This window comes from Streptosporangium nondiastaticum, from assembly GCF_003011965.1.
GTDB classification, from domain to species: Bacteria; Actinomycetota; Actinomycetes; order Streptomycetales; family Streptomycetaceae; genus Streptomyces; species Streptomyces nondiastaticus.
This window is the reverse complement of record NZ_PXWG01000033.1, coordinates 1-55,031: the sequence shown is the minus strand read 5'-3', so window position 1 is coordinate 55,031 and position 55,031 is coordinate 1. Positions and strand designations below refer to the sequence as shown.

The 55,031-nt window shown below is 72.5% G+C and carries 54 protein-coding genes (1 of these 54 running past the window's edge); 28 read left to right on the top strand and 26 right to left on the bottom strand.

The window, feature by feature from the left end; translation table 11 throughout:
• Positions 1-90, top strand: the 3' end of a protein-coding gene (locus tag B7P34_RS15350) for a DUF6104 family protein (RefSeq protein ID WP_004937694.1). Its footprint begins 90 nt before the window's first position; only the last 90 of its 180 coding nucleotides appear in the window; its start codon lies beyond the left edge, outside the window; its stop codon occupies positions 88-90.
• 98 nt (positions 91-188) lie between these two features.
• Here the strand turns inward: B7P34_RS15350 and B7P34_RS15345 are convergent, their stop codons facing one another.
• Positions 189-1,007, bottom strand: a complete 819-nt coding sequence (locus B7P34_RS15345) for a hypothetical protein (RefSeq protein ID WP_106676831.1) — start codon at positions 1,005-1,007, stop codon at positions 189-191.
• A 206-nt stretch (positions 1,008-1,213) separates the two neighbouring features.
• Between B7P34_RS15345 and B7P34_RS15340 the strand changes: the two genes are divergently transcribed.
• From B7P34_RS15340 to B7P34_RS15330, 3 genes are all read left to right on the top strand, one after another.
• Positions 1,214-2,095 (top strand): DUF4097 family beta strand repeat-containing protein, encoded by an 882-nt coding sequence (locus B7P34_RS15340; protein WP_106676830.1) that lies wholly within the window; start codon positions 1,214-1,216, stop codon positions 2,093-2,095.
• Positions 2,095-3,072 carry a PadR family transcriptional regulator gene (locus tag B7P34_RS15335; protein WP_106676829.1) on the top strand — a complete coding sequence of 326 codons (978 nt, stop codon included), beginning with the start codon at positions 2,095-2,097 and terminating at the stop codon, positions 3,070-3,072. Before B7P34_RS15340 ends, B7P34_RS15335 begins: the two co-directional genes overlap by 1 nt.
• Positions 3,073-3,250: 178 nt before the next feature.
• Positions 3,251-3,838 carry a Uma2 family endonuclease gene (locus B7P34_RS15330; protein WP_223267877.1) on the top strand — a complete coding sequence of 196 codons (588 nt, stop codon included), beginning with the start codon at positions 3,251-3,253 and terminating at the stop codon, positions 3,836-3,838.
• 74 nt (positions 3,839-3,912) lie between these two features.
• Here the strand turns inward: B7P34_RS15330 and B7P34_RS15325 are convergent, their stop codons facing one another.
• The 3 genes from B7P34_RS15325 to B7P34_RS15315 are packed head-to-tail and all read right to left on the bottom strand — an operon-like array spanning position 3,913 to position 7,054.
• Positions 3,913-4,674 carry an amino acid ABC transporter ATP-binding protein gene (locus tag B7P34_RS15325; RefSeq protein WP_106676827.1) on the bottom strand — a complete coding sequence of 254 codons (762 nt, stop codon included), beginning with the start codon at positions 4,672-4,674 and terminating at the stop codon, positions 3,913-3,915.
• Entirely contained in the window at positions 4,671-6,044 is a 1,374-nt protein-coding gene (locus tag B7P34_RS15320) for an amino acid ABC transporter permease (RefSeq protein WP_223267876.1), read from the bottom strand. The genes B7P34_RS15325 and B7P34_RS15320 overlap by 4 nt, the downstream gene beginning before the upstream one ends.
• A gap of 44 nt (positions 6,045-6,088) precedes the next feature.
• A complete protein-coding gene (locus B7P34_RS15315; RefSeq protein ID WP_106676825.1) occupies positions 6,089-7,054 on the bottom strand; it encodes an ABC transporter substrate-binding protein in 966 nt (321 codons plus the stop codon).
• A 640-nt stretch (positions 7,055-7,694) separates the two neighbouring features.
• On the opposite strand from B7P34_RS15315, the gene B7P34_RS15305 reads away from it, so the two are divergent.
• The 3 genes from B7P34_RS15305 (at position 7,695) to B7P34_RS15295 (ending at position 11,539) form a co-directional block, all read left to right on the top strand.
• The gene (locus B7P34_RS15305; protein WP_223267875.1) at positions 7,695-8,891 is read left to right on the top strand and encodes an NAD(P)-dependent malic enzyme; all 1,197 of its coding nucleotides are present in this window, start codon (positions 7,695-7,697) and stop codon (positions 8,889-8,891) included.
• 262 nt (positions 8,892-9,153) lie between these two features.
• Complete coding sequence (locus B7P34_RS15300; RefSeq protein ID WP_106676819.1) at positions 9,154-10,116, top strand: zinc-binding dehydrogenase; 963 nt, start codon at positions 9,154-9,156, stop codon at positions 10,114-10,116.
• Between the two features lie 7 nt (positions 10,117-10,123).
• Positions 10,124-11,539 carry a cellulase family glycosylhydrolase gene (locus tag B7P34_RS15295; RefSeq protein WP_189382792.1) on the top strand — a complete coding sequence of 472 codons (1,416 nt, stop codon included), beginning with the start codon at positions 10,124-10,126 and terminating at the stop codon, positions 11,537-11,539.
• Positions 11,540-12,010: 471 nt separating this feature from the next.
• Here B7P34_RS15295 and B7P34_RS15290 read toward each other — a convergent pair whose 3' ends face one another.
• Positions 12,011-13,228 (bottom strand): helix-turn-helix domain-containing protein, encoded by a 1,218-nt coding sequence (locus tag B7P34_RS15290; RefSeq protein WP_106676817.1) that lies wholly within the window; start codon positions 13,226-13,228, stop codon positions 12,011-12,013.
• Positions 13,229-13,318: 90 nt separating this feature from the next.
• The gene (locus B7P34_RS15285) at positions 13,319-14,080 is read right to left on the bottom strand and encodes a class I SAM-dependent methyltransferase (RefSeq protein ID WP_106676815.1); all 762 of its coding nucleotides are present in this window, start codon (positions 14,078-14,080) and stop codon (positions 13,319-13,321) included.
• Between the two features lie 90 nt (positions 14,081-14,170).
• Between B7P34_RS15285 and B7P34_RS15280 the strand changes: the two genes are divergently transcribed.
• Positions 14,171-14,818, top strand: coding sequence for a CGNR zinc finger domain-containing protein (locus tag B7P34_RS15280; RefSeq protein ID WP_146166825.1), 648 nt, complete (start codon positions 14,171-14,173; stop codon positions 14,816-14,818).
• On the opposite strand, the gene sodX is transcribed toward B7P34_RS15280, so the two are convergent.
• Complete coding sequence (gene sodX, locus B7P34_RS15275; protein WP_286157478.1) at positions 14,704-15,177, bottom strand: nickel-type superoxide dismutase maturation protease; 474 nt, start codon at positions 15,175-15,177, stop codon at positions 14,704-14,706. The two genes, B7P34_RS15280 and sodX, sit on opposite strands and share 115 nt — an antisense overlap.
• A 141-nt stretch (positions 15,178-15,318) precedes the next feature.
• Between sodX and sodN the strand changes: the two genes are divergently transcribed.
• Positions 15,319-15,714, top strand: a complete 396-nt coding sequence (gene sodN, locus B7P34_RS15270) for a superoxide dismutase, Ni (protein ID WP_030366291.1) — start codon at positions 15,319-15,321, stop codon at positions 15,712-15,714.
• Positions 15,715-15,814: 100 nt separating this feature from the next.
• Here the strand turns inward: sodN and B7P34_RS15265 are convergent, their stop codons facing one another.
• Positions 15,815-18,493, bottom strand: coding sequence for an HAD-IC family P-type ATPase (locus B7P34_RS15265; protein WP_106676838.1), 2,679 nt, complete (start codon positions 18,491-18,493; stop codon positions 15,815-15,817).
• Positions 18,477-18,899 (bottom strand): ArsR/SmtB family transcription factor, encoded by a 423-nt coding sequence (locus tag B7P34_RS15260; protein ID WP_106676813.1) that lies wholly within the window; start codon positions 18,897-18,899, stop codon positions 18,477-18,479. Before B7P34_RS15260 ends, B7P34_RS15265 begins: the two co-directional genes overlap by 17 nt.
• 161 nt (positions 18,900-19,060) lie before the next feature.
• Between B7P34_RS15260 and B7P34_RS15255 the strand changes: the two genes are divergently transcribed.
• A complete protein-coding gene (locus B7P34_RS15255) occupies positions 19,061-19,324 on the top strand; it encodes a hypothetical protein (RefSeq protein WP_030366288.1) in 264 nt (87 codons plus the stop codon).
• A 76-nt stretch (positions 19,325-19,400) separates the two neighbouring features.
• On the opposite strand, the gene B7P34_RS15250 is transcribed toward B7P34_RS15255, so the two are convergent.
• Positions 19,401-20,108 (bottom strand): HAD family acid phosphatase, encoded by a 708-nt coding sequence (locus B7P34_RS15250; RefSeq protein ID WP_106676811.1) that lies wholly within the window; start codon positions 20,106-20,108, stop codon positions 19,401-19,403.
• 387 nt (positions 20,109-20,495) lie between these two features.
• On the opposite strand from B7P34_RS15250, the gene B7P34_RS15245 reads away from it, so the two are divergent.
• Positions 20,496-21,302: an RNA polymerase sigma factor SigF gene (locus B7P34_RS15245; protein WP_435693962.1), complete on the top strand. Its 807-nt coding sequence runs from the start codon at positions 20,496-20,498 to the stop codon at positions 21,300-21,302.
• A gap of 102 nt (positions 21,303-21,404) precedes the next feature.
• Here B7P34_RS15245 and B7P34_RS15240 read toward each other — a convergent pair whose 3' ends face one another.
• Positions 21,405-21,782, bottom strand: a complete 378-nt coding sequence (locus B7P34_RS15240) for an ATP-binding protein (protein WP_030366285.1) — start codon at positions 21,780-21,782, stop codon at positions 21,405-21,407.
• Between the two features lie 121 nt (positions 21,783-21,903).
• Entirely contained in the window at positions 21,904-23,091 is a 1,188-nt protein-coding gene (locus B7P34_RS15235) for an MFS transporter (protein WP_106676835.1), read from the bottom strand.
• 96 nt (positions 23,092-23,187) lie between these two features.
• Between B7P34_RS15235 and B7P34_RS15230 the strand changes: the two genes are divergently transcribed.
• Positions 23,188-24,120 (top strand): LysR family transcriptional regulator, encoded by a 933-nt coding sequence (locus B7P34_RS15230; protein WP_223267873.1) that lies wholly within the window; start codon positions 23,188-23,190, stop codon positions 24,118-24,120.
• Between the two features lie 20 nt (positions 24,121-24,140).
• Here the strand turns inward: B7P34_RS15230 and B7P34_RS38600 are convergent, their stop codons facing one another.
• From B7P34_RS38600 to B7P34_RS15210, 4 genes are all read right to left on the bottom strand, one after another.
• Entirely contained in the window at positions 24,141-25,559 is a 1,419-nt protein-coding gene (locus B7P34_RS38600) for a sensor histidine kinase (RefSeq protein ID WP_223267872.1), read from the bottom strand.
• Complete coding sequence (locus B7P34_RS15220) at positions 25,556-26,239, bottom strand: response regulator transcription factor (RefSeq protein WP_106676805.1); 684 nt, start codon at positions 26,237-26,239, stop codon at positions 25,556-25,558. The genes B7P34_RS38600 and B7P34_RS15220 overlap by 4 nt, the downstream gene beginning before the upstream one ends.
• 243 nt (positions 26,240-26,482) lie before the next feature.
• Positions 26,483-27,841: a hypothetical protein gene (locus B7P34_RS15215; protein ID WP_106676803.1), complete on the bottom strand. Its 1,359-nt coding sequence runs from the start codon at positions 27,839-27,841 to the stop codon at positions 26,483-26,485.
• Positions 27,842-27,946: 105 nt separating this feature from the next.
• Positions 27,947-29,443, bottom strand: a complete 1,497-nt coding sequence (locus B7P34_RS15210; RefSeq protein ID WP_106676801.1) for an LCP family protein — start codon at positions 29,441-29,443, stop codon at positions 27,947-27,949.
• Between the two features lie 192 nt (positions 29,444-29,635).
• Here B7P34_RS15210 and tatA point away from each other — a divergent pair, with 192 nt between their 5' ends.
• From tatA to B7P34_RS15195, 3 genes are all read left to right on the top strand, one after another.
• Complete coding sequence (gene tatA, locus B7P34_RS15205) at positions 29,636-29,860, top strand: Sec-independent protein translocase subunit TatA (RefSeq protein ID WP_106676799.1); 225 nt, start codon at positions 29,636-29,638, stop codon at positions 29,858-29,860.
• A gap of 94 nt (positions 29,861-29,954) precedes the next feature.
• Entirely contained in the window at positions 29,955-31,328 is a 1,374-nt protein-coding gene (locus tag B7P34_RS15200) for an alkaline phosphatase (protein ID WP_106676797.1), read from the top strand.
• A gap of 260 nt (positions 31,329-31,588) precedes the next feature.
• Entirely contained in the window at positions 31,589-32,527 is a 939-nt protein-coding gene (locus B7P34_RS15195) for a beta-ketoacyl-ACP synthase III (protein ID WP_106676795.1), read from the top strand.
• A gap of 67 nt (positions 32,528-32,594) precedes the next feature.
• Here B7P34_RS15195 and B7P34_RS15190 read toward each other — a convergent pair whose 3' ends face one another.
• Positions 32,595-33,506, bottom strand: a complete 912-nt coding sequence (locus B7P34_RS15190; protein WP_106676793.1) for a glutaminase — start codon at positions 33,504-33,506, stop codon at positions 32,595-32,597.
• Positions 33,507-33,716: 210 nt separating this feature from the next.
• On the opposite strand from B7P34_RS15190, the gene B7P34_RS15185 reads away from it, so the two are divergent.
• Together B7P34_RS15185 and B7P34_RS15180 are read left to right on the top strand one after the other, a co-directional pair.
• On the top strand, positions 33,717-34,307 hold the full coding sequence (locus tag B7P34_RS15185) for an N-acetylmuramoyl-L-alanine amidase (protein WP_106676791.1): 591 nt from the start codon (positions 33,717-33,719) through the stop codon (positions 34,305-34,307).
• 43 nt (positions 34,308-34,350) lie between these two features.
• Positions 34,351-35,271, top strand: a complete 921-nt coding sequence (locus B7P34_RS15180; RefSeq protein WP_106676789.1) for a 1-aminocyclopropane-1-carboxylate deaminase/D-cysteine desulfhydrase — start codon at positions 34,351-34,353, stop codon at positions 35,269-35,271.
• Here B7P34_RS15180 and B7P34_RS15175 read toward each other — a convergent pair whose 3' ends face one another.
• A complete protein-coding gene (locus B7P34_RS15175) occupies positions 35,272-36,873 on the bottom strand; it encodes a Na+/H+ antiporter (protein ID WP_106676787.1) in 1,602 nt (533 codons plus the stop codon). It lies immediately after the preceding gene.
• 79 nt (positions 36,874-36,952) lie between these two features.
• Between B7P34_RS15175 and B7P34_RS15170 the strand changes: the two genes are divergently transcribed.
• From B7P34_RS15170 to B7P34_RS15155, 4 genes are all read left to right on the top strand, one after another.
• Positions 36,953-37,213, top strand: coding sequence for a UBP-type zinc finger domain-containing protein (locus B7P34_RS15170; protein WP_106676785.1), 261 nt, complete (start codon positions 36,953-36,955; stop codon positions 37,211-37,213).
• A gap of 22 nt (positions 37,214-37,235) precedes the next feature.
• Positions 37,236-37,760, top strand: a complete 525-nt coding sequence (locus tag B7P34_RS15165; RefSeq protein WP_106676783.1) for a GNAT family N-acetyltransferase — start codon at positions 37,236-37,238, stop codon at positions 37,758-37,760.
• Positions 37,761-37,999: 239 nt separating this feature from the next.
• The gene (locus B7P34_RS15160; protein WP_223267878.1) at positions 38,000-38,404 is read left to right on the top strand and encodes an anti-sigma factor; all 405 of its coding nucleotides are present in this window, start codon (positions 38,000-38,002) and stop codon (positions 38,402-38,404) included.
• 145 nt (positions 38,405-38,549) lie between these two features.
• Complete coding sequence (locus B7P34_RS15155) at positions 38,550-39,335, top strand: RNA polymerase sigma factor SigF (RefSeq protein WP_223267871.1); 786 nt, start codon at positions 38,550-38,552, stop codon at positions 39,333-39,335.
• A 63-nt stretch (positions 39,336-39,398) separates the two neighbouring features.
• Here B7P34_RS15155 and B7P34_RS15150 read toward each other — a convergent pair whose 3' ends face one another.
• Entirely contained in the window at positions 39,399-39,884 is a 486-nt protein-coding gene (locus B7P34_RS15150; protein ID WP_106676779.1) for a hypothetical protein, read from the bottom strand.
• Between the two features lie 92 nt (positions 39,885-39,976).
• Between B7P34_RS15150 and B7P34_RS15145 the strand changes: the two genes are divergently transcribed.
• Both B7P34_RS15145 and B7P34_RS15140 read left to right on the top strand, forming a co-directional pair.
• Positions 39,977-40,945: a diacylglycerol/lipid kinase family protein gene (locus B7P34_RS15145; RefSeq protein ID WP_106676777.1), complete on the top strand. Its 969-nt coding sequence runs from the start codon at positions 39,977-39,979 to the stop codon at positions 40,943-40,945.
• A 322-nt stretch (positions 40,946-41,267) separates the two neighbouring features.
• Entirely contained in the window at positions 41,268-41,525 is a 258-nt protein-coding gene (locus B7P34_RS15140; RefSeq protein WP_004937597.1) for a WhiB family transcriptional regulator, read from the top strand.
• Positions 41,526-41,740: 215 nt separating this feature from the next.
• Here the strand turns inward: B7P34_RS15140 and B7P34_RS15135 are convergent, their stop codons facing one another.
• Positions 41,741-43,219, bottom strand: coding sequence for a sensor histidine kinase (locus B7P34_RS15135; protein ID WP_223267870.1), 1,479 nt, complete (start codon positions 43,217-43,219; stop codon positions 41,741-41,743).
• A gap of 446 nt (positions 43,220-43,665) precedes the next feature.
• Positions 43,666-44,319, bottom strand: a complete 654-nt coding sequence (locus B7P34_RS15130) for a TetR/AcrR family transcriptional regulator (RefSeq protein ID WP_106676774.1) — start codon at positions 44,317-44,319, stop codon at positions 43,666-43,668.
• Between the two features lie 82 nt (positions 44,320-44,401).
• Between B7P34_RS15130 and B7P34_RS15125 the strand changes: the two genes are divergently transcribed.
• Positions 44,402-45,163 carry a glucose 1-dehydrogenase gene (locus tag B7P34_RS15125; protein ID WP_106676772.1) on the top strand — a complete coding sequence of 254 codons (762 nt, stop codon included), beginning with the start codon at positions 44,402-44,404 and terminating at the stop codon, positions 45,161-45,163.
• Between the two features lie 93 nt (positions 45,164-45,256).
• Here the strand turns inward: B7P34_RS15125 and B7P34_RS15120 are convergent, their stop codons facing one another.
• Complete coding sequence (locus B7P34_RS15120) at positions 45,257-46,336, bottom strand: SIS domain-containing protein (protein WP_106676770.1); 1,080 nt, start codon at positions 46,334-46,336, stop codon at positions 45,257-45,259.
• Between the two features lie 224 nt (positions 46,337-46,560).
• On the opposite strand from B7P34_RS15120, the gene nagB reads away from it, so the two are divergent.
• Entirely contained in the window at positions 46,561-47,346 is a 786-nt protein-coding gene (nagB, locus tag B7P34_RS15115; protein WP_106676768.1) for a glucosamine-6-phosphate deaminase, read from the top strand.
• Positions 47,347-47,547: 201 nt separating this feature from the next.
• Here the strand turns inward: nagB and B7P34_RS15110 are convergent, their stop codons facing one another.
• The 4 genes from B7P34_RS15110 to B7P34_RS15095 form a co-directional block, all read right to left on the bottom strand.
• Positions 47,548-49,038 (bottom strand): glycoside hydrolase family 3 protein, encoded by a 1,491-nt coding sequence (locus B7P34_RS15110; RefSeq protein WP_106676766.1) that lies wholly within the window; start codon positions 49,036-49,038, stop codon positions 47,548-47,550.
• 9 nt (positions 49,039-49,047) lie between these two features.
• Entirely contained in the window at positions 49,048-49,878 is an 831-nt protein-coding gene (locus B7P34_RS15105) for a carbohydrate ABC transporter permease (RefSeq protein ID WP_106676764.1), read from the bottom strand.
• Positions 49,875-50,858 carry a carbohydrate ABC transporter permease gene (locus B7P34_RS15100; protein ID WP_106676762.1) on the bottom strand — a complete coding sequence of 328 codons (984 nt, stop codon included), beginning with the start codon at positions 50,856-50,858 and terminating at the stop codon, positions 49,875-49,877. Before B7P34_RS15100 ends, B7P34_RS15105 begins: the two co-directional genes overlap by 4 nt.
• Before the next feature lie 90 nt (positions 50,859-50,948).
• Positions 50,949-52,217, bottom strand: a complete 1,269-nt coding sequence (locus tag B7P34_RS15095) for an extracellular solute-binding protein (RefSeq protein ID WP_106676760.1) — start codon at positions 52,215-52,217, stop codon at positions 50,949-50,951.
• Positions 52,218-52,458: 241 nt separating this feature from the next.
• Between B7P34_RS15095 and B7P34_RS15090 the strand changes: the two genes are divergently transcribed.
• The 3 genes from B7P34_RS15090 to B7P34_RS15080 all read left to right on the top strand — a co-directional run.
• Positions 52,459-53,226, top strand: a complete 768-nt coding sequence (locus B7P34_RS15090) for a GntR family transcriptional regulator (RefSeq protein ID WP_106676758.1) — start codon at positions 52,459-52,461, stop codon at positions 53,224-53,226.
• Positions 53,227-53,336: 110 nt separating this feature from the next.
• Positions 53,337-54,542, top strand: a complete 1,206-nt coding sequence (locus tag B7P34_RS15085; protein ID WP_106676756.1) for a radical SAM protein — start codon at positions 53,337-53,339, stop codon at positions 54,540-54,542.
• Between the two features lie 31 nt (positions 54,543-54,573).
• The coding region (locus B7P34_RS15080; RefSeq protein ID WP_146166824.1) for a hypothetical protein at positions 54,574-55,031 on the top strand (458 nt) is incomplete at its 3' end.

The following is a 55,031-nucleotide window of genomic DNA, read 5'->3' as shown; positions in this document are numbered from 1 at the left end:
ACCTTCGTCGACCTGAACCCGGACTTCGAGGTACCGGTGGAGCGGCTGGCGACGTGGCTGGCGAGGCTGGACGACGAGGACGACGAGTAGGGGTTTCCGTTCGTCCAGCTTCTAGAAGCGCGGGCCGGTGCGCCCCGTAAGGGGCGCGGGGAACTGCGCGACAAGCCCCCACCGGCCCGCAGGAACATTCAGGCGCGCCCCCGCCACCAGTCGTAGGCCAGCGTCAACGCGCCGTCCGCGAGGACAACCGCCCCGACGGCCGTCACCCCCCGCCGCCCGCGACGACACCCCCAGAGGGCCAGGGACGCCCCGGCCACAACCTCCCCCACGCCCAGCGCCCGCGCCCGCGGACCCCGCGTCCACGCGCCGAGCCGCCCGCTGTCCGCCGCTTCGAACCCGGCCCGTACGGCCTCGCGCCAGCCGGGCCAGTAGACCGCCTCGGCGGCGGGGAGCGCGCCCGCGGAGGCGCGCAGGCCGTCGGCCGGGACGCCCGGGGCGAGGCCGGGCGGCAGGTGCAGGCCGGTGCGCGAGAGGACGGCGAGCAGCCCGCGCATGCGGGCCACGGCGTCGGCGTCCGCGTCGGGCCGGGTGAGCCCGTCGAGCGCGGCCCCGTCGAGGACGGGGTCGAGGCCGGTACGGGCCCGCAGCGCGGTCATGGCCGACTCCTCCCCGATCGGGGTGCCGTCGGCGACCCACGCGTACACGGCGGTCCGCCGGAAGCCCGAGGCCACGACGAAGCCCGCCCCCACCGCGTCCCACCACAGGCCCACGACGGGCCACGGCTCGGCGACGGCCAGCGCGTGGGCCCAGCCCGCGGTGGCGGTCGCGAGGTCGGTGCCCTCGGTGCGCCAGGAGTCCTCGCCGGGGATCAGCGCGCTCCAGCCCTCCCCGGCCGGGACCAGGAGGAGCGGTTCGTTCAGGAGCTGGGCGGAGGGCCGGACGCGGCCGGGCTCGGCCCGGCAGAGCAGCAGGACCCCCGCCGCGCGGCTGTGATCAGTAGCGGACATGCGACAACGCTATGCCAACGCGAAGGCGCTTGACTTCCCGCGACCGCGATATATCGTGTTTCTAGAAGACGCGATAGGTTGCGTCTCGTACGGCATCGCGATGGCCACCGCGCCGGCCATCGCGTCACGTCATCACGTCGCGTCATCGCGTACGCCATCAGGTTCGACATCGCGTTCGACATCCTGTTCGCAGGAGGGGGTCCGGAATGCCCGCAGAGTCCGAGTGGACGCTGTCCGCACCAGAGAAAATCGTCTTCGAGGGCCCGGTCACCGCCCTCGACGTCAGCATCGTGAACGGCACGGTCAACGTCGTCGGCACGGACGGCGGCCCGGCCCGCCTGGAGCTGACGGCGCTCGACGGCCCGCCGCTGAAGGTCGTCCAGCAGGGCGGCACGCTGACCGTCGGTTACGAGGACCTGTCGAGGAAGACGCTCCTCGGCTGGTTCGGCCGGAAGAACTGGAATCGCTCGGCCGACGTCACCCTGACCGTGCCCGCGACCGCCGGCGTCAAGGTCGGCATCGTCGGGGCGAGCGCCGTGGTCTCCGGCATCGCGGGCGACACGAAGGTCGCGGGGGTCTCCGGCGACACCACGCTCGTCGGCATCACCGGCGACGTCCACACGGAGACGGTCTCGGGCCGGGTGGAGGCCCAGCGCCTCGGCGGCGACGTGCGCTGCAACGGCGTCTCCGGCGACCTCACGCTCGTGGAGTGCTCGGGCGGCCGGGTCAAGGCCGACTCGGTCAGCGGCAACGTGGTGATCGACCTGTCGCCGGCCACGCCGGCCGTCGACGTGGCGGTCACCACCGTCTCGGGCGAGGTCGCCGTCCGGCTGCCGTCCTCGGCGGACGCGGCGGTGGACGCGGGCACGACGGTCGGCCCGATCTCGTGCTCGTTCCCGGAGCTGTGGGTCAAGGACCAGTTCGGCGCGCGGAACATCACCGGCCGGCTCGGCGCGGGCCGCGGCCGGATCAAGGTCACCAGCGTCTCCGGCGCGGTCGCGCTGCTGGAGGGGCCGGTCCTCGACGACACCGACGACACCGACGGCTGGGCGGACGACGACGCCCCCGCCCAGGGAAAGGTCCTCTGATGCCCCCCGTCTTCGCCCACGGCCGGCTCCGCCTCTACCTGCTCAAGCTGCTCGACGAGGCGCCCCGCCACGGCTACGAGATCATCCGGCTGCTGGAGGAGCGGTTCCAGGGCCTGTACGCGCCGTCGGCCGGCACGGTCTACCCGCGCCTGGCCAAGCTGGAGGCCGAGGGCCTCGTCACGCACACCACCGAGGGCGGCCGCAAGGTCTACGCGATCACCGACGCCGGCCGCGAAGAACTCGCCGGCCGGCAGGGCGAACTGGCCGAGCTGGAGCTGGAGATCCGCGAGTCCGTGTCCGCCCTCGCCGCCGACATCCGCGAGGACGTCCGGGGCGCCGCGGGCGACCTGCGCCGCCAGGTGCGCGAGGCCGCCCGGCTGACCCGCGCGGCGGCGGACAGCCACTCCTTCGACAGCGCGAAGGAGGACTACCGCCGGGCGAAGGAGCAGTGGAAGGAGCAGGCCCGCCGGGCGAAGGAGGAGAGCCGGCGCGCCCGCCAGGACGCCCAGCAGGCCCGCCACCAGGCCCGCGAGGCCCAGGAACGGGCCCGCGAGGAGGTCCGGCGCGCCACCGAACGCGTCCAGGAGCAGGTCCAGGAACACCTGCGCCGCGGCGACTGGCCGACCGGCATCGCCGAGGGCGTCAGCGCCCTCGCGAAGGAGTTCGGCGCTTTCACGGCCCGCACGGCGGGGGCGGCGGGCGAGGCCGGTATGCCGGGTACGAACGGCACGGCGGCCACGAACGGCACCCGGCGCGCCGAGCCGCCGGCGGGCCCCGCCCCGGAGTGGGCCGAGGCCGCGGACAGCCTCTCCAAGGACCCGGCCCGCGACCTGGACCGCCTCCTCGACCGCTTCCGCGACGACATCCGCGACGCGGCCCGCGACCACGGCGTGACCCCGGAACAACTGGCCGAGTCCCGCCGCCACCTGGCCGATGCGGCCACCCGCATCACGGCCCTCCTCCACCCGGGAGACTGACGTGCCCACAGGATCGACGGCGTGGTGGCTGGCGCGGCTGTTACCGGCCCGGCCGAAACCGCCCGCCCGGGCCCCACGCGTGAGGCAGGCCACACGACCTAAGGCGTAGCCGAGCCATCGTGCGTATCGTTGAACCGCGCGGCTGCTGAAACCGGTGGCAGCGGGGAGGAGCGTCACGGTGACCATCGCACTGACCGACAGGACCGAGATGGCCGAGAACGGCGAGTCGAGCTCAGACGACATGTTCGAGCTTCTTTACGACATCGTCCCCGAAGGGTTCAAGGGCGAAGTCGTCGAGGGGGCCATTCACATGACGCCGCAGAGGAGCACGCACTGGGAGATCATTGCGGACGTATTCCTGCAGCTGACGATGCACTTCGGGCGAGACAGCAAAATCATGTCTGATGTCCGCTTGGATCTGCCGGGCGATGGCAATAATTTCGCTCCCGACCTCTTCAAGCTGCCGGACGATGCAAAGCCGAACGAGGAGGGGCGCTGGCGCTATCAGGATGTCGAGTTCATCCTTGAGGTAATCTCCCGCGGGACCGCCGACAGCGACTACGGGAAGAAGAAGGCCGCCTACGCTGCCGGCGAGATCCCGCTCTATCTGATCGCCGACCCGTACACAGGGCGATGCCATCTGCACACCCTGCCGAAAGACGGCGAATACTGGGGCAATCTGACCGTCAAGTTCGGCCAGCCGGTCGACCTCACCGACACGGTCCTCGGCATGACCCTGCAGACGGACCGCTTCCCCCGCGACTAGCGACTGCGACGCCTGAAACGGGCGGGGGGTACGGGAGAACCCGTACCCCCCGCCCGTTTCCGTACCGCCGACCGCTACAGCACCTTCGACAGGAACGCCTTCGTCCGCTCGTGCTGCGGGTTGGTGAGCACGTCGCGCGGGTTGCCCGACTCGACGACCACGCCCTGGTCCATGAAGACCACCGAGTCGCCGACCTCGCGGGCGAAGCCCATCTCGTGGGTCACCACGATCATGGTCATGCCGTCCTCGGCCAGGCCCCGCATGACGTCCAGGACGTCACCGACGAGCTCCGGGTCGAGCGCCGACGTGGGCTCGTCGAAGAGCATCAGCTTCGGCTCCATCGCGAGCGCCCGCGCGATCGCGACCCGCTGCTGCTGGCCGCCGGAGAGCTGCGAGGGGTAGTTGCCGGCCTTGTCGCCGAGGCCGACCCGGTCGAGGAGCTTCTTGGCCCGCTCGCGGGCGACGGCCTTCGTCTCGCCCTTGACCTGGACCGGCGCCTCCATGACGTTCGCGAGCGCCGTCATGTGCGGGAAGAGGTTGAAGCGCTGGAACACCATGCCGATGTCCCGGCGGTTCCGCGCGACCTCGCTGTCCTTGAGCTCGTAGAGCTTGTCGCCCTGCTGCCGGTAGCCGACCAGCTCGCCGTCGACGTACAGCCGTCCGGCGTTGATCTGCTCCAGGTGGTTGATGCACCGCAGGAAGGTGGACTTGCCCGAGCCGGAGGGGCCGATGAGGCAGAACACCTCGCGCGGGGCGACCTCCAGGTCGATGCCCTTGAGGATGTGGGCCGCGCCGTAGGACTTGTGAACGCCCTCGGCCTTCACCATCGCGTTCATACGGTGACACCTCCGGAGGGACGGTTGCTGCTGAAGGAAGCCAGGTTCTTCTTGACCTTCTGCCACGGGGTGAGCGGCAGCGTGCGCAGCGAGCCGCGTGCGTAGTGCCGCTCCAGGTAGAACTGGCCGACGCTGAAGACGCTGGTGAGGATGAGGTACCAGGTGGCGGCGAGGAAGAGCATCTCGACCGTGGCACCGGTCGTCTGGCCGATGTCGGAGGTGGACCGCAGCAGTTCGAGGTATTGCGCCGCGCTCGCCGCCAGCGACGAGGTCTTGAGCATGTTGATGAACTCGTTGCCGGTGGGCGGCACGATCACCCGCATGGCCTGCGGGAGGACGATCCGGCGCAGGGTCCGGCCCTGGCTCATGCCGAGCGCGTGCGCGGCCTCGGTCTGGCCCTCGTCGACGGACTGGATGCCGGCGCGGACGATCTCCGACATGTAGGCGGCCTCGTTGAGGCCCAGGCCGAGCAGCGCCGCCATGAACGGCGTCATGAAGTCGCTCATCTCGTCCCGGTAGATCGGGCCGAGGTTGATGTACGGGAAGATCAGCGCGAGGTTGAACCACAGCAGCAGCTGGACATAGACCGGGGTGCCCCGGAAGAACCAGATGTAGAGCCAGGAGACCGAGGACGTCACAGGGTTCTTCGACAGCCGCATCACCGCCAGCACGATGCCGAGCACCAGGCCCAGCAGCATCGCGAGGAGGGAGATCAGCACCGTCTTGCCGAGGCCGGTGATGACCGTCGAGTCGAAGATGTAGTCGGGGATGGCGCTGTAGTGGACCTTCGCGGTGGCGAAGGCGTTGACCAGCAGGCCGAGGAGGCCGAGGACGAGGACGGCGGAGATCCACCGGCCGTAGTGGCGTACGGGGATGGCCTTGATGGCTTCCGGCACGACGGCGGTCTTGGCCGAGGAGGACGAAGACGAGGAGGAGGACGAGGACGAGGAGGAGGACGAGGACGAGGAGGACGCGGGCGCCGGGTCGTCGGCGGGGTCGTCCTTCCCGGTGGCGGGAGCGTCCTTCTTGGCGAGATCCGGCTTCTCGGCCGGCTTTTCCTCGGCCGGCTTCTTCTCAGCCGCCTTTTCCTCGGACGCCTTGTCCTCAGCCGGCTTCTCTTCGGCCGCCTTCTCCTCGCCCGCCTTCTTCTCGGCGGGCTCGGCGTCGGCCTTCTCCTCGGCCTCCGCTTCAGCCTTCTTCTCTCCGGCCGGCTTCTCGGCGGCCTTCTCGGCCTCGGCCGGCTTCTCGCCGGCCTTCTTCTCCGGCTCCGGGGTCTCGGCCGCCGCCTTGTCGGCGGTCTCCTTCCCGGGCTCCGGCTGGACCTTCTTGTCCGGCTCCGGCTTTTCGGGGGAATCGGGGGAATCAGTCACGGGGTATGGCCTTTCAGCGTCCGTACGAGGGGAGGGAGAGGGGGTCAGGAACCGCCGTTGACCTTGGCTTCCTTGGCGGCGCCGGCCTCGACGCCCCAGGTCTTCATGACCTTGTCGTACGCACCGTTCTTGATGATCGCGTCGAGGGCCGCCTTGAGCGCGTCCCTCAGCTGGGTGCTCTCCTTGCCGACGGCGATGCCGTACGGAGCGGCCTCCACCTGGTCGCCGACGACCTCGAAGTCATTGCCGCCGCCCGAGGTCTTCACCGCGTAGGCGGCGACGGGGAAGTCGCTGGAGACGGCCTCCACGCCACCGGCCTTCAGCCGGGTCTGGGCCTCCAGGTCGGTGTCGAACGCCTCGATGCTGATCTTGTCCTTGTCGTCCTTCTCGCACTTCTCGGACTGGGACTTGGCCAGGTCGTCGGAGACCGTTCCGCGCTGCACCGCGACCTTCTTGCCGCAGAGGTCCTCCCAGCCCTTGATGCCCTTGGTGTCGCCCTTCTTGGTGTAGAGCGAGACGCCGGCGTTGAAGTAGTCCACGAAGTCGACGCCGTCGGTGACCTTCTTGCCGGTCTTGGAGTCGATGCCCTGCTGGCGGTCCTTCGTGTCCGTCATGGCGGACATCGCCATGTCGTACCGCTTCGAGCGCAGGCCCGTGAGCAGGGCGTCGAAGGTGCCGTTGTTGAACTCGAACCGCACCCCCAGTTCCTTGCCCATGGCGGCGGCGATGTCCGGGTCGAGACCGACGACCTTGCCGTCCTTCTTGAACTCCACCGGCGGGTAGGCGATGTCCGAGCCCACCTTGATGACGCCGGAGTCCTGGATCTTCTTCGGCAGCTTGTCGAAGAGGGGGGCCTTCGAGCCCTGGGCGCTCTGACCGGCCTCGCTGCCGGTCTTGTCCCGCTGGTCGCCACAGCCGGTGAGCAGCAGGGCGCCGGCGACCGCGATCGCGCCGGCGGCGGCCAAACGACTCCTGGCGGCAGCCGTGCGAGGGGTGGTGCTTGCGGTCATTGCTGGTTCCTCCTGCGGGTGAGGGGGTGGCCGGCCGTGGGGGACGGACACGGAGCAAACACGGAACAAACACAGGAAAACGCTGATGACGCACGAGGGGCGGAGCACACGCCCTTGGATGTCGCGACCTCGTGCGATTGGGGCATCTTGCCATCCGGACTGCACCATTCGGGGGGCTCGCTATGTCAAAATCGGATAACGGGCGATCCCCGTGCCGCATCAGGTCGGTACCAGCTCGGCCAGGACTACCGGACTCATAGGTTCCCCTTCCGTCGGCCGCCGGCACGAGACGTATGTCACGCACCCTCTGTCTCACTCCGTGGACTTATCCACCCAGTTGACACCGTTCTGACCTGCCCTTGCGACTGCGCTGAACCGCGCCGCGACAAGTCAGCGGGAACTCACTCGTAGGCCGTAGCGCTCATTTGGTAGAAAGACCAGCTACACCCCGCACCAGGGGCCCAGGGCGCGTGTGCGGCGCGCCCGGCATACGGATCCGTACCGCGCGGCATCAACCCCACGCGCGGAGGTCATCTCGATGGCCGGACACGGACCCGAAGCCCGACCCGCCCCGCAACCCAGGGCGGCTACCCTCGACGGACATTCGACAAAGGGGTCAAATACAGTGGCAGCGGAGATCGTGAATCCTCGCAGCGACAGCGGTCCGGACGACACTCATGGCGAGTTCTTCGATCCGGCCTTTGCGCTGCACCGTGGCGGCAAGATGGAGATCCGGGCGACGGTGCCCGTGCGCGACCGGGACGACCTGTCCCTCGCCTACACGCCCGGTGTGGCTAAGGTGTGCAGCGCCATCGCGGAGCACCCGGAGCTCGTCCACGACTACACCTGGAAGTCCCAGGTCGTCGCCGTGGTCACGGACGGCAGCGCCGTGCTCGGGCTCGGTGACATCGGCGCCGAGGCGTCCTTGCCCGTGATGGAGGGCAAGGCCATCCTCTTCAAGCAGTTCGGCGGCGTGGACGCCGTCCCCATCGCCCTCGACTGCCGCGGCGTCGACGAGATCGTCGAGACCGTCGCGCGCCTCGCGCCCTCCTTCGGCGGCATCAACCTGGAGGACATCTCCGCGCCGCGCTGCTTCGAGGTCGAGCGCAAGCTCCAGGAGCGCGTGGACATCCCCGTCTTCCACGACGACCAGCACGGCACCGCCGTCGTCACCCTCGCCGCCCTGCGCAACGCCGCCAGGCTCACCGGCCGGTCGCTGGGCGAGCTGCGCGCCGTGATCTCGGGCGCGGGCGCGGCCGGCGTCGCGATCGCCCGGATCCTGGTGGAGGCGGGCATCGGCGACGTCGCCGTCTGCGACCGCAAGGGCGTCGTCTCGGCCGGCCGCGAGGACCTCACGGACGTCAAGCGCGACCTCGCCGGCTTCACGAACAAGGCCGGCCTCTCGGGCACCCTGGCCGCGGCCCTGGACGGCGCGGACGTGTTCATCGGCGTCTCGGGCGGCACCGTGCCCGAGGAGGCGGTGGCCACCATGGCGAAGAACGCCCTGATCTTCGCCATGGCCAACCCCACCCCAGAGATCCACCCGGACGTCGCGCACAAGTACGCGGCCGTCGTCGCGACCGGCCGCAGCGACTACCCGAACCAGATCAACAACGTCCTGGCCTTCCCCGGCATCTTCGCGGGCGCCCTCCAGGTGCGGGCCTCCCGCATCACCGAGGGCATGAAGCTCGCCGCCGCGGAGGCGCTGGCCGCGGTCGTCGCGGACGAGCTGAGCGCCGAGTGCGTCATCCCGTCGCCGTTCGACGAGCGGGTCGCCCCGGCGGTCACCGCCGCCGTCGCGGCCGCCGCCCGGGCGGAGGGCGTGGCGCGGCGCTGAGCTGCGCGAGCTGTGCTGAACCGCGCTGAGCTGCGGTGATACGGCGGGCCGGACCGGTATGGTCCGGCCCGTCGGCTTTGCCCGGCCGGCCCGTCGGCCTTTTCCGGCTGGCCCGTCGGTTTTCCCCGGCCGGCCCGTCGGCCTTTTCCGGCTACGGGTTCCGCCTACGGGGTGACCCGCCGCAGGACGCGATTACGGGGCGCGGCGCGTGTCACACCACGGCGAGGTTCCGCCCGGCAGTCGGCGGGGTTAGGTTCGGATCATGTTCGCCGCCTACGCAGCACGCATCAACCGTGACCAGCCGCTCGACGGGCTCGAGTTGGGGCAGCGCCCCGAGCCGGAGGCACCCCCCGGCTGGACGGTCGTCCACGTCAAGGCGGCGTCCCTCAACCACCACGACCTGTGGTCGCTGCGCGGCGTCGGGCTGGGCGAGGAGGCGCTGCCGATGATCCTCGGCTGTGACGCCGCCGGCGTCGACGAGTACGGCAACGATGTCGTCGTCCACTCCGTCATCGGCCAGACCGGCCACGGCGTGGGCCCGCGCGAGCCGCGCTCCATCCTCACCGAGCGCTACCAGGGCACGTTCGCCGAGCGCGTCGCCGTCCCCGCGTGGAACGTGCTGCCCAAGCCCGCGGAGCTCAGCTACGAGGAGGCGGCCTGCATGCCGACCGCGTGGCTCACCGCGTACCGCATGCTCTTCACCAACGCGGACGTGCGCCCCGGCCAGAGCGTTCTCGTACAGGGCGCCGGCGGCGGCGTGGCCACCGCCGCGATCGCCCTCGGCGCGGCGGCCGGCCTGCGGGTCTACGCGACCAGCCGGGACGCGGCCAAGCGCGAGCGCGCCGTGGAGCTCGGCGCGGAGGAGGCGTTCGAGCCGGGGGCGCGGCTGCCGCACCGGGTCGACGCCGTCATCGAGACGGTCGGCGCCGCGACGTGGTCGCACTCGGTCAAGTCGCTCAGGCCCGGCGGCACCCTCGTGATCTCCGGCGCGACCAGCGGCCCGAACCCGCCGGCCGCCGAGCTCAACCGCATCTTCTTCCTGGAGCTGAAGGTCGTCGGCTCGACCATGGGCTCCAAGGAGGAGCTGGCGGACCTGCTGAGCTTCTGCGCGGCGCGCGGCGTACGGCCCGTCATCGACTCCGTCCTGCCGCTGGACCGGGCCCGCGAGGGGTTCGAGAAGATGGCCGGTGGCGACCTGTTCGGCAAGGTCGTCCTGACGGTATGAACGGCGGATGCCGAAGAGACGCTTGCGCAAGGCGGCGTTCCTCGCCGTAACCGCGGTCCTGGCACTCCTGGCGCCGGGGACCCCGGCCGCGGCCCGCACGGGCCCGGACATCCCGCCCCTCCCGCCCCTCACCGACGAACAGGGCCGCACCCTCACCCTCCGCGGCTGGAACCTCGCGGACAAGGAGCACCGGGGCGACGAGGCCCTCGCGGACATCACCGAGCGCTCCCTGCGCGACATGGCCGCGCAGGGCTTCGACTTCGCCCGGCTCGCGGTCTTCTGGGACGACCTGGAGCCGCGTCCGGGCCACTACAGCGAGTCCTACCTGCGCAAGATCGAACGCATCCTGGACCGGGCGCACCGCCACCGCATCCGGGTCGTCATCGACGCCCACCAGGACGTCTACGGCCCGGCCTTCGGCAGCCACCGCGGCATCCCCGCCTGGGCCACCCGCACCGACGGCCTGCCGTACCGGCCCCACCCCGACGACTGGTTCGCCGAGTACTTCGAACCCGCCGTGCAGGCCGCCTTCCAGCACCTCTACGAGGACGACGACCTGCGCCGCGCCCAGGCCCGCATGTGGCAGGTCCTCGCGGGGCGGCTCGCGGACCACCCCGCCGTGCTCGGCTACGACCTGATCAACGAGCCGATGGGCCGGATGCGCGAGGGCGAGAGCATCCCGGACGCGGCCCGCCGCATCGAGTCCACGCAGATCACCCCCATGTACCAGCGCATCGCCGAGGCGGTCCGGCGCGTCGACCGCCGCCACTGGCTGTTCGTCGAGCCCACGCCCGCGGCCGGCGAGGGCGTCCCCACCGGCCTGGGCCGCATCCGCGACCCCAAGGTCGTCTACGCCCCGCACTTCTACAACGCCGCCATGGAGGCGGGCCGCGACTACGACCCGGCCTCGGGCTGGCTGCCGGCTTACGAGGCGGCCGTCGTGCGCTACCCGCGCGCGATGCGCGTCCCCGTCCTCATCGGCGAGTGGGGCCCCCTGAACAGCTCCCTGCCGAACATGGCCCGCTTCTACGAGGACGCCCTCACGTCCATGTCCCGCTACGCGACGGGCTGGGCGAGCTGGCAGTGGTGCTACGGCGGCGCCTACTGCGCGATGGACGAACGGGGCCGCTTCCAGCCGAACAAATCCCGCACGGCGGAGCCGTACGCGGCGGCGGTTGCGGGTGCGGTGCGGGAGTCCTCCTACGACCCGCGCCGGACCGCGTACAGCCTGACGTACGCCCCGGCGCGGGGCGGCACCACGGAACTCGTCCTCCCGCCCGCGCCCCGCGGCTGGCACGTCACGGTGACGGGACCGGCCCGGGCGGACGTCACGCGCGTCCCGGCGGGGGAACGGGGCACGGTACGGGTGAGGGCGGGCGCGGGGGCGGGAGAGGTCCGGGTGACAGCCCTCCCGCCGGCGTAGACGAACCCCGCCGGCGTAGAGGAGCCCCGCCCGCGTAGAGGAGCCCCGCCCGCGCGCCTCGCGGTGAGGGCACGGACGGGGGCCCTTGCCACCCATGACGGGGCTCCATTCGCCGGGCTTCACTCCACGGCCCGGGGGGGCGAGTCCGAGTGCCCGGCGCTCGGCGTCGGTGGCAATGCGCAACTTGCGCAGGGGGGCGATCCAGTCTCGTTCCCCGTATACCTGTCTGATCAGGAATCCCCCGCTCACCGGGCCGTGCATCACGCCCATTTCTCCCGTTTCCTGATCCACCACCAGGGCACCGGAGCGGTAGCCGGTACCGGCCCAGAATGCTGTCGCCACGCTTTCCCGGTGGGCACTCTCCCCGGCCATCGAACTTCCACGCCCCCTCTTCGCCGGACTCCATGACGTGATGATGTTCCCGTCAGCAAGCGAGCGGTTACAGGGACGCAACGTCCTACTTCGGCGACGCTATTCGACGAGCCCCAGAAACTGGGCCAGCTTGCGAAGACCGGCCGGATGCACGGAGCGGGACCACAGGTCATTGACGATGGCCACGGCCAAGGTGTGGTGCCGCATCCATGCCGGAGCGACGCGCCGCAACGCTTCGAGAGCCTTCACCGCGCCCTCGGCGTCCCCGACGTCCGTGTGGGCCCGCGCCACGTCCAGCAGGAGCCACGTACGCCATGAGGGCGGCGTGTCGGCGCTCAGCCTTATCCCCTTGGCCAGTAGCAGCGCTTCCTCGGGGCGCTCGTGCTGGACGGCCAGACGGACGCGTTCGATGCGCACGGACGACCGGCTGAACACCGACACAAGCCGGCCGTCTTCAGGGGGCGGCAGCTTTGCCAGACGTCCGGCCGCGCGCTCCGCAGTACGCATCATCACGTTGGCCGTGTCGTAGTCGTCGCTCCTGGCGTACGACGTTGCGGCGGACATCAGGAGGCCGCCCCACACGCGAATGCCCTCCGCCGTGCCCGCTTGCTCCCGCTCCACTCCGTCAGCGGCGTGTACGGCAAGGTTCCGCGCGTCGTCCAGCCGGTCCTGCCGCTGGTACGCCCATGCCACGGAGTTCGACACCATCGGAGCGAGCAACGGGTCCGAGGAGTCCCCGGCGGCCGTGTAGGCGCGCTCCAAAGCGCTGAGAGCAAGGTCGGTCTTGCCAAGACGGATGGCCAGGTGCCCTGCCAGTTGCAGCGCCTTGCCCAGCGCGGCCTGACCTGCCGCCCTCTGGTCCGTGGTGCCCGCTGCAGCCAGCAGGCGGGCGTCCGCGATGATCCCGGGCAGTACCTCCATGAGCCGGCCGAACTCCGCCGAGTGGTACAGCGTCCAGCCGTCCGCGAGTTCGGCGCGCAGAAGGGCTGGTGACAGCCGTTCAACGCCTGCCGGCTCGGCAGGAGGAGTGAACAGCGGTGGCATGATGGCGCGTCGGAGAGCCACAAGCCGGGGCGAGTCGGCATCACCGCTGGACGGGACGCCCGGGGGGTCTCCCAGAAGGGCTGTCAGCTCCACGCCGAGCCCCTTGGCGAGGGAATGGAGCGTCGGCAGCCGCGCACTGTGCTTTCGCCGCTGCTCAAGCTTCCGGACCACGTCCACGGACACACCCGAACGTTCGGACAGCCCCTCTTGGGTGAGGTCTGCAAGGCGTCGAAGCCGCCCGATGCGGTCGCCCAGGTGCTCAGTAGCAGCCATAGAACAGAAGCTACGCCGGAGAAGGCCGCGTCGGCCGGACAATCGTCAGGGGCGGTACGGGTCCGGGACCCGTACCGCCCCCGCTGTGTACTACTTCAGCGCCAGCACCATCGCGTCCGAAGGCGAGCTCCACACCGTGCGGGCCTCGGTGAAGCCGGCCTCGCGGAGGGTGCGGGCGTGCCATTCGGCGGAGGGGGTGTCGCCGTCGGCGTGTTCGCCGTAGATCTCGAAGCGCTCGGCGGTCGGGGCGGCGAGGACGGGGTCGGCGGCGGCGAGGTCCCACCAGGCGCGCCAGTCGAGGGCGCCGGCGGCCTTGGCGCGGTCCATGCGGGCGTGGCGCAGGGATCGTTCGGCCTCGTTGATGCGGGGCGTGGCGGGGTCGGGCATGTGGTCGGCGTTGAGGAAGACGCCGCCGTCGCGGACGAGGCCGGCGACCTGCCCGTAGAGGGTGCGCAGGGGCTCCTCGTGCAGCCAGTGCAGGGCGGTGGCGGTGAGGACGGCGTCGTAGTGGCCGTGGGGCAGCCGGGCGGTCCAGTCCGGGTCCTTGAGGTCGGCGGTGACGAACCGGACGCGGTCGTCGCCGGCGAAGGTGCCGCGGGCGATGGCGAGCAGGGCCGGGTCCAGGTCGACGCCGGTGGATTCGGCGCCGGGGAAGCGGTCGAGGAGGCGGGCGGTGATGGTGCCCGTGCCGCAGGCGAGGTCGAGCACGCGGGGCGCGGGGCCGGCGAAGGCCTCGACCATGTCGAGCATGACCCGGAACCGTTCCTCGCGGTCGGGCAGGTACCACTCCTGCTGCCGGTCCCAGCTGTCCTGCCAGGCGCTCCAGTCCGTGCCGACGACGGCCTCGGTCATGAGGTCCCTCCAACGGGTCGCAGGTGTAATACCCTCGGTTGCGTACCAGCTATTACAAGGACGCTACTCCAGCCTGCGTAAGGACCACAAGTGGAACTGGCCTATTACTCGGACTTCGCTGTGCGGCTGGTCAACAGCGAGGAGCCCGCGCGCGGCGCCGACACCCTGACCTCCGTCGACGCCGTGCGGGACCTCTTCGGCAACAGCGCGCAGGCCGCCCGGCGCGCGGGCGACAGCGACGTGACCCGGCTCCGGGCCGTACGGGCCCGGCTGCGCGCGGTCTTCGAGGCCGCCTCCGAGGGCGACGAGGTGCGCGCCGTGGACCTGCTGAACGCGCTGCTGATGGAGTACCCGGTCAGCCCGCAGATCTCCGGGCACGAGTACCGCGACGAGGACGGCCGCCCCAAGTGGCACATGCACATCGCCGACCACGCGGCCAATGCCGGCGCCTCGTACGCGGCCACCGCCTGCATGGGGCTGGCCGTCCACCTGACGGAGTACGGGGTCGACCGGCTCGGCATCTGCCAGGCGGCGCCGTGCCGCAACGCCTACCTGGACACCTCGACCAACCGCTCCCGCCGCTACTGCTCCGACCGCTGCGCCACCCGCGCCAACGTCGCCGCCTACCGGGCCCGCAAGCGCCTGGAGAGCCGCGCGGCCGAGGCCCCCGCGGGCAGCGACCGCACCGGCCTGAGCGCCGACGCCAGCCACGACAGCACCGCGCCCGCCGAACGCTGACCCGCCTCCGGGGGCCGCCGCAGCCGCACCAGCGCGCGGGCCACCACGAACTCCTCCGGCACGGCGCCGAACTCCCGGCTGTCGTTCTCGACCAGCGGGTTGTCCCCCCGCACCCACCAGCCGCCCTCGCGCCGCTCCACGGCGCGCTTGACGATCAGCAGGTCCTGCCGGAACGGGTGGCGCAGCACCACCACGTCACCCGGCCGCACCACCGCTCCGTACTGGACGACCAGCTGGTCCCCGGGGTTCAGCGTCGGCACCATCGACGGGTTGTAGACCTCGGCCAGCCCGATCCGCAGCAGTCCGCGACGCTCGCGGTCCTGCTCCTGCCCGCGCTCGTCCACTTGCTCCTGCACCACGGCACCTCCCGGTCCGTATCCTCCACCAGTCCCAGACTGACACCGGTCTTTTGTCCTAAGCCCCCCGGGGCACCCGAGAAAAGCCTTCCCACACCGAGTAATCTCGCACCTGAGAAGACGATCACGAGGAAGGACAGCTCTATGCTCTCCCGCCTGTTCGCACCCAAGGTGCGAGTCAGCGCCCACTGCGACCTGCCCTGCGGTGTCTACGACCCCGCCCAGGCCCGCATCGAGGCGGAGTCGGTCAAGGCCGTCCAGGAGAAGTACCAGGCGAACGAGGACGCGGACTTCCGCGCCCGTGCGCTCATCATCAAGGAGCAGCGCGCGGAGCTCGCCAAGCACCACGTCTCGGTGCTCTGGAGCGACTACTTCAAGCCGCCGCACTTCGAGAAGTACCCGCAGCTGCACCAGCTGGTCAACGACACCCTGAAGGCCCTGAGCGCCGCCAAGGCGTCCAACGACCCGAAGACGGGCGAGAAGGCGCTGGAGCTCATCGCCGAGATCGACCGGATCTTCTGGGAGACCAAGCAGGCCTGATCGCCGGTCAGCCTGTTCGAGCGGCGCACCCGGTCCCCGTACTCCCGCGAGGAGCACGAGGGCCGGGTGCGCTGCTATGTGCGGGCTTTTTATGTGCGGGTTATGCGCGGGCTTTTTTGCGGGCCACCGCCAGCGCCGTCCCGTACAGCGAGAGGACCACGGCCATCAGGCCGTAGTAGAGCGGCGGCAGGGCCGTCATGCCCAGGGCCGGGCCCAGGGGGGACAGGGGCAGGAGCAGGCCCACGACGGCGAGGCCGGTGGTCGCCAGGCGGACCGGCAGCGGGGCGCGGCGCTCGGCGGCGTCCCGGCCCGCGCGGAGCAGGAGCATGACGAGGGCCTGGGTGAGCAGGTTCTCCGTGAACCAGCCGGCGTGGAAGGCGGCCTGGCCGCCGGTGCTGCCGGCGGAGCGCAGGGTGAGGGCCAGGACGCCGAAGGTCGCGAGGTCCGCGGCGGCGTTCAGGAGGCCGAAGGCCGTCATGAAGCGGAACAGCGCGCGGGGCCGCAGGACGGTGGGCCGCTCGTGGACCGTGGCGGCGGGGTGGTCGTAGGCGAGGGAGAGCTGGGCGGCGTCGAAGCACAGGTTCTGCACGAGGACCTGGGCGGGCAGCATCGGCAGGAACGGCAGCAGCAGGCCCGCCGTCAGCATCGCGATGACGTTGCCGAGGTTGGACGAGAGCGTGATGCGCAGGTAGGCGGCGATGTGGCCGGTGCTGCGGCGGCCGGTGGCGACGGCGCGGCCGAGGGCGGTGAGGTCCTTCGAGGCGAGGACGACGTCGGCGGCCTCGCGGGCCACGGGCACTCCGTCGCGCGGGCAGATGCCCACGTCGGCGGCGCGCAGGGCGGCCAGGTCGTTGACGCCGTCGCCGAGGAAGCCGGTCGTGTGCCCGGCGGTGCGCAGGGCGTGGACGACGCGGGCCTTGTGCTCGGGGGCGCAGCGGGCGAAGACGGTGGTGCGGGCGGCGAGCCGGGCGAGTTCGGCGTCGCCGGCGGCGTCGATCCGGGCGGCGGTCAGGGGTTCGCCGGGGTCCAGGCCCAGTTCGCGGCAGGCCCGGGCGGCCGTGCCCGGGTGGTCGCCGGTGAGGACCTTGACGGCCACGCCGCGGCCGGCGAGGACGGTCAGGGCCTCCGCGGCGGTGGGCGCGAGGGCGTCGCGCAGCCCGACGAAGCCGGCGAGGGTGAGCTCCCGCTCGTCCTCGGGCGCGTACGGGCCCGTGCTCGCCGGCCGCTCGGCGACGGCGACGGCCAGCACCCGCAGACCGCTCTCCGCGAGGGCGTCCGCCCGGGCGGCGAGGCGCGCGCGGTCCTCGGGGCCGAGGGGGCGCCCGCCGGCCGGGCCACTGCCGTCCGCGCCGTCGGCCACCCGCGTGCAGCGCTCCAGGACGTCCTCCGCGGCGCCCTTGACCACGAGGACGTACGTGCCGGCCGGGCCGCGGGCGCCCGTGAGCATGCGGACGTTGCCCGGCAGCGCCGGCTCCGGACCGCTCGTTTCGCAGCCACCCGGTGCGTACCCGCCCGGCACCCGTACGAGCGCCGAGGCAATGCGGCGGCCCGGGCCGCAGGGGAGCGCCGCGACGCCTTCGACGCCGTCGGCGCCGGAGCCCCGTTCCTCGTCCGCGTCGAGGAGGGCCTCGTCCAGGGCGTCGGGCGCGGGGAGCTCGGCCAGGTGGAGCGTCCAGAGGGCGGCGACGGCGGCCCAGCGGAGGACGGCCGGGTCGTCGCGGCCCTCGGGGTCGACGGCGCGGTCGAACACCGGCCGGTCCTGGGTGAGGGTGCCGGTCTTGTCGACGCACAGCACGTCGACGGCGCCGAGGTCGTGCAGCGCGGGCAGCCGTCGGACGATCACCTCGCCGCCGCGGGCGAGGAGGGCCGCGCCGCGGGCGAGGGCGGTCGTCACGACGACCGGCAGCATCTCGGGGGTGAGCCCCACGGCGACGGCGACGGCGAAGGGCAGGGTCTCCAGGCCGCGGCCGCGCAGCAGCGCGCTCGCGACGAGCACCAGGGGCGCGGTGAGCAGCATGAACCGCACCAGGGTCCAGGCGATCCCGTTCACGGAGCGGTCGAAGGGGCCGGGCAGGCGCGGGCCGCGGTCCTGCGGCAGGGCGCCGGAGAGCACGGTGTCCGCGCCGGTGGCGACGACGACGCCGGTGGCGCTGCCGGAGACGACGCTGCTGCCCTGGAGGCAGAGGTCGCCGGCCGTGCCCTTGGCGGCCGGCGCGGACTCGCCGGTCAGCGCCGCCTCGTGCACGGTCAGGCCCGTCGTGCGGAGCAGCCGCAGGTCGGCGGGGACGAGGTCGCCGGGCGCGAGCAGCACGACGTCGCCCGGGACGAGCTGTTCGACGGGCAGCTCGCGGGTCACGGGGGCGTCCGGCTCCGCGGCGCGGCGGCGGACGGTCGCGGTGGTGGCCACCAGCTCGCGCAGGGCGGCCGCCGAGCGGTCGGCGCGGTGCTCGCCGGTGGCGCGCAGCACGCAGCTGACCGTGACCAGGACGGCGATCACGCAGGCGGTGCCCCAGGCGGCGAGGGCCGCCGAGACCAGGCCGAGGGAGAGGAGGACGGCGGTGAAGGGGTCGCGCAGGCTGCGCGCGAAACGGCGCGGCCAGGGGTCGGGGCGGCGGCCGGGGAAGGCGTTCTCACCGTGGCGCGCGAGCCGCGCGTCGGCTTCGGCCTCCGTCAGGCCCCGCGGCCCGCTCTCCAGCGCGCGCAGGACCTCCAGTGCGGTGGCTCCGTTCCGGCCGGTGGCTCGTCCTGGCGCGGCCGGGCGATCAGGCGCCCAGGCCATGGAGGCGCCCGGTGCGGGCGGCGCCGCGCGCACCGGCGGCCCCGGCGGCGGCCCCGGCCTTGCGGTCGGCGAGCTGGCCCACCATCAGCCGGACGATCGTGACGACGTGCGGGTCGTCCACGAGGTAGACCATGCGCCGGCCCTCGCGGCGCGAGCGCACGAGCCCGGCCAGCTTCAGCTTCGCGAGGTGCTGGCTGATCGCGGGCAGCGCGCCGCCGACCCGCTCGGCGAGGGCGGTGACGTCGCTCTCGCCCTGGGCCAGGGCCCACACGAGATGGAGCCGGGCGGGCGAGGCGAGCAGCCCGAACGCGGCGGCCGCCTCGGTGAGCACGTCCGCCGCGGGGTCGCCGAGGCCCTCGCTGAGGTCCTCTTCGACGTCCTCGAAGCTTCCGACACCTGCGGCCACTGTCGCTCTCCCGTTCCTGCCGCGCGTCCCGGCGCCCGGCACGACCAGTCTAGGCAGGGTGCGGCGGGCGGAAGGGCGGACATGCGCCGCCCGGCGGCTGGGCAGAAGTACCGAGAGGAACCGGTCCGGAAGGGCGGCAACAGGCTGCAAGAGGGGGAGCCGTGGAAATCTCCGGAATTTTCAGTGCAATCATCATCGGTCTGATCATCGGTGTGCTGGGCCGGCTGGTCGTGCCGGGGCGCCAGCACATCGGCGTGCTGTGGACGATCGTGGTGGGCATCGCGGCCGCGTTCCTGGGCGCGGCCATCGCCCACTGGCTGGGCGTCGACGACACCAAGGGGATCGACTGGATCGAGTGGCTCATCCAGATCGGCCTGGCCGCGCTGGGCGTGGCCGCGCTCGACCGGGCGAAGGCGCGGCACTGACGTCCTTAGCGGTACTGACGTCTTTAGCGGTACTGACGTCCTTACGGGCCGCCCGGTCGGCTCAGGCCCGGTCGGCTCAGGAAAGCTTGCCGTCGTAGTCCGGCAGCTTGAAGGCCCGCTCCGCGTGGCCGCCCACCAGGTCGGTCGTGTTGTTCCCGATGTTCGCGATGATCGTGTAGCCGTTGTTCTCGATCTCCGCGCGCTTGGCGGTCTTGTACGTGCTCACGCCCTGGAAGAGGTCGGGGAGGTGGCGCACGTACAGGCCGTCGACCGGGTAGCCGGCCTCACGGAGGTTGTGCTCGGTGAGGCCGTCGAGGATGCCGGGGCGGGCGGTGACGAAGAACACGGCGGCGCCGTGGTCGTGCGCGTACCGGGTCAGGTCCAGCACCGGCTTCACGGCCGGCGTGGGGTACGTCCAGTGGAAGTCGGTCTCCAGCGAGGTGTTGTCGATGTCGAGGACGACGGCCTGCTTACGGCCGTGCGCATTCCCGGTGCGCTCCTTGACGTAGGGCAGGGCCTGGTCGACGACGGCCTGCACGTCGCGCTGCCAGGTGAGGTAGTCGACGCCCTTGAGGCCCGCGGTGCCGGAGGTGTGCCCGGCGAGCGCGCTCGTGCCCGCGTTCGTGCTCGTGCCCGTGCTCGTGCCCGTGCTCGTGGTGACGGCGGCGGGGCGGCCGGCGTCGGCGGCGGTTGCGGCCGTGGTGGTGGCGGCGGTCGCGGCCGTGGCCAGGACGGTGGCGGCGAGGGCGAGGGCCGCGCGGCGGGCCGGTATCGGTGCGCTCATGTGTGGCATGTTCACGTCCGCCGGTGACGCGCGGGGAACGCGCGGGTGACCGTACGGCGTCGCGGGGCTGCCCGGTCCGTGCGCCGGCGCCCGGCGCCCGACTTCCGCGCCTCCGGCTACGCATCCGTCCATACGTCCGACCGCACACTCTGCCGTGCGACTGACGCCTGACGTTCCGTCGTATTTTCCTCCGTTTACGCCCCGCTCCCCGAACCGGGAGGCATGGGCCACGGGTCACCGGGTAGGCGGGCGGAGGTCACCTACGGATCTGGGGAGGACGATGTGACCATCACGGCATCCACGGTTACGACAGAGCATTCGGCGGCTGCCCCGCAGCGGCTCGAAGACGCGGTCGGGGGGCTGCCGTACATCGAGGACGCGACCACAGTGGCGCCGCGGGACGCCCGCGCGCTGTCAGGGCTCTTCTTCGCACGGCTGCGGGAGCTGGAGGAGGGCACCCGCGCCTACCAGTACGCACGCAACACCCTGATCGAGATCAACCTCTCGCTCGTCCGCTTCGCCGCCTCCCGGTTCCGCAGCCGCGGCGACCAGATGGAGGACATCATCCAGGTCGGCACGATCGGCCTGATCAAGGCGATCGACCGGTTCGACCTCTCGCGCGAGGTGGAGTTCACGACCTTCGCCGTGCCGTACATCGTCGGCGAGATCAAGCGGCACTTCCGCGACACCGGCTGGTCGGTGCACGTGCCGCGGCGCCTGCAGGAGCTGCGCGTCGAGCTGGCCAAGGCCACCGGCGAGCTCTCCCAGCGGCTCGACCACACGCCGACCCCCGCCGAGCTGGCCGAGCACCTCGGCATCAGCCGCGAGGAGGTCGTCGAGGGCATCGTCGCCGGCAACGGCTACACGGCCGGCTCGATCGACGTCCCCGTGGACGACGGCCCCGAGCAGACCGGCACCACCTACGCCGACCGGCTCGGCGGACCCGACCCCGCCCTCGAAGGCGTGGAGAACCTGCACGCGCTCAAACCGCTCGTCGCCGAGCTGGACGAACGCGACCGGCAGATCCTCCGGATGCGGTTCGGCGGGGAGATGACCCAGTCGGAGATCGGCGCGGAGCTGGGCATCTCGCAGATGCACGTCTCGCGGCTGCTGACGAGGATCCTGGGGCGGCTGCGGGCGGGGATGCTCGGACAACAGGGGCAGGCGCGCGGACGGGTGCACACCCGTAGGTAGCGCCCGCAGGCAGCGGCCCGGGGCCGGTCGCCCCGGGCCCGGGGGCCTCCGTCCGCTGAGCCCGTCCGCTGAGCGCGCGCAGTACTGCCTACGCCGTACTGCCTACGCCGCCCCCACGCCCGCCGGCTCCACCCACGTCGCCCGGACCGTCTTCCCGTCCGGCCTCCGGTCCACCTCCAGCAGGCCGGCCAGCCGCTCCACCATGTGCCAGCCCAGCCCGCCGCCCCCGCCGAAGTCCGGGGTGCGGGGCTGCGGCGGCCGCGGGCTCGTGTCGACGATCTCCACCACGAGGCGGTCCTGTACGGCCCGCACGCACAGCCTCCACCAGCCGCCCGCGTGCCGTATGGCATTGGTGACCAGCTCCGACACCACCAGGACGACGGCGTCGGGATCCGCCCAGGGGCAGTGGCGGGCCAGGAACTCCGCCGTCGCGTGACGCGCGCGGGCGGCGTCCCCGTACGGGGCTTCGATCACAACCATCCGGCGGCTCCCTCGTTGCTGACCTGCTGACCTGACCTGGCGCTTGGCATCCGTCGAGCCGCGTATACCCAGGGATCGCCGGGTCATGGCCGCCCGGGACGAGGGGTTCGTCACCATACGGTTACCGGTCCGCCGAGCCCCCGCCCGGCCGGCTCACCAGCACCCCCAGCGCCCCCGCCACCAGCACCCCGCCCAGCCACAGCGCCGCCGGCAGCGATACCGCGTCCACGGCCCGCCCTCCGAGCAGCGCCCCCAGCGCGATCGCCGCGTTGAACGCCGAGACGAACAGGGCCGACGCCGCCTCCCGGGCCGCCGGGGCCGACGCCGTCAGCAGCCCCTGCGTGGCGACCGAGACTCCTCCGTAGGCCAGCCCCCACGCCACGACGAGGGCGCCGGCCACGACGGCGCCGCCCGCCGGGACGGACATCGCCGGGACCACGACGGCCAGCGCGGCCGAGATCACCAGCAGGACGCGGCGCGGGCCGCGCGGGCCGCGCGCGGCGGCCGTGCCCGCCAGGAAGTTGCCGGCCACGCCCGCCGCGCCGTACGCCAGCAGCAGTCCGCTGATCAGGCCGGCGCCGGCACCGGACGCCCGCTCCAGGACGGGCCGGACGAAGGTGTAACCGGCGAAGTGCCCGGTCACCAGCAGCAGGACGACCAGCAGGCCCGCCCGTACCCCCGGGAGCCGCAGCAGCCCCGCGACCTCCGCCGGCCGCACGGCGCGCTCCGGCGGCAGCGGGGGCAGCAGCAGCGCGAGCGCCGCCGCCACGGCCAGGGACAGCACGCCCACGGCCGCGAACGCCACGCGCCAGCCGCCCAGCCCGCCCGCGAAGGTCCCGGCCGGGACGCCGAGCACCGATGCCACGGCGATGCCGCTGAAGACCAGGGACGTCGCCGGTCCCACGGACCGCTCCGGCACCAGCCGCGGCGCCAGGCCGGCCGCCACGGCCCACACTCCCCCGATGCACACCCCCACCAGGACCCGCAGCCCCACCAGGACTTCGATGCCGGGTGCCGCCGCCGACAGGAGGTTGGCCGCGGCCAGCAGGCCCATGAGGCCGGCGAGCACCCACCGCCGGTCGAGCCGCCCCGCGGCCGCCGGCACCGCGGGCGCGGCCACGGCCGCCACGAGGCCCGGCACGGTCATCGTCAGCCCGGCCGTGCCGGCCGGGACGCCGAGCCCGGAGCCGATCGGGGTGAGCAGGCCGACGGGGAGCATCTCGCTGGTCACGACCGAGAACGTCCCGGCGGCGACCGCCACCACTGCGGGCCAGCCGCCCTTCACCTTCGCATTCGTACGCGCGTTCATGGTCACGAGCCTCGGTACGGCCGCGCCCGGGAACAACGCCGGACCTCTCATCCTTCAATGAGCGGAGTTAATCGACGGGGACCGGCAGGGGACGGCATGGGCGTGGGGGCGGACTTCAGGGAGCTCGAATGCTTCCTGGTCCTCGCCGAGGAACTGCATTTCGGGCGGGCCGGCGAGCGGCTTTACGTGTCCCAGGGCCGGGTCAGCCAGCTCCTGCGCTCCCTCGAAGGCCGCATCGGCGCCCGGCTGTTCGACCGCACCAGCCGGCGCGTGGCGCTCACGCCGCTCGGCGAGCGCTTCCTGGCCGGGCTGCGGCCCGCGTACGCGTCCCTGGCGGGCGTCGTCGAGGAGGCCCGGGACGCCGCCCGCGGCATCGGCGGCACGCTGCGGATCGGCTTCCAGGGCATGGCCGACGGCGGGGTGACGGAGGCCGTGGGGGCGTTCCAGGACCGCCATCCCGGGTGCGCGGTCGAGCTGGTGGAGATCCCGCTGAGCGATCCCTTCGGCGCCGTGCGCGGGGGCGAGGTCGACGCGGCGGTGGTGCTGATGCCCGTGGCGGAGCCGTCCCTGGCCGTGGGCCCGGTCTTCTCACGGCAGCCGCAGACCCTCGCGGTGTCCGTCCGGCACCCGTTCGCCGGGCGCACCGGGATCGCGGCGGAGGAGCTCGCGGACTGCCCACTCGTGGTGCCCGGCGGCCCCGCCCCCGCGTACTGGCGCGAGGCGCAGGCGCCGGCCGTCACGCCCGGCGGCCGCCCCGTCCCCCGCGGCCCGGAGGTGACGACCCTTCAGGAGGGCATCACGGCCACGGCCGCGGGCCGCGCCGGCATGCTCCTGTGCCGGGCCACGGCCGACTACCACGCGCGCCGCGACATCGCGTTCGTCCCGGTGACCGGTCTGCCCGATTCCGCGCTGGCGCTCGTACGGCAGCGGGCCGGGGGGACGGAGCGGCTGCGGGCGTTCGGGCGGGTGCTGACGGCTGTGACCGGCGGGACGGCGGCGGCAGCGGTCCCGGTCGTTGATCAACCCTGATCAGGACTGGTCAGGGTTGATCAGATCGTGAGGTCCGCGCACGGCAGCGTGGTGGTGAAGCGGGCGCCGCGCGGGCTGTCCGTGACGGCCAGGGTCCCGCGGTGGGCGGTGGCGATGTGATGGGCGATGGCGAGGCCCAGTCCCGTGCCGCCGGTGGCGCGGGTGCGGGCGTCGTCGAGCCGGGTGAAGCGTTCGAAGACGCGCCGGCGGTCGGCGGGCGGGATGCCCGGGCCGTCGTCCTCGACGTGGAGGACGGCCAGCCGCCGGCCGGGGTCGCGGCCGAGGCGGACCGTGACGGTGTGCTCGGCGTGCCGCTCGGCGTTGTCCAGGAGGTTGCCGAGGAGGCGGGCGATGAGGGTGTGGCGGCCGTGCACGGTGAGGGGCTGTTCGGGGTCGTCGAGGTGCAGGTCGAGGGTCCGGGGGCCGGGCGGGCGGCGGGCGAGCTCCTCGCGGACGAGCGCGGTGAGGTCGACGGGCTGGGCGCCCGGCAGCCCCTCGGTGCCGGTCGCGTCCAGGCGGGCGAGCAGCAGCAGGTCCGTGGTGATGCTCTGCAGGCGGCGGGTGTCGCCGAGGGCCGCCTCGGCGACCGCGGTCCACTGCGCGTGCTCCGGGTGCGCGAGCGCGATCTCCAGCTCGGCCCGCAGGGCGGCCAGCGGGCTGCGGAGCTCGTGGGAGGCGTCCCCGACGAACCGGCGCTGCTGGTCGACGGCCGCCTGCAGCTGGTCGAGGGTCCGGTTCATCGTCGCGGCCAGCCGGGCCACCTCGTCGCGCGTGTCCGGCACGGGCACGCGGCGGTCGAGGTGGCGCGCGGACAGCTCGGCGAACTGGGTGCGGATCGCCTCCACCGGGCGCAGCACCCGCCCGGCCACGAACCACGTCGCGCCCGCGATGCCCGCCGTCACCGCCAGGGCGGCGCCGCCCAGCATCAGGACGAAGCCGTTGAGGCGGCGCTGCTCGTCCTGGAGCCGGTTGGCGACGAACAGGTAGCGGCCGTTGGCGCCGGACTGGATGTAGCCGGGGGCGGGGGTCCGGCTGCCGGGGTCGGTCCACGGCCACAGTGACAGCACGTCGCTGCCGTGCGAGGGTTCGCGCTCCGGCCTGACGGCCCCCGGCTCCCAGTTCGACCGCCGGTCCTCGACCCCGAAGGACACCTTCAGCCGGGGGTCGTCGCGCAGCTTCCCGGCCGTGTACTGGAGCTGCGCGTCCGGGTCGTCGTCGACGAGCCGGAGGACGGCGGCGACCTTCCGGCCCGTGTAGTCGACGGCCTCCCGTGCCAGGTAGTCGCGCAGGGAGCCCGCGGCCAGCGCCGCGCCGGCGAGCAGCGGGAGGAGCGCGGAGACGGCGGCGAGCCAGGTCAGCCGGGCCCGGATCGAGGCGGGCCGCAGCCGGCGCCGCGGGCGTCCGGGCCCGGGGCGCGGGCCGGCCGGCCGCCGCCTCACCGGCCCGGGACGTCGGCCGCCAGCCGGTAGCCGACGCCGCGGACCGTCTGGATGCTGCGCCGTCCGAAGGGCGCGTCGATCTTCCGGCGCAGGGAACTGACGTGCACCTCCACGATGTTCACGTCGCCCTGGAACGCCTCGTCCCACACGTGCGCGAGGATCTCCGCCTTGGCCACGACCTCGCCGTCGCGCCGGGCGAGGTACTCCAGGACCGCGAACTCCCGCGCGGTGAGCTGCAGATCGGCGGTGCCGCGCCGGCAGCAGCGGGTGGCGGGGTCGATCTGGAGGTCGCCGACGCGGATGAGCGCGGGCCGCGCCGGCCGGCCGCGGCGCACCAGGGCGCGCAGCCGGGCGACGAGGGCCACGTAGGAGAAGGGTTTGGTGACGTAGTCGTCCGCGCCGGTGTCCAGGCCCTCGGCCTCGTCGTACTCGCCGTCCTTGGCGGTGAGCATGAGCACCGGCGTCCAGACGCCCGCCTCGCGCAGCCGGGCGCAGACGTGGTAGCCGTTGAGGCCGGGCAGCATGACGTCGAGCACGATCACGTCGTACGCGTCCTCGGTCGCGAGGTGCAGTCCCGTGCGGCCGTCGTGCGCGACCTCCACGGCGAAGCCCTCGGCGACCAGGCCCCGCCGCAGCAGCTCCGCCAGCCGTCGGTCGTCCTCAACCACCAGTATTCGCATGCCTTCAGGATGGCGCGGACGGGGGCCGCGCCGGCTGAAGTCTCCTTCAGGAAGGCTCAGCGTTCCTTCAGCTACGGGGTGCCAGGATCCGGGGTGTGCCTCCCTGGCACGCCGGTTCCCGGAACGCGCACCGGCGGCACACGGGGGTGAGGCCCGTACGCCTCGGTGGCCGGGCCCGGCCCGCCGGTCCGCGTTCCGTACCGGCCCGTCCCCCGCTCCGTCACCGGGCCTCTCCCCGCTCGGTCACCAGTCGCCTCCCCCGAATCCTCCGCCGTCGCCGCCGCCGAAGCCGCCGCCGTCGCCCCAGCCGCCGCCGTAGTCGTCGGGGTTGTAGTCGCTGCCGGTCCAGTCGCCGCCGTCGGGGCCGGTGTCGGCCGGGGCGGCGTAGGCGGGGCCAGAGAGGAGGCCGCCGAGCGCGGTGCCCACGAGGAGGCCGGGGAGGATGCCGCCGCCGAAGTAGCCGCCGGCCCAGGGGGCGTAGGCGGGGCCGGCGTTCCAGTAGGGCTGCCGGCCGTCGGCGGTCTGGACGGTGCGGGAGAGGGGCTCTTCGCCGTCGGCGACCCGGGCCGCGTCGGCCGCGCAGGCGGGGACGGTGCGGGGCGCGCCGCCCGGGGGCGCCCACTGGACGTCCTGGACGGAGGGCCCGTGGCGCGGGTCGAAGAAGCAGGGCAGGCGGCGCTCGGGCAGCGGGGCGCCGGTGCGGCGGGCGGCGAGGGTGGCGAGGGCGAAGCGGCCTTTGTCGAGGGCCTCGGTGACGGCCGTGACGTCCTGCGGGTGGTTCACGGCGGCCATCTTGGACTTGGCCTCCTCGTACGCGTCGAGGGCCTCCTCGTAGTCCCGTCGCATGGCGTCGTCGGCGCCGGGCTCGGAGGGGTGGAAGTCGAGCCGGTCGAGCTCCTCGCCGAAGGCGGTGATGTCCTCGTCGACGATGACGCGCAGGGCGTCGAGCTCGGCCTGCTCCCGCTCCTCGCGCTTGCGCTTGTTGCGGCGGTAGAGGGCGTACGCGCCCGCGCCGCCGGCGACGACGATCGCGCCGCCGGTGATCAGCCCGGTGGCGCCCACGCCGGGCTCGCCGCCGCCCCAGGAGGCGGGGGCCCGGCCGCGGGCCTGCCGGTCGGCCTGGTCGACGAAGCTGTTCAGCATGGCGGTCGTGTCTCCGCCGGAGCGCTGGACGGTCCCGACGAGGTTGCGGACCGCGTTGCGCGACATGACCTTGGAGTCGGCGTGGGCGTTGAAGGCGTCGCCGAGGCGGATGGCGTAGACGCCGGCGATGCCGACCTTGGTGCGCAGGTCCTGGAAGACGGTGGCCTTGGGGAACTCGGCGCTCTCGGGCAGGACGGCCACGAAGACCGGCTTCCCGGCGTCCTCGATCTTCTTGGCCAGGGCTTCGGCCTCGGCGGGCGGGAGCTGGGCGCTCGCCCGGGGGTCCACGTAGACCGGGCTCTTGCGCAGCGCTTCGGCCACGGTGTCGATGCCGGTCGCGGCGTGGGCCGCGGGGGCGGGGGCGAAGAGCACCGTGCCGGCCAGGGCGATCAGGGCGGCGGCCAGCACGGTGATCAGGGTCTGCAGCGGCCTGGGAAGCGCCCGGGTGGTGGCGGGCATGGCGGTGCTCCTCGGATGGAGGTCGGTGATTCCTGTCGATCGCTTCTACGTGTCTACGTGAAATTTACCGCTTGTACGGATAAACCCGGCATTTCACTCCCCTGCTCAGCCGTACGAGAGGTTCGCGCAGGGGTCGTCGTCCGCCGACCGGGCCGTCGCGGCCACCTCGGCGGAGAGGGTGCCGGGGTTCGCCGCGGAGGGCGCGGGCGCGGACGGCTCGGGCACAGCGAGCGTCCCGCCGCCCGCGGCGGCGAAGTCCCGCCCCACCGTCACCGTGATCCCGTTCGCCGCCACCCCGTGGACGTACGCCCCGGGGAAGAGCCGGGCCAGCGTCCGGGCCTCCGCCGCCCGGCCCGGCCCGAACTCGATCACGGTGATGCCCGCGTCGCGGACCTCCGCGTTGCCGGTGTCGCCGACGGTGTACCCGTGCTTCTCCAGCTCCGCCGCGGCCCGCGCCGCGAGCCCGCTCACCCGGGTGCCGTTGGCGACGGAGACGCTCACGCCCTCCCCGGAGACCGGCCCGGGGGCCGCGGAGGACGCGGGGGCCGCCGGCCCGGCCTGCCGCTTGCCGCCCGCGTCCTTGCCGTCGATCGTGCGGTCGGCCTTCAGCGAGGCCCACAGCGCGTCCGCGTCGGGCTGCACGATGTCGACGCGGTCGCCCTCGTAGCGCCAGGGCACGGTGATGAACTTGATGTCGTGCAGGCCGATGTCCTTCAGCGACATGGCGAAGGAGAGCAGCTTGTCGGCCGAGCCCAGCCCGGGGTCGACGGTGAGCGACTTGGTGGCGGCGTCGGCCAGGGGCAGCAGCGTGGCCGGGTTGAAGCCCTGCTCCCGCACCTTCTTGACCATGCCGGCGACGAAGGCCTGCTGCCGCTGGATGCGGCCGATGTCGGAGCCGTCGCCGATGCCGTGCCGCACGCGCACGTAGTCCAGGGCCTTCTGCCCCGAGACGTTCTGCTGCCCCTTGGCGAAGAGGAGCCGGCCGCGCGAGCCGCGGTGCGGGTTGAGGTCGCCCTGGTAGACGTCCTTGGGCACGCACACCTGCACTCCGCCCACGGCCGAGGTCATCGCGGAGAAGCCTTCGAAGTCGACGACGACGGTGTGGTCGACGCGCAACCCGGTGAGCTTCTCGACCGTGTTCTGCGTGCAGGCCGGGTTGCCCTTCGCCGACTCCCCCACCGAGAACGCCGAGTTGAACATCGCCCGGGTCCGCCCGGACGTCCAGCTGCCGTCGGGCAGCCGGCACGGCGGGATGTCGACGAGCGTGTCCCGCGGGATCGAGACGGCCACGGCGTGCTCGCGGTCGCGGTAGACGTGCAGCAGGAACGCGGTGTCGGAACGGCCCACGTCGCCCTCGCCGCCGCCGAGCTCCTTGTTGCTCCCCGAGCGCGAATCCGAGCCGATGACCAGGACGTTCTGCCCCGCGGCGCCCGCACCCGGGCGGTTCTTGGACAGCCCGTCCGCGTCGAACGTGCTGATGTTGCCGTTCAGCCGGAGCCACAGCCAGCCCGCGCCGGCGGCCAGCAGCACCACGAACGCCACCACGACGAGCGTCGCCGTCCGCACCCGGTGGTGCGCCCGCTTCCCTCGGCCGCCACTCATCTGCTCATCCGCCAGTCCTCGCCCATTCCCCCGCGCCTACCCCGGCTCCGTGCCGCCTCACCCCGATAGACGGCCGGGCCACACCTTTGGTTGTCCAGTTGCGCAATCTGGCAAGTATGGTGAGCATCATCGTCACGAAAGTGAAGACATGAGCGAAGACGGAAGAGAAGACGAGAGAGAGGTGCGCCGATCATGCTGCGCAATGCCCTTGAGCCCTGGCACATCCTCGTGGTGGTGCTCGTGATGGTCGTCCTGTTCGGATCGCGGAAGCTGCCCGACACCGCCCGCGCGCTCGGCAAGTCGATGCGCATCCTCAAGAGCGAGGCGAAGGCCATGAAGGCGGACGACCGGCCCGCCGCGGCCGGCACCCCCGAGGCGGCGGCGCACCCCGGCAGCCCGGCCGACAACCCCCGGTGAACTGGAGGACACCTGTACGACCCTTCCGGTACACCCGCCCCTGGTGAGCTTCCCCCGGCCGGGCATCCCGCCCGGCCTACGAGGAGGAAAAACCATGGGTTCTCGTCCGTACCGGCGCCGTCTCGCCTGGGGCGCCGCCGCACTGCTCGCCGCCGGAGTCGCGGTGCCCGCCGCGGCCTACGCGTCGGAGGGCGGCAGCTCGGACGTCCCCGCGCTCAGCGCGGGCCACGGCGCCAAGAAGGCCAAGAACGTCATCCTGCTCATCGGTGACGGCATGGGCGACTCGGAGATCACCCTGGCCCGTGACTACACCGTGGGCGCGGCAGGCCGGCTGAACATGGACAAGTTCCCGCTCACCGGTGCGTACACGACGTACTCGGTCGACAAGAACGGCAAGCCCGACTACGTCACCGACTCGGCCGCCAGCGGCACCGGCTGGGCCACCGGGCAGAAGACGGTGAACGGCCGGATATCCAAGTCGCCCGGCACGGACAAGGCCATGCCCACCATCCTGGAGCTGGCCCAGAAGAACGGCCTGGCCACCGGCAGCGTCACCACCGCCGAGCTGACCGACGCCACCCCGGCCGTCCTCGCCTCGCACGCCACCGACCGCAGCTGCCAGGGCCCGGCCGACATGAAGGCCTGCCCGAACGACACCGTCGCCAAGGGCGGCCCCGGCTCGATCGCCGAGCAGAGCGTCAACCACAAGGTGGACGTCCTCTTCGGCGGCGGCAAGGCCCGCTTCGACCAGAAGATCACCGAGGGCCGCTTCGCCGGGCAGACCGTGACGCAGCAGGCCCGGCAGCTCGGCTACCAGGTCGTCACCGACGACAAGGGCCTGAAGGCCGCGAAGCCCGGCAAGCCCGTGCTCGGCCTCTTCGCCGACGGCAACGTCCCCGTCGAGTGGACCGGCAAGGCCGCCGCCCAGGGCGGCACCGAGCCGCAGCGCTGCGTGGCCGGCAACCCCGAGCGCAAGGCCGGCACCCCGGAGCTCGCCGACCAGACCCGCAAGGCCCTGCAGCTCCTGGAGGCCAAGCAGAAGGGCGCGGGCTCCAAGAAGGGCTTCTTCCTGCAGGTCGAGGGCGCCTCGATCGACAAGCGCGACCACGCCGCCGACCCGTGCGGCCAGATCGGCGAGACCGCGGCCCTCGACCGCGCCGTGAAGGTCGCCCGCGCCTACGCCGCGGAGCACCCGGACACCCTGGTCGTCACCACCGCCGACCACGGCCACACCAGCCAGATCGTGCCGCTGGAGGCGACCCCGCCCGGCCTGTCCTCCACGCTGGTCACCAACGAGGGTCAGCAGCTCAAGGTGAACTACTCCACCAACACCCCGGGCAAGCCGCAGGAGCACACCGGCACCGAGGTGCGCATCGCGGCCCAGGGCCCGCACGCCGAGCGCGTCCTCGGCGTCACGGACCAGACCGAGCTCTTCACCACGATCCGCACGGCGCTCGCACTGCGCTGACGCGACGTGCCGCACCGGTGACGCGGAGAACGCCGTAAAGAACGTCACAGATCACCACAGGGGGGACAGGGCCCGGCCGCCGCAGCGGCCGGGCCCTGCGGGTTGTGCCAGTTATCGCGGCAGAACATTGGGCGGATCACATACCCGGTTACGGGCCCGCAGCGTCAACACTTGTGAATCCCGTACCACCGGTATCACCCGCGCACCCGGACTCACCGCATGATCGTTCGTACCGACCGCCAGCCTCGGAGGAACCGCCGATGACCGGCTCCCGCGTCCTCGCCCTCGGCCACTACCAGCCCGCCAGGGTGCTGACCAACGACGAACTGGCGGCCATGGTCGACACCAGCGACGAGTGGATCCGCTCGCGCGTCGGCATCCGCACGCGCCGGATCGCCGAGCCCGGCGAGACGGTCGCCGACATGGCGACCGAGGCCGGCGGCAAGGCGCTGGCCCACAGCGGGCTCGCGGCGGACGAGATCGACCTCGTCCTCGTCGCCACCTGCACCGCCGACGACCGCAGCCCCAACACGGCCGCCCGGGTCGCCGCCGCGCTCGGCCTCGCCACGCCCGCCGTGATGGACGTCAACGTCGTCTGCTCCGGCTTCACGCACGCCCTCGCCAGCGCCGACCACGCCATCCGCGCCGGCGCCGCGACGAACGCCCTGGTCATCGGGGTGGAGAAGTTCACCTCCGTGACGGACTGGACCGACCGCACGACGTGCGTCCTGACCGGCGACGGCGCGGGCGCCGCCGTCGTCACGGCCTCCATCGAGCCCGAGATCGGACCGGTCGTGTGGGGCTCGGTGCCCGGCATGGGGCACGCCGTACGCATCGAGGGCACGCCCTCGCGCTTCTCCCAGGAGGGCCAGTCGGTCTACCGCTGGGCCACCACGCAGCTGCCGCCCATCGCCCGCCGGGTGTGCGAGCGGGCCGGGATCGCGCCGGAGGACCTGGCGGCCGTCGTCCTGCACCAGGCCAACCTGCGGATCATCGAGCCCGTCGCCCGGAAGCTCGGGGCGGTCAACGCCGTCGTCGCGACGGACGTCACCGAGTCCGGCAACACGTCCGCCGCGAGCATCCCGCTGGCGCTGTCCAAGCTCGTCGAGCGCGGGGAGATCCCGTCGGGCGCGCCGATCCTGCTGTTCGGCTTCGGCGGGAACCTGTCGTACGCGGGCCAGGTCATCCGCTGCCCGTAAGGGGCGGCCTCCATGGCGGGGTGCCCCTTACGGGGCGCGTCCAGCCGCATGCGGCCCGCGGCCGGGCTCAGAACACCGACCACCCGGTCAGAGTCGTGAAGTGGTCAAGCGCGGCCACACCCGCGACGGAGTTGCCCCGCGTGTCCAGCCCCGGACTCCACACGCACAACGCGCACCGCCCCGGTATCACCGCGACGATGCCGCCCCCGACGCCGCTCTTGCCCGGCAGCCCCACCCGGTAGGCGAAGTCCCCCGCCGCGTCGTACGTCCCGCACGTGAGCATGACGGCGTTGACCTGCTTCGCCTCGCGCCGCGGCAGCAGCCGGGAGCCGTCGGCGCGCAGCCCGTGGCGGGCGAGGAAACTGCCCGCGCGGGCGAGGTCGCGGCAGCTCATCTCGATGGAGCACTGCCAGAAGTAGTGCTCCAGGACCGTGGGGACGGGGTTGTCGAGGTTGCCGTAGCTGGCCATGAAGTGGGCGAGGGCGGCGTTGCGGTCGCCGTGCTCGGTCTCGGAGGCGGCGACGGCGGGGTCGAAGGAGACCTCGGGGTTGCCGCTCTCGGCGCGCAGGAACTCCAGCATGGTGGTGCTGGCGTCGCCGGTGAGGGTCTGCAGCCGGTCGGTGACGACGAGCGCGCCCGCGTTGATGAACGGGTTGCGCGGGATGCCGTTCTCGTATTCGAGTTGGACCAGGGAGTTGAAGGGGTTTCCGGACGGTTCCGTCCCGACCCGCTCCCAGATCTTGCCGCCGCCCTCGGCCAGGACGAGCGCCAGGCTGAACGCCTTGGAGATGGACTGCACGGAGAACGGCCGCTCCCAGTCCCCGATGCCGTACACCCCGCCGTCGACGTCCGCGACGGCCATGCCGAACTGGTTGATGTCCACGCCGGCGAGGGCCGGGATGTAGTCGGCCACCTGGCCACGGCCGACGAGCGGCTTGGCGAAGGCGGCGACTTCTTCGAGGACGGCCTGGTAGTCCACAGTCCTTGGTCCGTACTTCCGTGTCGACGGCGCTGTCGACGATGCGATCGGTGGGATATTCGGCCAACGGCCGGATCGGCTCGCACGATATCCGAACGCCCGGGCCACCTGCGAACTTTTGGGTACAAGGGGGTCATTCGGCCTACGCGACCGGCGTACGCCACCTGCTCTACGGAGCGACCGACCCACCGAACTACCGAGGAGGGCGGCATGGCCCCACCCATGTCCGCGAGCGAATTCCTGGCCGCGCTCAGACGCGAGGGCGCCACCGTCGTCGAGGTGGAGGGCTGGCGCAACCACAACCGCCACGGGCACGGCCCCTGGGGGCCCGTCAACGGCGTGATGATCCACCATTCCGCCACCGCGGGCACGGACAGCACCGTCCGGCTCTGCTGGAACGGCTACGAGGAGCTGCCCGGCCCCCTGTGCCACGGGGTCATCGCGAAGGACGGCACGATCCACCTCACCGGCTGCGGGCGCGTCAACCACGCGGGCGCCGGCGACGGGGACGTGCTGAGCGCGGTGATCGCCGAGAAGCGGCTGCCTCCCGTGCGGTGGGCGGACACCGACGGGAACGTCCACTTCTACGGCTTCGAGTGCGTCAACCGCGGCGACGGGGAGGACCCCTGGCCGCAGGTCCAGCTGCGGGCCGTCGAGCAGGTGGCGGCCGCGATCTGCCGGCACCACGGCTGGACCGAGCGCTCCGTCATCGGCCACCTGGAGTGGCGGCCCGGAAAGGTCGACCCCGTCGGCTTCTCCATGGAGTGGCTCCGCGAGCGGGTCCGTGAGCGCCTCAAGTGAGGCGCGCCGTGGCCCGCCGGCCCGCTCGCGCGACAATGGGGGCGTGACCAGCCATCCCTCCGCCGCCGGCAGCGCCGGGCTCGCCGGCCTGCGGCCGCGGCTGCCGTCGCCGCTCGTGGAGCTCCCGGACGAGAGGTTCGCGCGGCACGGCGTGCGCCTGCTGCTCAAGCGGGACGACCTGATACACCCCGAGCTGCCGGGCAACAAGTGGCGCAAGCTCGCGCCCAACCTGGAGGCCGCGGCCGGGGCGGGCCGGCGCACCCTGCTGACGTTCGGCGGCGCGTACTCCAACCACCTGCGGGCCACGGCCGCGGCGGGCCGCCTGCTCGGCTTCGCCACCGTCGGCGTCGTCCGGGGCGAGGAGCTCGCCGACCGGCCGCTGAACCCCTCGCTGCGCTACTGCGCCGCGTCCGGCATGCGGCTGCTGTTCACGGACCGGGCCACGTACCGCCGCAAGACCGAGCCGGAGGTGCTGGCCGGGCTGGTCGAGCGGGCGGGCGGCGACTGCTTCGTCGTGCCCGAGGGCGGGTCGAACGGAGCGGCCGTGCTCGGCTGCGCGGAGCTCGGGCGCGAACTGCGCGGGATGGCGGACGTCGTCGGGGTCGCGTGCGGCACGGGCGGCACGCTCGCCGGGCTCGCCGCGGGCCTCGGCGAGGGGCAGCGGGCGATCGGCTTCCCCGTGCTCAAGGGCGGCTTCCTGGGCGCGGAGGTCGAGCGGCTGCAGGGGGAGGCGTTCGGCGGTCGGCGCGGGACGTGGCGGCTTGACGAGCGCTTCCACTGCGGCGGCTACGCCCGCACGTCCCCCGCGCTGGACGCCTTCGCCGACGACTTCACGGCCCGGCACGGGTTGCCGCTGGAACGGCTGTACGTGGCGAAGATGCTGTACGGCCTGACGACCTTGACGGAGGAGGGCGCGTTCCCGAGGGGAACGACGGCGGTGGCGGTGATCACGGGAGCGCCGTGATCATGCCGCACCCTCCTCGCGATAGGCGGCGGCTTCCTCCAAGTCCAGCCGCCGCAACAACGTCCGCAGCATCTCGTCATCGATCCGCCGCTCGTCGCGCAACCGCACGAAGACCTCCCTCTCCGCCCCGATCATTTCGCGGGCGAGCCGCCGGTAGATGTCGTCCGCGGACTCCCCCGTCACCGCGCTGACCGTCCCCAGCCGCTCCCACACCGCGTTGCGGCGCCGCTCCATGACGACCCGGAGCCGGTCGGCGAGGGGCGCCGGCAGGGCGTTCCGTTCGTCGGCGAGGAGCTCGTCCAGGCGCCGCTCGGCGGCGAGTGAGGCCTCGTTCTGGGCCTGTGCCTCCGCAAGGGTCTCCGCGGCGCTGTCGCGCGCGGGCAGCCGCAGCAGGCGGATGAGCGGGGGCAGGGTGAGGCCCTGGACGACGAGCGTGCCGATGACGGTCGTGAAGGTGAGGAAGAGGACGAGGTTGCGCTCGGGGAAGGGCGCCCCGGCGCCCGTGGTGAGGGGGATGGAGAAGGCGATGGCCAGGGAGACCACGCCGCGCATGCCGGCCCAGCCGACGACGAGCGGGTTCTTCCAGGTGGTGTCGGTCTCCCGGGCCCGGATCCGCGCGGACAGGGCGCGCGGCAGGAACGTCGCGGGGAAGACCCACACGAAGCGGGCGGCGACGACGGCGAGGAAGACGGCGACCGCGTACCAGGCGGCGGGCCCCGCGCCGTAGTCGCCGAGGCCGCGCACGACGACGGGCAGCTGCAGGCCGATGAGGGCGAAGACGGCGGACTCCAGGACGAAGGAGACCATCTTCCACACGGCGGCCTCCTGCAGCCGGGTCGCGAAGTCGACCTGCCAGGCGTGGTGGCCGAGCCAGAGGCCGACGACCACGACGGCGAGCACGCCGGAGGCGTGGACCTCCTCGGCGGCGGCGTAGGCGGCGAAGGGGATCAGCAGGGAGAGGGTGTTCTGCAGGAGCGGCTCGCGCAGGTGCTTGCGGAGCCAGTGCAGCGGCACCATGAGGGCCAGGCCGACGCCGATGCCGCCGAGGGAGGCGACGGCGAACTCCTCGATGCCCTTGCCCCAGGTCGCGCCGGTGCCGATGGCGGCGGCGAGGGCCACCTTGTAGGCGGTGATCGCGGTGGCGTCGTTCACCAGGGACTCGCCCTGCAGGATGGTGGTGATCCGGGAGGGCAGGCCGAGGCGGCGGGCGATGGCGGTGGCCGCGACGGCGTCGGGCGGGGCGACGACCGCGCCGAGCACGAGGGCGGCCGTCAGGGGCATCCCGGGGACGACGAGGAAGGCCGCGTACCCGACGGCGAGCGTCGCGAAGAGGACGTAGCCGACGGACAGCAGGGCCACGGGGCGGACGTTGGCCCGCAGGTCGAGGTAGGAGCTGTCGAGGGCGGCCGTGTGCAGCAGGGGCGGCAGCAGGAGGGGCAGCACGACGCCGGGGTCGAGCGTGTAGTCCGGGACGCCGGGGACGTACGAGGCGGCGAGGCCCGCGGCGACGAGCAGCAGGGGCGCGGGCACGGGGGTGCGGCGGGCCGCGCCGGCCACGGCGGCGGCGACCGCGACCAGCATCAGCAGTGGCATGACGTCCATCGGTGCGGTGTCTGTCCCCTCGTGCGTTCCGCCCGGCCCGCGGGCTCGCGTGTCGGCGGTGCGATCTAATCTGGCAATCATGAGCGAGTGCCAGCATCTTCCCGGGCTGCCGCGCCCCGAGCCCGTCGCCGCATACCCGACGTGCCCGGAGTGCGAGGCGGCCGGCAGCCACCCCGTGCAGCTGCGGCTGTGCCTGGTCTGCGGCCACGTCGGCTGCTGCGACTCCTCGCCGTACCGGCACGCCACGGCGCACTTCGCGGAGACCGGCCACGCCGTGATGCGCAGCTACGAGCCGGGCCAGAGCTGGCGCTGGTGCTATGTGGACCAGCGGCTCGTCTGACGCCGCCCGCTAGCATGCACGCATGATCCGAGCCGCGACGCCCGCAGACGTTCCCGCCGTCCACGCGATGATCCGCGAACTCGCGGCGTACGAAAGGGCCCTGGAGGATGCCCGGGCGACCGAGGAACAGCTGCGCGAGGCGCTCTTCGGGGAGCATCCCGCGGCCTTCGCCCTGATAGCGGAGAGTGACGAAAATGCGGGCGACGGCGCGTCCGGAGCGCCGGAACCGGTGGGCTTCGCGATCTGGTTCCGCAACTTCTCCACGTGGACAGGCACGCACGGTGTCTACCTGGAGGATCTCTACGTGCGCCCGGAGGCGCGCGGCGGAGGGCACGGCAAGGCGCTCCTCGCGGCCCTCGCCCGGATCTGCACGGAGCGCGGCTACCAGCGTTTCGAATGGTCAGTGCTGGACTGGAACACGCCCTCGATCGGGTTCTACAAGTCCCTCGGCGCCGAACCGATGGACGAATGGACCACCTACCGCTTGTCCGGAGAACCCCTCCGGACCCTTGCGGCGCTCGCGCAGAGTGACGAAAATCCCAACTAGGCGACAGCTCTTTCGATTTGAGGCCCCAAACCCCTAGCCACTGTCCGTGCTCATGGGTTTACCATGAGTGACAGTCTCGGGGCTGCTCCACGGACCCGCAGATCGCGATAGCGTCGCAGCCGAACCATGTGCCGCACCGGCCCGCGCACGGCCTTCGACCGAAGGGCGGCCGAGGGCGGGGGCCGGCGCTCGTAACAGCTCAAGAAGCTTGTGCCACCTTGGAGGTGAGGGTGTCCCCAATCGCAGGCGAGCCCGGGACCCAGGACTTCGTGGAAGTCCGGCTGCCCGCTGCGGGTGCCTACCTGTCGGTGCTGCGAACGGCGACAGCCGGTCTCGCGGCCCGCTTGGACTTCACCCTCGACGAGATCGAGGACTTGCGCATCGCGGTGGACGAGGCGTGCGCGATCCTTCTGCAACAAGCGGTGCCCGGCTCCGTTCTCAGCTGCGTCTTCCGCCTGGTGGGCGACGCGCTGCGGGTGACCGTCTCGGCACCCACCACGGACGGCCGCGCACCCGAGCGCGACACCTTCGCCTGGACGGTGCTCTCCGCCCTGGCCGGTGAGGTCGACTCGACCGTCGCCGACGACCGTACGGTCAGCATCAGCCTGCACAAGAAGCGCGGCGCCGGCCCCGGACAGCCGTGACGGAAGAGGGGGCTCCGTGAGTACTGCATCGTCGCGGGGGGTGCGTACCCCGGCCATCCCGCAGCAGCCTGCCCGACAGCTGCCGGGCGATCCTGCGAATCCCGCGCCGGACGAGGCGAGCGACCCACCAGAGCGGGCGGACCACATGGACCAGCACGAGCACCGGCACTCCACCGCGCAGGACCGCAGCGGTGCCCGGGCCCTGTTCATCGAGCTGCGCGCGCTGCCGGACGGCTCGCCCGAGCGGGCCGAGCTGCGCAACCACCTCGTGCGGATGCACCTGCCGCTGGTGGAGCACCTGGCCCGGCGCTTCCGCAACCGGGGTGAGCCGCTGGACGACCTGACCCAGGTCGCGACGATCGGCCTGATCAAGTCGGTGGACCGGTTCGATCCGGACCGCGGCGTGGAGTTCTCCACGTACGCGACGCCCACGGTGGTCGGGGAGATCAAGCGGCACTTCCGCGACAAGGGCTGGGCGGTCCGGGTCCCGCGCCGGCTGCAGGAGCTGCGGCTGGCCCTGACCACGGCCACCGCGGAGCTCTCCCAGCGGCACGGCCGCGCGCCCACGGTCCACGAGCTGGCCGAGCACCTGGGGATCTCCGAGGAGGAGGTGCTGGAGGGCCTGGAGTCCGCCAACGCCTACAGCACCCTCTCCCTCGACGTGCCCGACACGGACGACGAGTCGCCGGCCGTGGCGGACACGCTCGGCGCGGAGGACGAGGCGCTGGAGGGCGTCGAGTACCGCGAGTCGCTGAAGCCGCTGCTGGAGGACCTGCCGCCGCGGGAGAAGAAGATCCTTCTGCTGCGGTTCTTCGGCAACATGACCCAGTCGCAGATCGCCCAGGAGGTCGGGATCTCGCAGATGCACGTGTCGCGGCTGCTGGCGCGGACACTGGCCCAGCTGCGGGACAGGCTGCTGATCGAAGAATGAGTCCGGTGATCGAAGACTGAGTCCGGCGTCTGAGGACCGGGGTCCGGGGCGGAGCCCCGGGACTCACTCGCGCGGGCCGATCCCCAGCGCTTCCGTCGCGGTCGGGTTCACCAGCAGCACAAGCGTGCCCACGGCCACGGCGAACAGCGCCACCGCCGCAGCGATCATCGCCCCACCGGCGACGTACAGCGTCCAGGCGACCGGCAGCGCCATGATCTGCGTGGCCATGGCCGGCCCCCGGCTCCAGCGGCGCCGCAGCCACAGCCCGCGCGCCGCGGCCAGCGGCAGCACGGCCAGAGCGAGCACGGTGATGCCGCCCGTCTCCGCCTGCTGCGGGCTGTCCGGCTTGCCGAGCAGGCCCATCACCAGCAGGTAGACGCCGGCGGCGGCGAGGGCCAGACCCTCCAGGCCGGTCAGCGCGGCGGCAGCCGTCAGCCGCGCCGGGCGGGGCCCGGCGGGCGCGGGGGCGGGGGCCGCCGCGGCCTGCTTCCGGGGGCCGGCGGGGCCGCTCTTACGGGCGTTTTTCGGCGCGGACTGCTTGCTGCTCACCCCAGCAGGGTAGCCGTACCGCCGTCGATCCGAGGGGGGCCGAAGGCGGGCCGGGGCGGTTCGTGTACCGACAGGTAGGTAGGCTGGCGCGCATGCGTGCGCTCCTCGTGGTCAATCCCTCGGCCACCACCACCAGTGCCCGTACCCGTGATGTCCTGGTGCACGCCCTCGCCAGTGATCTCAAGCTGGAGGTGGCCACCACCGAGTACCGGGGCCACGCCCGCGACCTGGCACGGCGGGCGGCCGAGAGCGGCACCACCGAGCTCGTGGTGGCGCTCGGCGGCGACGGCACGGTCAACGAGGTGGTCAACGGCCTGCTGCACGACGGCCCCGACCCCGAGCGCCTGCCCCGGCTCGCCGTGGTGCCCGGCGGCTCCACCAATGTCTTCGCCCGCGCGCTGGGGCTGCCCAACGACGTCGTGGAGGCGACCGGCGCCCTGCTGGACGCCCTGCGCGACGGCAGCGAGCGCACCGTGGGCCTGGGGCTCGCGGGGGGCACTCCGGGCACGGAGGACGAGGGGGTGCCGGAGCGCTGGTTCACGTTCTGTGCGGGCTTCGGGTTCGACGCGGGCGTCATCGGCCGGGTGGAGCAGCAGCGGGAGCGCGGGAAGCGGTCGACGCCCGCGCTGTACGTGCGACAGGTGATGCGTCAGTTCCTCGGGGAGACCCACCGCCGGAACGGCACGATCACCCTCGAACGGCCGGGCGAGGAGCCGCTCGAGAATCTCGTCATGTCGATAATCTGCAACACGGCGCCGTGGACGTATCTCAACAACCGCCCGGTCTACGCGTCGCCGCAGGCGTCCTTCGACACCGCTCTTGACGTGCTGGGATTCACCAGGCTGTCGACGACGGCGGCCGGCCGCTACGTCACCCAGCTGCTGACGTCCACGCCGGAGCGCGGACCGAGAGGCAAACACACCGTCTCGCTGCACGACCAGACCCGGTTCACCTTGCATTCGCAGGTTCCGCTGCCCTTCCAGATGGACGGTGACCACCTCGGAGTGCGGACGAGCGTGACGTTCACAGGCGTTCGCCGTGCACTGCGTGTGATTGTGTGAGTGCCAGGGCCGAAAGTCCTTCCACTCGAACGTTTAGGCTGGGTTCCACCCCCTGGAAGTACGGCTGTGACCTAGCCGACACCGAGGAATCAAAAAAAACTTTCCAGAAGGGGTTGTATCCGCAGCCGAGGTTTGCGAGTCTCTTCATGGCGATCGGGACGTCCGCTCTTCCGGCCTTCCGATACAGCCCGAACCCCTCCCTTTCCCTGATGGACCGCACCAGTTTCACGACTGGGCGTCGGCCCTTCCCCTGCGGAGGGATTCGTGAAAGCGTTCACATTCACAAGCAACGTAGCCGCAATACCGAGGAGATGGAGCAGCCATGGACTGGCGTCACAACGCCGTTTGCCGCGAGGAAGACCCCGAGCTCTTCTTCCCCATCGGCAACACCGGTCCTGCGCTGCTGCAGATCGAGGAAGCCAAGGCCGTCTGCCGCCGCTGCCCCGTGATGGAGCAGTGCCTGCAGTGGGCGCTCGAGTCCGGCCAGGACTCCGGCGTCTGGGGTGGCCTCAGCGAGGACGAGCGTCGCGCCATGAAGCGCCGCGCCGCTCGCAACCGGGCGCGCAACGCCACCGCCTGACGACGCCCCTCGGCCCCCGAGCCGCAGCGCGCAGTACCCCCTGACGCTCCCCCCGAGCTTCGCCTGGGGGCGCCCCGCATCATCGCAGCTTTGAGCCCCGGACCAGATACTGGTCCGGGGCTCAGTGCTGTGTGCGATCAGTGCTGCGCGCGGATCGGCGCCATGTCGGCCGATGCCGTGTCGGTCAGTGCTGCGCGCGGCGATCGCCGCCGGGGTCAGCCCTTCTCGGCCCGCACAGGGATGTCGAGGACGACCCTCGTGCCCTGCCCGGAAGCGGGCAGCATGTCGAACGTCCCGCCCATCTCCCCCTCGACCAGGGTGCGGACGATCTGCAGGCCCAGGTTGCCGGCGCGCTGCGGGTCGAAGCCCTCGGGGAGGCCGCGGCCGTCGTCCTGCACGGAGATCAGCAGGCGGGCGTCGCGCCGGGTGCCGCTGCGCATGGCAGTGACCTCGACCGTGCCCCGCTCCCCCGGCCCGAAGCCGTGCTCCATGGCGTTCTGCAGCAGCTCGGTCAGCACCATCGACAGCGGCGTCGCCACCTCGGCGTCGAGGATGCCGAAGCGGCCGGTGCGCCGGCCGGCGACCCGGCCGGGCGAGATCTCGGCGACCATCGCCAGCACCCGGTCGGCGATCTCGTCGAATTCGACCCGCTCGTCCAGGTTCTGCGAGAGCGTCTCGTGGACGATCGCGATCGAGCCGACGCGGCGGACGGCCTCCTCCAGCGCCTCGCGGCCCTCCGCCGAACCGATCCTGCGGGCCTGGAGGCGCAGCAGCGCGGCTACGGTCTGCAGATTGTTCTTCACCCGGTGGTGGATCTCCCGGATGGTCGCGTCCTTGGTGATCAACTCTCGCTCGCGGCGACGCAGTTCGGTGACGTCGCGCAGCAGTACGAGCGAACCGATGTGGTTTCCCTTGGGTTTGAGGGGAATCGCCCGGAGCTGGATGACCCCGTCGTTGCCCTCGACCTCGAACTCGCGCGGCGCCCAGCCGCTGGCGAGCTTGGCGAGGGACTCGTCGACCGGGCCCCGGGAGGGCGCCAACTGAGCGGTGGTCTCGCCCAGATGATGTCCGACGAGGTCGGCGGCGAGGCCGAGGCGGTGGTAGGCGGAGAGGGCGTTGGGGCTCGCGTACTGCACGACGCCGTCGGCGTCCAGCCGGATGAGGCCGTCGCCGGCGCGCGGCGAGGCGTCCATGTCGACTTGTTGACCGGGAAACGGGAAGGCGCCGTTGGCGATCATCTGGGCGAGGTCGGAGGCGCTCTGCAGGTAGGTGAGCTCCAGCCGGCTCGGGGTGCGCACGGTCAGCAGGTTCGTGTTGCGGGCGATGACGCCCAGCACCCGGCCCTCGCGGCGGACCGGGATGGACTCGACGCGGACCGGGACCTCCTCGCGCCACTCGGGGTCGCCCTCGCGGACGATCCGGCCCTCGTCGAGGGCGGCGTCGAGCATGGGGCGGCGGCCGCGCGGCACGAGGTGGCCGACCATGTCGTTCTGGTACGAGGTGGGGCCGGTGTTCGGCCGCATCTGCGCGACCGAGACGTAGCGCGTGCCGTCGAGGGTGGGCACCCACAGCACCAGGTCGGCGAAGGACAGGTCGGAGAGCAGCTGCCACTCCGAGACCAGCAGGTGCAGCCACTCCAGGTCGGAGTCGCCGAGGGACGTGTGCTGGCGTACGAGGTCGTTCATGGAGGGCACGTTGGTGAGCCTACCCGGGGCCGGGGCGCTCACCTCGTGCCGCCTTCGGGCGGCGGCGGGCCGTCCGGGCCGCGGGTGATACCCGGGGAAACCCGTGCGGCGCGAAGCATGGACACAGGAGAATGGTCTAGTCCACAATGAGTGAGCAAAGCTTCCGCCTTCCCCGCACAGGAGGGCGGAGCGAGGCCCGGCGCTCTCTGCCCTGATCGCGCCACGGCCTCCAGTCGGCCCACTCCGGCCGCGGGGTCCGCACACCCCGCGCGCCCGGCGGGCCGATACGGCTCCGGGCTGCGGTGCCGGCCGGGTTGAGGGTCCCGGCCAGGCGCCGCGGCCCGAAGTGATCTCCGGGCCGGCTCTTCACACGACCGCCGGGCCCGCGTCTCACGCGGCCGCCGGTCAGCCGCCTCCCTCTTCTTCGTCGCGCACCCCCCGCCCCCTCCGGCCTGTCACCCCGCGTCGGACGACGCCTCCCCGGTGTCGGACGATGTCTCCCCCGCGCGCTCCCGGGGCCATGCCCGCATCGCGAAATCGGCGACCGCCTCCAGAGTGGCGCGGTCCACGCCGTCGCGCGCCTGTTGCGACATGCCCTGCAGGACGGCGCCGGTGTAGACGGCGAGCGCGCGGGCGTCGGTCTCCGGCGGCAGCACGCCCGCGGCGACGTCGGCGGCGATGCGGCGCTCGATGAACGCGACGCCCGCGTTGCGCCGCTCCTTGAGCGCCTCGGCCACGTCGGAGGACTGCTCGGTGCAGTTGGTGGCGGCGCTGATGAGCAGGCAGCCGCGCGGCAGGCCGGGCAGGGTGTGGGAGACGGCCGCCTCGTGCAGGAGGCGGTCGACCGCGGCCCGGGCGGTCGGCGCCTCGGCCAGGGCCTGGACCGTGAAGACGCCGTAGCTGTTCACGTAGGCCTCGACGGCCTCCTCGAACAGGGTGCGCTTGTCGCCGAACGCCGCGTAGAGGCTGGGCGCCTTGATGTCCATGGCCCGGGTGAGGTCCGCGATGGAGACGGCCTCGTAGCCGTGCTCCCAGAAGGCCCGCATCGCCTGCTCCAGAGCCGTCTCGCGGTCGAAGGACCGGGGCCTGCCCCGCTGCTTGGTCGCCATGACCCCATTCTATAGCGCTCGCTAAAAAACCTGTGCTACGTTCTTTCTGTAGCAACCGCTAAAGAAAGAGGGGGGCGCGGCCATGGGCACGCTCACGGGCAGGACGGCACTGGTCACGGGCGGCAGCCGGGGCATCGGGCGGGCGATCTCGGAGCGCCTGGGCAAGGAGGGCGCCCGCGTCGCCGTGCACTACGGCCGGGATGCCGCTTCGGCCGAGCAGACGGTGAAGGAGATCAGGGCGGCGGGCGGGGACGCCTTCGCGGTCCGGGCCGAGCTGGGGGTGCCGGGGGACGCCGAGGCGCTCTGGGCCGCCTTCGACGAGCAGGCCGGAGACGGCGGCCTGGACATCCTGGTCAACAACGCGGGCACCGACGGTCCGCGGGTGCCGCTCGGCGAGGTGACCCCGGAGAACTTCGACCGGGTCTTCGCGGTCAACACCAAGGCGCCGTTCTTCATCACCCAGCACGGCCTGGACCGCCTGCGCGACGGCGGGCGCGTCATCAACGTCTCCACGGGGCTGACCCGCGGCGGGGGGATGCCCGAGCTGATCGCCTACACCATGACGAAGGGCGCGGTGGACTCCTTCACCTCGGTGCTGGCCAAGCAGCTGGGCGAGCGCGGCATCACGGTCAACGCGGTGGCGCCGGGCGCGATCGACACGGACATGAACGCCTCGTGGCTGCGCGACAGCGCGGAGGCCCGGGAGGGCGTCGCGGCGATGTCCCCGCTCCGGCGGGTGGGCGAGCCGCGCGATGTCGCCGACATCGTCGCCTTCCTGGCGTCGGACGACAGCCGGTGGGTGACGGGACAGTGGATAGACGCGACGGGCGGCGCGCTGCTCTGAGGCGTGCTCGCCGGCCCGGCGGCGGCCGTGGGACGGGGGTCCGCGGCAGCCGGGGCGGAGTCAGGTCAGCGGCGGCCGGGGGCGCGGGGTGCGTCAGCGGGTCTCGGTGACCTTCGCGAGGGCGCGGGGCGCGTCGGGGTCCTGCCCGCGGGCGACGGTGATCTCGTAGGCCAGCATCTGCAGGGGGAGGATCTCCAGGATCGGCTGCAGCTCCTCGGGCACCCCGGCCGTGGGCAGGGCGAATCCGGCCGTCCCCCTGGCCGCCTCGGCCTCGCTGCCGACGATCATCAGGTCCGCGCCCCGGCCGCGCAGCCGTTCCAGCACGGGCTGCAGAGCCTCGCCGCCGCGGCCCTCGGTGACGATGGCGATGACGGGCGAGATGTTGTCGACCATGGCGAGCGGGCCGTGCAGCAGATCGGCGCCGGAGTAGGAGAGGGCGGGGATGTAGCTCGTCTCCATCAGCTTGAGCGCGGCTTCCTTGGCGGTCGGGTAGCCGTAGCCGCGGGAGGTGAGGACCATCCGTTCGGCGAAGCGGTAGCGGGCGGCTAGCTGCCTGACCTCGGCGGCGCGGTCGAGGATGCTCTGCGCGAGGCCGGGCAGGGCCTCGGCGGCGGCCTTGCCGTCGCCGCCGCCGGGGCGCAGTCCCTGGACGAAGAGGTAGAGGGTGAGCAGCGAGGCCGTGTAGGTCTTGGTGGCGGGCAGGGCGCGTTCGGGGCCGGCCAGGATGTCGATGTGGTGCTCGGAGACGGCGGCGAGCGGGGAGTCGGCGTTGTTGGTGACCGCGAGGGTGATCGCCCCGGCCTCGCGGGCGGCCTTGGTGGAGGCGACGAGGTCGGGTGAGCCGCCGGACTGGCTGATGGTGACGGCGAGGACGTCCGTCAGGTCGGGCCGGGCCCCGTAGGCCGTGACGGTCGACATGGAGGTCAGGCCGCAGGGCTTTCCGAGCTGCACTTCGAGGAGGTACTTGGCGTAGAGGGCGGCGTTGTCGGAGGTGCCGCGGGCCGTGAGGAGCACGAAGCGGGGGGCGCGGGCGGCGACGGTCCGGGCGGTCGCGGCGACGGCGGGGGCGCCCCGGTCGAGGATGCGGCGCAGGACGGCCGGCTGTTCGGCCATCTCGGCGGACATGATCCCGCCCGGCTGCTCGCGGTGGTGGGCGGCGGTCGTGGCGGTCATGCCGGATACCTCCCGGACGGGGATGCAGTCCCAGTCGACCACGGGGTGGTGCGCGCCCGCCAGCGGGAGGCGGCGCCGGGGGCAGGGGCGGGGGCGGGTCCCGGCGGGGGTCCCGATGGGGTTCCCGGGGGGGGCTTCCGGCGGGGTTACCGCGGTGCACCCCTCTGCTAGATTGGTCTATACCACACGATCCGCTCCACTCTTTAAGATCGGCAGGCCCCAGCGTGGAAGTTGTCATCGTCCCGGACGCCAAGGCAGGCGGCGAACTCATCGCGGAGGCCATGGCCGCCCTCCTGCGCCGCAAGCCCGACGCCCTGCTCGGCGTGGCCACGGGCTCGACGCCGCTGCCCGTCTACGAAGCCCTGACCGCCAAGGTCCGCTCCGGCGCGGTGGACGCCTCGCGGGCCCGCATCTGCCAGCTCGACGAGTACGTCGGCCTGCCCGCCGACCACCCCGAGTCGTACCGCTCGGTGGTGCTGCGCGAGGTCGTCGAGCCGCTCGGCCTGACCGAGGCGTCCTTCATGGGCCCCGACGGCACCGCCGAGGACGTCCAGGCCGCGTGCGAGGACTACGACCGGGCGCTGCCCGCGGCCGGCGGAGTGGACCTCCAGCTGCTCGGCATCGGCACCGACGGCCACATCGGCTTCAACGAGCCGTGCTCCTCGCTCGCCTCCCGCACGCGCATCAAGACGCTCACGGAGCAGACCCGCGTCGACAACGCGCGCTTCTTCGACGGCGACATCGAGCAGGTGCCGCACCACGTCATCACCCAGGGCATCGGCACCATCCTGGAGGCCCGCCACCTGGTGCTGCTCGCCACGGGCGAGGGCAAGGCCGATGCCGTGGCGGCGTCCGTCGAGGGGCCGGTCTCGGCCCTGGTGCCCGCCTCGGCGCTGCAGCTGCACCCGCACGCCACGGTCGTCGTCGACGAGGCCGCCGCGTCCAAGCTGAAGCTCGCGGACTACTTCCGCGCCACGTACGCGGCGAAGCCGGCCTGGCAGGGGCTGTAACCACACCCGCCGCTGCGGCGGGGTCCGGCACCGCCGGACTGCGCCGCGGTGGCTGAGCACCATTGCGGCGGGAGGAAGGGGCCCCGGTCCCGCCCTTTCGCCGTTTCCTCCTCCGGAGGGGCCGGGGGCCACTGCCCCCGGACTGCGCCCGCCGCGGCGCGCACCCCCCCACCGAGCACCCCGGCGGTGCCGGGCCGGCCGTCAGTCGCGCGTCCCCGCGATGACCTCCGCGGCAGCCACGCCGCAGACCCTCGCCGCCCCGTGCGTCGCCACGTGCAGCGCCCCCCGCGGCGGGGCCGCGTTCAGGCCCATCTCGACCACGACCGTGTCCGGCCGCGCGGCGAGCAGCGCGTCGAGCGCCTCCGCCATCCAGCCGTGCCGGTGCGCGTCCCGTACGACGGCGACGATCCGCCGGCCGCCCGCGGCCGCGAGCACCTCCGCCGGGCGGGCCGCGTCGCGGCCGTACGTGCCGGTCTCCGTGCCGGGCAGCAGCCGGGCGAGTTCGGCGCCGACGCCCCAGGGGGTCTCGTCGCCGACGGCGATGTTCGCCAGCGGGGTGAGCGCGGCCACGTAGGCGGGCCCGGTGAGCGGCTCGTGCCCGGGCGCGGCGGTGACCCGCAGGGCGCGCCGGGCGGCGGCGAGTCCCACCTCGGGGGCGGGCGCGGTCCCCTCCTCGGCCGCGCCCTCCCCCGAGGTCCAGCGCGCCAGGGCGCGCACCCGTGCCGCGGCGTCGGCGAGCCGCTCCTCCGGCAGCTCGCCGGCGCGGACGGCGGCGACCAGCGCGTCGCGCAGCCGCAGCACGGTGTCCTCGTCGGCCAGGCCGCCGCCGACGCAGATGGCGTCGGCGCCCGCGGCCAGGGCCAGCACGCTGCCCCGCTCGATCCCGTACGTGCCGGAGATCGCCCGCATCTCCATGCCGTCGGTGACGATCAGGCCGTCGAAGCCGAGGCCGCCGTCGGCGACGGGGGCGCGCAGCAGCCCGTGCAGGGCGGCGGGGCTGAGGGTCGCCGGCAGGCCGGGGTCGAGGGCGGGCAGCAGGATGTGCGCGCTCATGACGGCCTTGGTGCCGGCGGCGACCGCGGCCCGGAAGGGCACCAGTTCCCGCTCGTGCAAGGTGGCGAGGCCGGCGTCGATGCGCGGCATGTCGTGGTGGGAGTCGACGGCCGTGTCCCCGTGCCCGGGGAAGTGCTTGGTGCAGGCGGCGACGCCCGCGGACTGCAGGCCTTCGACGTAGGCGGCGGTGTGCCGGGCGACGAGATGCGGGTCGGCGCCGAAGGAGCGGACGCCGATGACGGGGTTGTCCGGGTCGGAGTTGACGTCGGCGGAGGGCGCCCAGTTGAGGTTGACGCCGCACTCGGCGAGCCGCCTGCCGAGCTCGCGGGCGACGGCGCGGGTGAGTGCGGTGTCGTCGACGGTGCCGAGGGCGAGGTTGCCGGGGAAGGAGGAGCCGGTGCGCACCTCCAGCCGGGTGACGTCGCCGCCCTCCTCGTCGATGGCGACGAGGACGTCGCCGCGTTCGGCGCGCAGCTGGGCGGTGAGCCCCGCGAGCTGCTCGGGGGAGGCGATGTTGCGGCCGAAGAGGCCGACGGAGGCGAGGCCTTCGCCGATCCGGCGCAGCAGCCACGCGGGGGCGGTGGTGCCGGTGAAGCCGGGCTGCAGGACGGCGAGGGCGTCGCGCGTGAGCGTGTCCATGGGAGTGCGCTAACCCTTCACTGCGCCGGAGGTGAGGCCGCCGACTGCCTTGCGCTGGAGGATGACGAAGAGGATCAGGATGGGCACGGCGAAGAGCGAGGAGGCGGCCATGGTGGCGCCCCAGTCGTCGCCGAACGCCGTGCGGAATCCGGTGAGCCAGACGGGGAGGGTCTGGGCCGACGCGTCCTTGTTGAGGATCAGGACGTAGGGGAACTCGTTCCACACGGTGATGAAGCCGAAGAGCGAGGTGGCCATCAGGCCCGGCGCCAGCAGCGGGAAGATCACCCTGACGAACGCCTGGGTGCGGGTGCAGCCGTCGACCATCGCGGACTCCTCCAGCTCCTTGGGCACGGCGGCGACGTAGCCGCGCAGCGTCAGGACGGTGAAGGGGAGCACCATGACGGTGTAGATGGCGATCAGCGGGACGAGGCTGTTCAGCATCTCCGCGTCGCGCACGATGATGTAGTACGCGAGGGCCATGACCTCCCAGGGGGCCATCTGCGCCATCATCATCACCAGGATGAAGCCCTTGCGCCCCTTGAACCTCATGCGCGCGACGGCGAACGAGGCGAACAGGGCGATCACCAGCGACAGCGCGACGGCGACGAGGGTGACGGTGAGGGAGTTGCCCACAAGCGTCCAGAAGCCGTCCGCGTCCACCGCCTTCCGGAAGTGCTCGAACGTCGGGCGGGCCGGGAACCAGACGGGGTCCTCGCTGACGATGTCCTTGTTGGCCTTGAAGGCCGTGCTGAACATCCAGTAGACGGGGAACACGAACGCGAGGAAGAGAACGACCGCGGTCGCTCCCGGCCAGATCCGGCCCAGGGTCGATCGCCTCACAGCTCGTCCTCCTCTTGCTTGAGCACCAGGCGCAGGTAGTACGCCGTCAGGGCCAGCAGGATCACGATGGTCAGGATGGAGATGGCGGCGCCCATCCCGAAGTGCTGGCTGCCGAAGCCTTCCTGGAAGGCGTAGACGGGAAGGGTCTCCGTGAGCCGGTCCGGGCCGCCCTCGTTGATCGCGAAGACCTGGGTGAACGACTTGAAGATCCAGATGACTTCGAGGAACGTCGTCGCGAGGAAGAACGGCTTGAGGAAGGGGAACGTCACCGAGGTGAACTGCTTCCAGGTGCCGGCGCCGTCGAGCGAGGCGGCCTCGTAGAGCTCCTTGGGGATCGTCGTGGTCGCCGCGTAGAGGTTGATCGCCACGAAGGGGACCGACTGCCAGACGATCAGCACGGTGATCACGAAGAAGGTGGAGAACTGCCCGCTGGTCCAGCTGTAGCCGGCCATGGAGTGCCAGCCGAGCCGGTCCAGGACGTGGTTGACGACGCCGAAGCGCTGGTCGAACAGCCACTGGAAGACGGTGGTCGCCGCGACGACGGGCATCGCCCAGGCCAGGATCAGGCCGAGGGAGAGCAGCAGCCGCAGCTTCTTGCCCAGGCGGGCGAGGAGCAGTCCGGTGAAGCTGCCGATCGCCATGATGAGGACGACGTTGACGGCGGTGAAGGCGACCGAGCGGCCGGTGACGCCCCAGAACTCGGAACTGCCGAGCTGCTCGGTGTAGTTGTCGGTGCCGGTCCACTCGGTGAGGTGCTGGATGAGCTGGCGCGGGCCGAGGGTCTGGAACGACAGCAGGGCGCTCTTCAGCAGGGTCCAGCCGAGCAGCAGCACCGTGACGGCGGCGGCGGGGAGGAGCAGCAGGTACGGCACTCCCCCGGTGAGCCGGCGGGGGCCGCGGCGGGGTGGCGGCGGGGCGGTGCCCTTGCCGGTCCGGGAGGCGGGCCCGCCGGCCGTCGCCTCTTCGATCTGCGCTGACATCGTCGTCCGCCTTCTCCCCTGTGGAACGGTGTTGCGTCGGCACACGGCCGGGCGGGGGCCGCCTCTCACGGCCCCCGCCCTGCCGTCAGGTCACTGCTTCTGGCTGAGGCGCTTGTTGACGTCCGCCTCGACCTGCTTGGCGGCTTCCTCGGGGGACTTGCCGTTCAGCACGGCCGTCATGTACGCCTTGATCGGGTTGGGGGCGTTCTCCACCGCGGCCCACTCGGGGATCAGCGGGGTGGTGCCGCCGCCCTTGGCGGCGGGGGCCGCGGCCTCGGCGGCGGCGTTGCCCTTCAGGCTGCCCAGCAGGGAGTCCTTGTTGGGGAGCGAGCCGACCTCCTTGGCCAGCGCGGCCTCGTTCTTGTCGGACAGTGCGATCTTGAGGAACTCCTTGGCGAGGTCCTGCTTCTTGCTGCCGGCGGCGACGGCGAGGTTGGAGCCGCCGAGGAAGACGCCCTCGGGCTTGCCGGCGGTCTCACCGGGGATGGTGAAGTAGCCGAGGTCCTTCTCGATGGCCGGGTTGGCCTTGACGGCGGTGGCCGCTTCCCAGCCCATGCCGATGAAGGCGCCGGTCTTGCCCTTCGCGAAGACGTCGGCCTGCTGCGGCGTGGCCTCGTCCTTGTCCTTGGGTGCCTTGCTGAACGCCTGGTACTGCTTGTAGACGTCCATGGCCTTGGCGACCTTGGGGTCGCCGAGGTTGGACACCCACTTCTTGCCGTCCTTCTTCACCAGGTCCGCGCCGGTGCCGATGGTCAGGCCGTCGAAGAAGTACCAGTTCTGGCCGGGCAGGTAGAGCGGCTCGGCCTCGCCCTTCTTCTGGATGGCCTCCAGGGCCTTGAAGAAGTCGGCGCGGGTCTTCGGGACGTCGGTGACGCCCGCGTCCGCCCACACCTTCTTGTTGTAGATGACGACGCGGCTCGCGGCGTACCACGGGGCGGCGTACTGCTTGCCCTCGAAGACGGCGGGCTTGTTGAGGGACTCGGTCCAGTCGGCGCCGATCTCCTTCTTCAGGTCGCCGAGCTCGGAGAGGCCGCCGGTCTGCGCGTAGGAGGGGGTCTGGGTGTTGCCGACCTCGACGACGTCGGGCGGGCTGGACTCGGAGAGGGCCGTGGTCAGCTTCTGCTGGATGCCGTCCCACTTCTGGACCTGGACGTTGAGCTTCGCGCCGGTCTTCTGTTCGAACTCGGCCTGGACCGTCTTCGTCCAGCCCGCGGGGTTGGAGCCGTCCATGAACCAGACGGTGAGGCTCTTGTCCTTGCCGCCGTCGCCCGATCCCTTGTCACTGTCGCTGGACCCACAGGCAGCAACACTCACCAGCATGGCCGCGACACCCGTCGCCGCTATGAGCCCTCGCTTCACAGCACTCTCCTCAAGGACCGAATGTGGTCTTTAATGGTTTAGACCAGTGCCCGCAGCTTGGCCTAGACCTTTTGGGGTGTCAAGGGTGTATAAGAGTCGCTGTCGGCTCCGTTACCGGACCGACACCTCGAGGTCGACCTGGGCGTCTCCGGGCCCCTCGGGCTCTGCCCGTGCCACCATGTGACCGCGACAGACGGAGGAGCCGGTGACAGCAGCAGGATCGGAGTCGGGAAGGCAGGCCATGGCGACCGAGGGCGGTACGGCCGAGGGCGGCAGCGCGTCGGGCGGCGCGCGGACCGCGCGCGTTCCCAAGTACTACCGCCTGAAACGCCATTTGCTGGACATGACCGAAACCATGCCCCCCGGCACGCCCGTGCCGCCGGAGCGCACCCTGGCCGCGGAGTTCGACACCTCCCGCACGACCGTCCGCCAGGCCCTCCAGGAGCTGGTCGTGGAGGGCCGTCTGGAGCGCATCCAGGGCAAGGGGACGTTCGTCGCGAAACCGAAGGTCTCGCAGGCGCTGCAACTGACCTCCTACACGGAGGACATGCGCGCCCAGGGCCTGGAGCCGACCTCCCAGCTCCTCGACATCGGCTACGTCACGGCCGACGACCGGCTCGCCAAGCTGCTGGACATCGCGACGGGCGGCCGCGTCCTGCGCATCGAGCGGCTGCGGCTGGCCAGCGGCGAGCCGATGGCCATCGAGACGACCCACCTGTCGGCGAAGAGGTTCCCGGCCCTGCGGCGCAGCCTCGTGAAGTACACCTCGCTCTACACGGCCCTGGCGGAGGTCTACGACGTCCGGCTCGCGGAGGCGGAGGAGACGATCGAGACGTCCCTGGCCACGCCGCGCGAGGCGGGGCTGCTGGGCACGGACGTGGGCCTGCCGATGCTGATGCTCTCCCGCCATTCGCTGGACGCCCAGGGGCAGCCGGTGGAATGGGTGCGCTCGGTGTACCGCGGGGACCGCTACAAGTTCGTCGCGAGGCTGCAGAGGCCGGCGGAGTAAACGAGCGTGGCGGCGGCGCGGGTCTAGACCTATTGACGGTCGTGACGGCGGCTCCTAGTGTCACCCGCGCCGAACCTCTGGCCTTGCGAGAGCCATGCGAGAGGAACCCCATGAACGACACCGCACGCGTGCGGAGTTACGCAGCGGCCGCCCCCGTCAACCGTCCCGGACTGCCCGTGGTCAGCCTCGACCGGGCGCATTCCCCGCAGAAAGTCCTCGCGCACGGCGAACTGCTCCGCCGCTTCGTCGAGGGCGGGGAGATCCGTCCCGTCCACATGCGCATCGGCATCATGGGCGCCTGCAACATGCGGTGCGATTTCTGCAACTTCCATTCCCCCGCCGAGGAACACTTCTACGACCTGTTCTCTTTCAAGGACGTCATCTCCACGGAGAACGCGGTTTCGCTGTTACGGGAATTCGCCGCCAACGAGGGCCGCGCGGTCACGTTCTGCGGCAGCGGCGAATGCACGATCCACCCCGGCTATCCGGCCGTCTGCGACGCCGGGCACGAGGCGGGCCTGCGGATCGGTCTGATCACCAACGGCTCCCGGCTGGGGCGGCCCGCGATGGCCGAGTGCGTGGCCAGCACGCACACGTGGGTGCGGGTCGGTCTGAACGCGGGCACGGAGGCCACCTTCGCGGAGATCACCCACGACCGCGAGCACACCTTCGCCTCCTTCCTGGACAACGTCGGCAGGCTGCGGCAGTCGGCGATCGACCCCGACTTCCGCATCGGTTTCAACTATGTGATCACCGAGCGGAACCACCGCGAGATCGTGGCCGCCGCGCGCGTCGCCCGGGAGGCCGGGGCCCACTACGTCCGCTTCGAGCCCGAGTTCTACACGGCGCTGGGCCGCCGGACGATCGAGCCGGTGATGGCCGAGGTCACGGCCGCCCTGGCGGAGGCGGCGCGGCTGTCCTCCCCCGGCTTCGAGGTGTCCGTGCCCAAGCCGGACCGCGGCCCGATGGACCGGGTGGAGGCCGTGGAGGGCGACTTCGACCGCTGTCACTACAGCCGTTTCGTGACGACCGTGGGCGCGGACGGTCACCTCTATCCCTGTCCGCAGGTCCACCTCAACAGCCGCTACCGCATCGGCAACGTGATCGAGGACGGGTACGCGGGCGTGCTGGAGGGCGGGCCGCGGGCGGAGTGGGAGGCGTCCAACCCGCTCCGGACGGACCTGTGCAAATCCTGTTTCTACCGGCCGCAGAACGAGCTCCTGGAGCTCCTGCGGAGCGGACAGGTCAAACTTGACGACGCCCTCGGCGCGTACGCGCTGGAGGTGCCCTCCACCCTGCACGCCGACTTCGTCTGACGACGTACCCCCGCGTACTGCGAAGGGCTCCATGCAGATCCATCGTTTGCGTCAACTTCTCTCCGCCGACGTACGCGCCTCGGACCGGCTGCAGGTGCGCGGCCCGGGGCGCGGGTGCGCGCTCGTCCCGCCCGGCACGGACCCCGCGGAGGCGGCGGACCGGCTGCTGCCGCTGGTGGCGGGCGACGGGGGCAGGTTCTGCAGCAACGTCCGCACGGTGGTGTGCGTGGAGGAACCGCACGACGAGGGGTCGGCCGAAGCTGCGGACCTACCCGGCGCAGGGCGGCCCGTAGCCCCGCCCGCCGCCGCGGCGCTCGCCCTCACTCTCACCCGGCTCCTCGCCGACGCCCTCGACGCCCTCCGTACCGGGCCCGTGGACGACCGGCTGCCGCTCGCGGCCTTCCGGGTGCCCGGCGAGGCCGGGCAGTGCGCGCGGCGGCTGCGCGAGGGACTGGGGCCGGGCGACCGGATGCTCACGCGGCGGCCGCC

Excerpts from the sequence above, each read along its gene's own strand:
- B7P34_RS15295 (WP_189382792.1), top strand. The coding sequence starts at position 10,124 with ATGCCGAAGAGACGCTTGCGCAAGGCGGCGTTCCTCGCCGTAACCGCG.
- B7P34_RS15165 (WP_106676783.1), top strand. The coding sequence starts at position 37,236 with ATGATCCGAGCCGCGACGCCCGCAGACGTTCCCGCCGTCCACGCGATG.
- B7P34_RS15250 (WP_106676811.1), bottom strand. The coding sequence starts at position 20,108 with ATGAGCGCACCGATACCGGCCCGCCGCGCGGCCCTCGCCCTCGCCGCC.
- B7P34_RS15140 (WP_004937597.1), top strand. The coding sequence starts at position 41,268 with ATGGACTGGCGTCACAACGCCGTTTGCCGCGAGGAAGACCCCGAGCTC.
- B7P34_RS15090 (WP_106676758.1), top strand. The coding sequence starts at position 52,459 with ATGGCGACCGAGGGCGGTACGGCCGAGGGCGGCAGCGCGTCGGGCGGC.
- tatA (WP_106676799.1), top strand. The coding sequence starts at position 29,636 with ATGCTGCGCAATGCCCTTGAGCCCTGGCACATCCTCGTGGTGGTGCTC.
- B7P34_RS15210 (WP_106676801.1), bottom strand. The coding sequence starts at position 29,443 with ATGAGTGGCGGCCGAGGGAAGCGGGCGCACCACCGGGTGCGGACGGCG.
- B7P34_RS15120 (WP_106676770.1), bottom strand. The coding sequence starts at position 46,336 with ATGACCGCCACGACCGCCGCCCACCACCGCGAGCAGCCGGGCGGGATC.
- B7P34_RS15145 (WP_106676777.1), top strand. The coding sequence starts at position 39,977 with ATGCGTGCGCTCCTCGTGGTCAATCCCTCGGCCACCACCACCAGTGCC.
- B7P34_RS15290 (WP_106676817.1), bottom strand. The coding sequence starts at position 13,228 with ATGGCTGCTACTGAGCACCTGGGCGACCGCATCGGGCGGCTTCGACGC.
- B7P34_RS15300 (WP_106676819.1), top strand. The coding sequence starts at position 9,154 with ATGTTCGCCGCCTACGCAGCACGCATCAACCGTGACCAGCCGCTCGAC.
- B7P34_RS15215 (WP_106676803.1), bottom strand. The coding sequence starts at position 27,841 with ATGCCCGCCACCACCCGGGCGCTTCCCAGGCCGCTGCAGACCCTGATC.
- B7P34_RS15265 (WP_106676838.1), bottom strand. The coding sequence starts at position 18,493 with ATGGCCTGGGCGCCTGATCGCCCGGCCGCGCCAGGACGAGCCACCGGC.
- B7P34_RS15195 (WP_106676795.1), top strand. The coding sequence starts at position 31,589 with ATGACCGGCTCCCGCGTCCTCGCCCTCGGCCACTACCAGCCCGCCAGG.
- B7P34_RS15315 (WP_106676825.1), bottom strand. The coding sequence starts at position 7,054 with ATGACCGCAAGCACCACCCCTCGCACGGCTGCCGCCAGGAGTCGTTTG.
- B7P34_RS15220 (WP_106676805.1), bottom strand. The coding sequence starts at position 26,239 with ATGCGAATACTGGTGGTTGAGGACGACCGACGGCTGGCGGAGCTGCTG.
- B7P34_RS15175 (WP_106676787.1), bottom strand. The coding sequence starts at position 36,873 with ATGGACGTCATGCCACTGCTGATGCTGGTCGCGGTCGCCGCCGCCGTG.
- B7P34_RS15170 (WP_106676785.1), top strand. The coding sequence starts at position 36,953 with ATGAGCGAGTGCCAGCATCTTCCCGGGCTGCCGCGCCCCGAGCCCGTC.
- B7P34_RS15185 (WP_106676791.1), top strand. The coding sequence starts at position 33,717 with ATGGCCCCACCCATGTCCGCGAGCGAATTCCTGGCCGCGCTCAGACGC.
- B7P34_RS15110 (WP_106676766.1), bottom strand. The coding sequence starts at position 49,038 with ATGGACACGCTCACGCGCGACGCCCTCGCCGTCCTGCAGCCCGGCTTC.
- B7P34_RS15085 (WP_106676756.1), top strand. The coding sequence starts at position 53,337 with ATGAACGACACCGCACGCGTGCGGAGTTACGCAGCGGCCGCCCCCGTC.
- B7P34_RS15230 (WP_223267873.1), top strand. The coding sequence starts at position 23,188 with ATGGGCGTGGGGGCGGACTTCAGGGAGCTCGAATGCTTCCTGGTCCTC.
- B7P34_RS15155 (WP_223267871.1), top strand. The coding sequence starts at position 38,550 with ATGGACCAGCACGAGCACCGGCACTCCACCGCGCAGGACCGCAGCGGT.
- B7P34_RS15345 (WP_106676831.1), bottom strand. The coding sequence starts at position 1,007 with ATGTCCGCTACTGATCACAGCCGCGCGGCGGGGGTCCTGCTGCTCTGC.
- B7P34_RS15235 (WP_106676835.1), bottom strand. The coding sequence starts at position 23,091 with ATGAACGCGCGTACGAATGCGAAGGTGAAGGGCGGCTGGCCCGCAGTG.
- B7P34_RS15100 (WP_106676762.1), bottom strand. The coding sequence starts at position 50,858 with ATGTCAGCGCAGATCGAAGAGGCGACGGCCGGCGGGCCCGCCTCCCGG.
- B7P34_RS15325 (WP_106676827.1), bottom strand. The coding sequence starts at position 4,674 with ATGAACGCGATGGTGAAGGCCGAGGGCGTTCACAAGTCCTACGGCGCG.
- B7P34_RS15130 (WP_106676774.1), bottom strand. The coding sequence starts at position 44,319 with ATGGCGACCAAGCAGCGGGGCAGGCCCCGGTCCTTCGACCGCGAGACG.
- B7P34_RS15285 (WP_106676815.1), bottom strand. The coding sequence starts at position 14,080 with ATGACCGAGGCCGTCGTCGGCACGGACTGGAGCGCCTGGCAGGACAGC.
- sodN (WP_030366291.1), top strand. The coding sequence starts at position 15,319 with ATGCTCTCCCGCCTGTTCGCACCCAAGGTGCGAGTCAGCGCCCACTGC.
- B7P34_RS15200 (WP_106676797.1), top strand. The coding sequence starts at position 29,955 with ATGGGTTCTCGTCCGTACCGGCGCCGTCTCGCCTGGGGCGCCGCCGCA.
- B7P34_RS15340 (WP_106676830.1), top strand. The coding sequence starts at position 1,214 with ATGCCCGCAGAGTCCGAGTGGACGCTGTCCGCACCAGAGAAAATCGTC.
- B7P34_RS15335 (WP_106676829.1), top strand. The coding sequence starts at position 2,095 with ATGCCCCCCGTCTTCGCCCACGGCCGGCTCCGCCTCTACCTGCTCAAG.
- B7P34_RS15125 (WP_106676772.1), top strand. The coding sequence starts at position 44,402 with ATGGGCACGCTCACGGGCAGGACGGCACTGGTCACGGGCGGCAGCCGG.
- B7P34_RS15240 (WP_030366285.1), bottom strand. The coding sequence starts at position 21,782 with ATGGTTGTGATCGAAGCCCCGTACGGGGACGCCGCCCGCGCGCGTCAC.